Annotated in this window: 33 protein-coding genes and 2 pseudogenes; 17 read left to right on the forward strand and 18 right to left on the reverse strand. The window is 67.0% G+C overall.

What is annotated here, in order from left to right; translation table 11 throughout:
• Positions 1–347 (forward strand): hypothetical protein (locus ACYVF6_RS19145; protein WP_460523127.1); only part of this gene is annotated, 347 nt, incomplete at its 5' end.
• Here the strand turns inward: ACYVF6_RS19145 and ACYVF6_RS19150 are convergent.
• Positions 298–1,019: pseudogene (locus tag ACYVF6_RS19150) on the reverse strand (lysoplasmalogenase family protein). The gene ACYVF6_RS19145 and the pseudogene ACYVF6_RS19150 sit on opposite strands and share 50 nt — an antisense overlap.
• Before the next feature lie 310 nt (positions 1,020–1,329).
• Here ACYVF6_RS19150 and ACYVF6_RS19155 point away from each other — a divergent pair.
• Genes ACYVF6_RS19155 through ACYVF6_RS19165 form a run of 3 tightly spaced genes read left to right on the forward strand, consistent with a single transcriptional unit; the run spans position 1,330 to position 4,209 of the window.
• Positions 1,330–3,009: an RICIN domain-containing protein gene (locus ACYVF6_RS19155; RefSeq protein WP_460523129.1), complete on the forward strand. Its 1,680-nt coding sequence runs from the start codon at positions 1,330–1,332 to the stop codon at positions 3,007–3,009.
• A 3-nt stretch (positions 3,010–3,012) separates the two neighbouring features.
• On the forward strand, positions 3,013–3,150 hold the full coding sequence (locus tag ACYVF6_RS19160) for an RICIN domain-containing protein (protein ID WP_460523131.1): 138 nt from the start codon (positions 3,013–3,015) through the stop codon (positions 3,148–3,150).
• Positions 3,151–3,195: 45 nt separating this feature from the next.
• Positions 3,196–4,209, forward strand: coding sequence for a LacI family DNA-binding transcriptional regulator (locus tag ACYVF6_RS19165; RefSeq protein ID WP_460523133.1), 1,014 nt, complete (start codon positions 3,196–3,198; stop codon positions 4,207–4,209).
• Positions 4,210–4,318: 109 nt separating this feature from the next.
• On the opposite strand, the gene ACYVF6_RS19170 is transcribed toward ACYVF6_RS19165, so the two are convergent.
• Entirely contained in the window at positions 4,319–5,899 is a 1,581-nt protein-coding gene (locus tag ACYVF6_RS19170) for an ankyrin repeat domain-containing protein (protein ID WP_460523135.1), read from the reverse strand.
• Between the two features lie 678 nt (positions 5,900–6,577).
• Between ACYVF6_RS19170 and ACYVF6_RS19175 the strand changes: the two genes are divergently transcribed.
• Entirely contained in the window at positions 6,578–7,891 is a 1,314-nt protein-coding gene (locus ACYVF6_RS19175) for a glycoside hydrolase family 43 protein (RefSeq protein WP_460523137.1), read from the forward strand.
• 18 nt (positions 7,892–7,909) lie between these two features.
• Entirely contained in the window at positions 7,910–9,277 is a 1,368-nt protein-coding gene (locus ACYVF6_RS19180) for an RICIN domain-containing protein (protein ID WP_460523139.1), read from the forward strand.
• A 68-nt stretch (positions 9,278–9,345) separates the two neighbouring features.
• Here ACYVF6_RS19180 and ACYVF6_RS19185 read toward each other — a convergent pair whose 3' ends face one another.
• From ACYVF6_RS19185 to ACYVF6_RS19205, 5 genes are all read right to left on the reverse strand, one after another.
• Positions 9,346–10,812 (reverse strand): arabinofuranosidase catalytic domain-containing protein, encoded by a 1,467-nt coding sequence (locus tag ACYVF6_RS19185; RefSeq protein WP_460523141.1) that lies wholly within the window; start codon positions 10,810–10,812, stop codon positions 9,346–9,348.
• A gap of 40 nt (positions 10,813–10,852) precedes the next feature.
• A complete protein-coding gene (locus ACYVF6_RS19190) occupies positions 10,853–13,258 on the reverse strand; it encodes a ricin-type beta-trefoil lectin domain protein (RefSeq protein ID WP_460523143.1) in 2,406 nt (801 codons plus the stop codon).
• A gap of 119 nt (positions 13,259–13,377) precedes the next feature.
• Positions 13,378–14,649, reverse strand: a complete 1,272-nt coding sequence (locus ACYVF6_RS19195; RefSeq protein ID WP_460523145.1) for a CE1 family esterase — start codon at positions 14,647–14,649, stop codon at positions 13,378–13,380.
• Between the two features lie 53 nt (positions 14,650–14,702).
• The gene (locus tag ACYVF6_RS19200) at positions 14,703–17,555 is read right to left on the reverse strand and encodes a glycosyl hydrolase family 95 catalytic domain-containing protein (protein ID WP_460523147.1); all 2,853 of its coding nucleotides are present in this window, start codon (positions 17,553–17,555) and stop codon (positions 14,703–14,705) included.
• Between the two features lie 28 nt (positions 17,556–17,583).
• Positions 17,584–17,790 carry an RICIN domain-containing protein gene (locus ACYVF6_RS19205; protein ID WP_460523149.1) on the reverse strand — a complete coding sequence of 69 codons (207 nt, stop codon included), beginning with the start codon at positions 17,788–17,790 and terminating at the stop codon, positions 17,584–17,586.
• Positions 17,791–18,769: 979 nt separating this feature from the next.
• On the opposite strand from ACYVF6_RS19205, the gene ACYVF6_RS19210 reads away from it, so the two are divergent.
• Complete coding sequence (locus ACYVF6_RS19210) at positions 18,770–19,309, forward strand: peroxiredoxin-like family protein (RefSeq protein WP_460523151.1); 540 nt, start codon at positions 18,770–18,772, stop codon at positions 19,307–19,309.
• A 132-nt stretch (positions 19,310–19,441) separates the two neighbouring features.
• On the opposite strand, the gene ACYVF6_RS19215 is transcribed toward ACYVF6_RS19210, so the two are convergent.
• The 5 genes from ACYVF6_RS19215 to ACYVF6_RS19235 form a co-directional block, all read right to left on the reverse strand.
• Positions 19,442–20,104 carry a Crp/Fnr family transcriptional regulator gene (locus tag ACYVF6_RS19215; RefSeq protein WP_460523153.1) on the reverse strand — a complete coding sequence of 221 codons (663 nt, stop codon included), beginning with the start codon at positions 20,102–20,104 and terminating at the stop codon, positions 19,442–19,444.
• Positions 20,105–20,632: 528 nt separating this feature from the next.
• Positions 20,633–21,637, reverse strand: a complete 1,005-nt coding sequence (locus tag ACYVF6_RS19220; RefSeq protein WP_460523155.1) for a radical SAM protein — start codon at positions 21,635–21,637, stop codon at positions 20,633–20,635.
• Positions 21,631–22,437, reverse strand: coding sequence for a phosphate/phosphite/phosphonate ABC transporter substrate-binding protein (locus ACYVF6_RS19225; RefSeq protein WP_460523157.1), 807 nt, complete (start codon positions 22,435–22,437; stop codon positions 21,631–21,633). The genes ACYVF6_RS19220 and ACYVF6_RS19225 overlap by 7 nt, the downstream gene beginning before the upstream one ends.
• Positions 22,438–22,455: 18 nt before the next feature.
• A complete protein-coding gene (gene fadE16, locus ACYVF6_RS19230) occupies positions 22,456–23,604 on the reverse strand; it encodes an acyl-CoA dehydrogenase family protein (protein ID WP_460523159.1) in 1,149 nt (382 codons plus the stop codon).
• 31 nt (positions 23,605–23,635) lie between these two features.
• A complete protein-coding gene (locus ACYVF6_RS19235; protein WP_460523161.1) occupies positions 23,636–24,424 on the reverse strand; it encodes an Rv1678 family membrane protein in 789 nt (262 codons plus the stop codon).
• A gap of 273 nt (positions 24,425–24,697) precedes the next feature.
• Between ACYVF6_RS19235 and ACYVF6_RS19240 the strand changes: the two genes are divergently transcribed.
• The 5 genes from ACYVF6_RS19240 to ACYVF6_RS19260 all read left to right on the forward strand — a co-directional run bounded on the left by ACYVF6_RS19240 (position 24,698) and on the right by ACYVF6_RS19260 (position 30,323).
• Positions 24,698–26,209 carry an FAD-dependent monooxygenase gene (locus ACYVF6_RS19240; RefSeq protein ID WP_460523163.1) on the forward strand — a complete coding sequence of 504 codons (1,512 nt, stop codon included), beginning with the start codon at positions 24,698–24,700 and terminating at the stop codon, positions 26,207–26,209.
• Complete coding sequence (locus tag ACYVF6_RS19245) at positions 26,206–26,811, forward strand: TetR/AcrR family transcriptional regulator (RefSeq protein ID WP_460523165.1); 606 nt, start codon at positions 26,206–26,208, stop codon at positions 26,809–26,811. The genes ACYVF6_RS19240 and ACYVF6_RS19245 overlap by 4 nt, the downstream gene beginning before the upstream one ends.
• Positions 26,812–27,068: 257 nt before the next feature.
• A complete protein-coding gene (locus tag ACYVF6_RS19250) occupies positions 27,069–28,313 on the forward strand; it encodes a cation:proton antiporter (RefSeq protein ID WP_460523167.1) in 1,245 nt (414 codons plus the stop codon).
• The gene (locus ACYVF6_RS19255) at positions 28,313–29,668 is read left to right on the forward strand and encodes a TrkH family potassium uptake protein (RefSeq protein WP_460523169.1); all 1,356 of its coding nucleotides are present in this window, start codon (positions 28,313–28,315) and stop codon (positions 29,666–29,668) included. The genes ACYVF6_RS19250 and ACYVF6_RS19255 overlap by 1 nt, the downstream gene beginning before the upstream one ends.
• Positions 29,661–30,323: a potassium channel family protein gene (locus ACYVF6_RS19260; protein ID WP_460523171.1), complete on the forward strand. Its 663-nt coding sequence runs from the start codon at positions 29,661–29,663 to the stop codon at positions 30,321–30,323. The genes ACYVF6_RS19255 and ACYVF6_RS19260 overlap by 8 nt, the downstream gene beginning before the upstream one ends.
• Before the next feature lie 1,066 nt (positions 30,324–31,389).
• Here ACYVF6_RS19260 and ACYVF6_RS19265 read toward each other — a convergent pair.
• Positions 31,390–31,752 (reverse strand): peptidase inhibitor family I36 protein, encoded by a 363-nt coding sequence (locus tag ACYVF6_RS19265; RefSeq protein WP_460523173.1) that lies wholly within the window; start codon positions 31,750–31,752, stop codon positions 31,390–31,392.
• 75 nt (positions 31,753–31,827) lie between these two features.
• On the opposite strand from ACYVF6_RS19265, the gene ACYVF6_RS19270 reads away from it, so the two are divergent.
• Positions 31,828–33,573: a glycoside hydrolase family 3 protein gene (locus ACYVF6_RS19270; protein WP_460523175.1), complete on the forward strand. Its 1,746-nt coding sequence runs from the start codon at positions 31,828–31,830 to the stop codon at positions 33,571–33,573.
• A gap of 44 nt (positions 33,574–33,617) precedes the next feature.
• Here the strand turns inward: ACYVF6_RS19270 and ACYVF6_RS19275 are convergent.
• The 4 genes and pseudogenes from ACYVF6_RS19275 to ACYVF6_RS19290 form a co-directional block, all read right to left on the reverse strand.
• Positions 33,618–33,969 (reverse strand): annotated as a pseudogene (locus tag ACYVF6_RS19275) (integrase core domain-containing protein); the annotation flags it as partial.
• A 170-nt stretch (positions 33,970–34,139) separates the two neighbouring features.
• Positions 34,140–34,817: a Type 1 glutamine amidotransferase-like domain-containing protein gene (locus ACYVF6_RS19280; protein ID WP_460523177.1), complete on the reverse strand. Its 678-nt coding sequence runs from the start codon at positions 34,815–34,817 to the stop codon at positions 34,140–34,142.
• Between the two features lie 41 nt (positions 34,818–34,858).
• Positions 34,859–35,263 (reverse strand): VOC family protein, encoded by a 405-nt coding sequence (locus ACYVF6_RS19285; RefSeq protein ID WP_460523179.1) that lies wholly within the window; start codon positions 35,261–35,263, stop codon positions 34,859–34,861.
• 54 nt (positions 35,264–35,317) lie between these two features.
• The gene (locus tag ACYVF6_RS19290) at positions 35,318–36,490 is read right to left on the reverse strand and encodes a LysR family transcriptional regulator (protein WP_460523181.1); all 1,173 of its coding nucleotides are present in this window, start codon (positions 36,488–36,490) and stop codon (positions 35,318–35,320) included.
• 213 nt (positions 36,491–36,703) lie between these two features.
• Here ACYVF6_RS19290 and ACYVF6_RS19295 point away from each other — a divergent pair, with 213 nt between their 5' ends.
• The 4 genes from ACYVF6_RS19295 (at position 36,704) to ACYVF6_RS19310 (ending at position 40,782) form a co-directional block, all read left to right on the forward strand.
• Positions 36,704–37,714 (forward strand): LacI family DNA-binding transcriptional regulator, encoded by a 1,011-nt coding sequence (locus tag ACYVF6_RS19295; protein ID WP_460523183.1) that lies wholly within the window; start codon positions 36,704–36,706, stop codon positions 37,712–37,714.
• A 502-nt stretch (positions 37,715–38,216) separates the two neighbouring features.
• Positions 38,217–39,212, forward strand: coding sequence for an MBL fold metallo-hydrolase (locus tag ACYVF6_RS19300; RefSeq protein WP_460523185.1), 996 nt, complete (start codon positions 38,217–38,219; stop codon positions 39,210–39,212).
• Complete coding sequence (locus ACYVF6_RS19305; protein WP_460523187.1) at positions 39,203–39,763, forward strand: nuclear transport factor 2 family protein; 561 nt, start codon at positions 39,203–39,205, stop codon at positions 39,761–39,763. The genes ACYVF6_RS19300 and ACYVF6_RS19305 overlap by 10 nt, the downstream gene beginning before the upstream one ends.
• A complete protein-coding gene (locus tag ACYVF6_RS19310) occupies positions 39,760–40,782 on the forward strand; it encodes an alpha/beta hydrolase (RefSeq protein ID WP_460523189.1) in 1,023 nt (340 codons plus the stop codon). Before ACYVF6_RS19305 ends, ACYVF6_RS19310 begins: the two co-directional genes overlap by 4 nt.
• Before the next feature lie 110 nt (positions 40,783–40,892).
• Here ACYVF6_RS19310 and ACYVF6_RS19315 read toward each other — a convergent pair.
• Positions 40,893–41,530 (reverse strand): hypothetical protein (locus ACYVF6_RS19315; RefSeq protein ID WP_460523191.1); only part of this gene is annotated, 638 nt, incomplete at its 5' end.

Consider the following 41,530-nt stretch of genomic DNA (forward strand, 5'->3'; position numbering starts at 1 on the left):
CCGTCGCCAAACCCAACGCCGCCAACCTCTTCGACAACCAGCGCTACACCGGCGGCGTCCTGGTGCTGTACGCCCTACGCGAGCGGATCGGACAAGAAGCCTTCGCCCGCCTCGAACACTCCATGCTGGCCGAATACAAGAACAAAAGCGCCTCCACCCAGGACTACATCGACGGCGCCGTCCAAGCCACCGGCGACGACACCCTACGACCATTCCTGGAGCAATGGCTCTACGACACCACCACCCCACCCATGCCCAACCACCCCGACTGGACCACCGACCCAGTACCACCAACGATCACCAAGACCCAACGCCAGGCCCTCCAGACCGACCGCTACGGGATCTGACAGAGCTCCGGCCAGGCATCGTATTGGAATGCCGGGTGGGCCAGTTCAGGGCTATGATCAACTGGCCCGCGACGTATGCGACCGCGATGACGGCTTCCTGCATGGCTAAGTGCACGTTCGCGATCTGCAGGCCGATGCCCAGATCGGATAGTACGAAGAGTGCGCCACCGACTCCCATCCGAGGGGCATTGATGAAGGTGGTGATCGCCATGCTGAACAGCAGCACCCCGTAGACACAAATGCCCGCAAGCAGCCATATATGTAGCAAAGATGTGTGCCAGAGAACATGCCGATCCCGACAGCCAAGGCCGTTGTCCCCTGAAACAGCAGCGCAGTGTCTCCGGCCGACGAGAAGACAAGGCCGGCAAACAGCGGCCACATCACTCCTCGCCTACCGGCGGCCGTTGTAGTCCACAAGTATGCGCCAATGAGCAACACTATTGGTGGCGTCGCCAACGCCCTCAGCCAAACGATGTGCAGAATTACCGCTACCGCGAAAGCGCAGACACAAGCTGCGGCAGCGGCATACACAACGCGAACGCCCACGGATGTAGACGGCGCGACGCTCCGTCGGCAGTTGGGATGGTGGGCAGACATATGACGCCCTCGTCCATAGAAATTACGGCCATGCCCAGCGACTGGACAAATCAAGCCTGTCATCGGGCAGCACATTTTCTGCGTACGTCGCTGGGCCTTTCAAGCCACTCGCGATTTCCGAATCTTGGTATCTGCTCGAGCCGGACACCGACCGCAACCACCGCAGAAAGTCCACCGCTCGCGGTTTCGTCATGACGTGAGCAGCGCGAGGGCCGCCACGCCACTCGTGGCGACAACGGCGGCGCCATGCCGGTGTCCAAACCCCGAAGGAAGGAGCCGAATCGATTCGATCGAAGCTAGAGCGATGAGCCACAACGGTCAAGCGGCACTGTAGAATCACTGGCGAATCGGTTCGACATCCCTCCATCCACCTATGGAGCTGCAGATGAGAACGCGCATCCTCACCTGGCTGGCAGTCGGTCCGCTCCTGGCAACCGCCGCGGTCACGGCCGCTGTCACGGCCGGAGGCTCCTCCGCGCAGGCCGCCGACGAGTCGATCAGCGTCAACTTCTCCGTAGCCGGCGGCGCGCCCTCCTACCGGGCATCCGGCTGGATCTACGGCATGACCGAGAACGCCTCCGCACCCGCCGACCACTTCTACCGGGACGTGAAGTTCCGTTACATGCGTGCCGGCGGCGCTCAACTCGACAGCCCGGGCGGCTGGGTGTCCGGCAAGTACGACCGACGCTGGAACGCCACCCGCGCCCAACTGCTGCGCACGCGATCGCTGGGCGGCGAGTTCGTCCTGCTGGTCCACGATCTGTGGGGCGCCGACGGCTACCCGATCTCGCGCTTCCCGGGCGACAACGGCAACTGGACCGACTACGACAACTTCCTCACCCGCCTGATCAACGACGTAAGGGCAACCGGCGCGCCTGTGCAGTGGGACCTGTGGAACGAGCCCAACATCACGCTGTTCTGGAACCGCCCTCAGGCGCAGTACTTTGAGCTGTGGCGGCGCACCTATCAACGCATCCGGTCTGCCTTCCCGGGCCAGCCGATCGTCGGCCCGAGCCTGGCCGGCGTACCGACGACCTCGACCAGTTGGTGGACCCAGTACCTCGACTTCATCCGCGCCAACAACGTCGTTCCCGACATCATCAGCTGGCACGCCCTGCCCAGCGACCCGGTGGCCAACGTGGCAGCCGCCAACTCCTCCCTCGACGCGCGCGGCATCCCGCACCCGCGGCCGTACCAGATCAACGAGTACGCCTCCTCCGGCGAACAGAATCCAGGCGACGGCTCGTGGTACATCGCGCGCCTGGAGCGGGCCGGCGCGGACGGCCTGCGCGCCAACTGGGCAGGCGGTGCGAACCTGCACAACGACCTCGCCAACCTCCTCGTCCGCAACTCAGCCGGCCAGCACCAGCCGAAAGGCGAATGGTGGGTGTACCGGTTCTACGGCTCCCAGACCGGCCAGATCGTGTCCACCACTCCGAGCCCCGCCTACGACGCGTTCGCCACCAAAGCTTCCGGTGTGGCGAAGATCCTCGTCGGCGGGGGCGGCACCACCGGCAACATCGCCGTCAACCTGCAACGCCTGGACACCACGAGCGGCATCGTGCAGAACAACCAGGCCCGGGTGATCGTGCAGCGCATCCCCTACAACGGCGGCGCCGCGGTGCAAGGCCCCGTCACCGTCCAGAACTCCGTCGTGACCCTGGCGGGCAACGGCACCACCGTCAACCTGCCGCACAGCAACGCCGACGACACCTTCACCATCACGCTGCAACCACCGTCGAACAGCGGCTTCCAGTCCGTCGCCGTCGCCCAGCACTCCCAGCAGTGCCTGGACAACGCCAACCTCAGTACCGCTGACGGCAACGTCCAGCAGCAGTTCTACTGCGAGGGCGGAGACCAGCAGCTGTGGAACTTCCAGCCGGTCGCCGGTGTCGCCAGCGCGTACACCATCATCAACCAGCAAACGGGAAAGTGCCTCGACGTCAGCGGCGGCTCCACCGCCGACGGTGCGGCCGTCGTCCAGTGGACCTGCAACGGCGGAACCAACCAGCAGTTCGCGCTCCGCAAGGTGACCTACTCCGGCAACGACAGCCACGACTACTAGCTCGTGGCTGGGCACAGCGGCAAGTGCGTCGACGTCAGCGGCATCTCCACCGCCGCCCGGGCCCTCGTTCACCAGTGGACCTGCAACCCCGCGAGCCAGGGCAGTCCGCTCAACCAGACTTGGCGCCTGTGGGGCCGGTGACCCTGGGATAGCCTCGAGAGAACCGGTTCGACGACGGGAGTGGCATTGAACATCGGGGAGATCGCCCGGCGTGCGGGCGTGTCCCGCAGCACTGTGTCATACGTGCTGAGCGGCAAACGGGCCGTGTCGGAGGCGACCCGCCGCAAGATCCAAACCGTCATCGACGAGCTGGACTACCGGCCTTCCTTCAGCGCCAGGGCACTGAAGGAAGGCCGCACCCGCACTCTCGGACTGGTCATCCCACCGGCCAGCCAGCACCTCACCTACATGCAGCTCGGTTTCGTCGCCAGTGTGGTCGAGGCCGCCGCTCGCATCGACCTGGACGTGCTGCTGTCACCCTCCGGCGGCGACCACGACCGCTCGTTCGAACGCATCGTCGCCGGACGCCGGGTCGACGGCGTGATCGTCATGGAGATCCGGCTCGAAGACGACCGTGTCACCCGGCTGCAGCACAGCGGCCTGCCGTTCGTCACCATCGGCCGGACCGCCGAACCGCGTGGCATGAGCTGGGTCGACGTCGACTACGGCGGCCTGATCGCGCGCTGCGTACACCACCTGGCCGACCTCGGACACCAGCACATCGCCCTGATCAACCGTTCCGCCGAACTCGTCGCCGCCGGATACGGCCCCGGACAACGAGCCCTGGCCGGCTTCACCGCCGCCGTCGCCGAACGCGACGTACACGGCATCGACGTCTGCTGCGGCGACGACGCACCAGCAGGCGAAGCCTGCATCCAGCACCTCCTCGCCACGCATCCCGATGTCACCGCGGTCGCCACCATCAACGAAGCCGCCCTGCCCGGTATCCAGCGCGCGCTCGACGCCGCGGGGCTGGTCGTCCCCCGCGACTTCTCCCTCACCGGTGTCGCCGCCCGCCACTGGGCAGAAGACTTCCGCCCACCACTGACCGCCGCGGACGTGCCCACGCTCGACATCGGTGCCGAAGCCGTGACACTGCTGCAGGAGAGCATCGCCGCACCCCAGACGCCACCACGCCAGCATCTGTACAGTCCACCGATCTCGCTACGCTCCAGCACCGGACCGGCACCAAACCGCTGAACCACGCGCCGATCAACCGCCCAGACCATCCAGCGCACACGTAATGGAACAAGCAGCCAGACTCAAGGCGACCTCGTCGATCCACCGCCAAGAAGAGTCCCACTCGCCGTCACTCAGCTGCCTCGGGCGGTGTGACGCCGTACTCGGCCAGCAGTTGCGCGACCTCGGGGCTTGGCGGCTTGTCCTCGATCCATGCCTCCGGTGACGCGCCGGCCTCGACGAGCAGGCGGACAGTCGTCACGTGGTCGGGCGCCGGAGCTCGTCCGAGGCCGGCGCCGCTACCGACGGTGGCCCACGTGATCGGCGTTCCGTTCCAGAAGGGGTCGCGGGCGTCGACCTCCGCGCCGCGCTCGAGCAGCAGCCGCACGACGTCGGCGCTGCCCGCACCGGCCGCGGTATGCAGGGCAGTGGCTCCGTTAACCTCGCCACGAGCATCCATCGGGAAGCCCAGATCCAGCATCAACCGGACCGCTTCGACATTGCCCTGATCCGCGGCCTCCACCAACGCGGCCGTCTCGGCATCGGTCAGCCAGCCCACCCGAACACGACCACCGGCCACGTACCGCTCGGCTGCACCCCGGCCGGCGTTCAGGCACGCCGACAGGAACAGGTCGGCCTCGGTGGCATCGGGCCGCGCGCCGTACCCCACCAGCAGGCGCGCGAGGTCGGCCCTGCCGTGCCGAACGGCCAGCTGATGCGGCGACCGTCCATCGATGCCCGGCGTATCGGGCGTGGCGCCGGCAGCCAGCAACGCGCCGACCAGCTCCGCGCTGCCGTGGTGCTCGATCGCCGCGTGCAACGCCAACACCGGGTCTGGTGCATGGTCTGCATGGTCCTCGCCGAGCAGGTCACCGCCGAAGCCGGCGTTGGGATCGGCACCGGCGGCCAGCAACAAACGCACACCTTCCGCGTCCCCGATACTGATCGACGCGGCCAACGCCTCACTGACGTCGACGCCCTGCGCGTGGTCGAGCAGCAGCCGCAAGCAGCCACGGGACGGCTCGAAGGCGGCCAGGTAGACCGTGTGCGGGTCGACCCGTGCACCGCGCTCCAGCAACAGAGCTGTGATCGCCGGGTTGTGCGCGCAGCCGGCCGCCGCGAACAGCGGCGAGCAATATCCGCGGTCGCCGGGCCGGCCGCCGACGGTGACGTTCGGATCGGCGCCGGTGTCCAGTAACAGCCTCGCCGTCTCCAGCAGCCCTGCCGCCCGCTCCGGATCGACCGCGTGCCACCAAGACATGCACACGCCCAGCAGCGGCGTCCAGCCGGACACCGCATCCGGCCGTCGCGCGGCCTCGGGGTCTGCCTCAACGGTCTGACGTACGCGTTCCACGTCGCCGAGCACGATCGCCGTCCGTAGGTCATGGCCGGCGATCCTCGGCTCGCCGGCCAGCAGGCGTTCGGCGCGCCGGATCGTCGAGCCGCCGAGACTCGCGTGCAGAAACGCCTCGACCTGCTCCGCAAGCGTCATCGCCGCGGTTTCGATGTGCTCCTTGAGCTTCGGCCAACTGGCCAACCCGTGCTCGCGAGCGAGCGTCAACTGCGCTGCCGCGAGCGTGGGTGGCCCAGGAACGTAGGCCTGAATCCGCTCCACCGCCCACGGCTCCCCCGCCTGCGCCGCCTGCTTCAGCTCCTTGGCCTGACGGCGCAACTGGCGAAGACTCAGACGATCGGGAAGGCGACCTGACATGTCATCTCCTCACGACGCCCGCCTGGTCCGCGAACCGGGCGTCAAGAAGACGACACCGAACAACGACCAACCAACGGAGGTGGACTCAGCCCTTCCCGCGGACCCGGATGCGCCCTCCCGCGCACCACAGATCGTACGCCAATACACTTCGAGCCTGACCTGCTCCATTGGTCGAGAAACACGACACTCGTCTGCCCACAGTCGCGACAAAGATCGGACGAATGCCCCGTCGAAGTGGCATTCGTTTCTGTTCCGGCCGGAGTCTTGACGTCATACATCGGATCTTTGTAGGGTGTCGGTATATCGGCCGGGCGCACCTAGCGCCGCCAGGAGATGTGCCAGCATCTCAATCTCGAGTTGCCGTAGTACTGGCACGAACCTGTCGCGCATCGACGATCGTCCATCTTGGAGGACGGAGATGCAGCATCTGAACCGAGTCCCTTCTTCGGGCAAGCGAGTTCTGCCGTCGGATTGCGGCGAGATCCCAGCGTCTGCATAGCCTCGTCATCCTGAACTGCTGATAGCGGCCGAACGTTGTGGTGGTCGCCGGCCTGAAGCCAGGTCTGCGATCGCTGCTGCCGATTGTGTATGGAGGCAATGGTGGCATCCGCGTTTCAATTCCTGGCCGGTAGAAGGTCCAGGCGCATAACCGGTTTCGCTCTGGCTCTACTTCTGGTGATGACATTCTTCTCGGCAGCGGCACGGGCCGACAATCCCATCGTCCAGACCATTTACACCGCTGATCCGGCACCGCTGGAGTACGGCGGGCGCGTCTATCTCTACACGGGCCATGACGAAGACGGCTCGACATGGTTCACGATGAGAGAGTGGAGGGTGTGGTCGTCCGCCGACATGGTGAACTGGACCGATCACGGCTCCCCACTGAGTGTTGCCAGTTTCGGTTGGGCGAGCTCGGATGCCTGGGCCGGCCAAGTGATCGCCCGGAACGGCAAGTTCTACTGGTATGTCCCCGTGAAGAACCGGGCGAGTGGGGCAATGGCGATCGGGGTGGCGGTTTCGAACAGCCCGACTGGACCATTCACTGACGCACTCGGGCATCCCCTTGTCGAGAACGGTGAGATCGATCCGACCGTCTTCATCGACGATGACGGGCAGGCCTATCTGTACTGGGGTAACCCGCGGCTGTCGTATGTGAAGCTGAACGCGGACATGGTGTCCTATTCCGGCGGCGTGTCTCAGATACCGCTCACGACGGCGGGGTTCGGCACACGCACCGGAAATCCCAGCCGCCCGACACTGTTCGAAGAAGGGCCCTGGGTCTACAAGCGAAATGGCTTGTACTACCTGGTGTTCGCGGCGAACTGCTGCCCGGAGTTCATCGGGTATTCGACCGCGCCCGGTCCGCTCGGGCCGTGGACCTATCGCGGGACGATCATGCCCACCCAGGGCGGCAGCTTCACCAATCATCCGGGCGTGATCGACTACAACGGAAGCTCGTACTTCTTCTACCATAATGGCGCATTGCCGGGTGGTGGCGGTTTCACGCGTTCGGTCGCGGTGGAGAGGTTCACATACAACGCCGACGGCGGATTCCCGACAATCACCATGACGACGGCCGGTGCGCCCCCGGCGGGCACGCTGAATCCCTATCTACGCCAGGAAGCCGAGACGATCGCCTGGGAGTCGGGTGTGGAGACGGAACGTTCCAGCGAAGGCGGAATGAACGTCGGGTGGATCGAGGACGGGGACTGGGTCAAGGTCAAGGGCGTCGGCTTCGGCAACGGTGCGAGGTCATTCGCCGCACGGGTGGCCTCGGCCACCGGGGGTGGCCGGATCGAGCTTCGCCTCGACGGTACGAGCGGTCCGTTGGTGGGCACCTGCGATGTCCGGGGCACTGGCGGCTGGCAAACCTGGACGACCGTCAGTTGTCCGGTGAACGGCGCGACCGGGACCCGCGATCTGTATCTCAGGTACACCGGCGGAAGCGGCTATCTGTTCAACGTGAACTGGTGGCAGTTCACCGCCACCTGACTCAAAGGAGCACAGCCTATGTTGAGGTACAGATCCTTCGTCGGGGCGGTCGCCGCAGCAGCAGTGCTGGGGCTGGCCGCGGGTGGCACGGCGTCCGCCGGCCCCGGCAGCGCCGGCGCCACCGCGGCGCCCAAGGCCGGCGTCAGCGCTGCGGCCAGCGCCGGTTGCGGCAAGGCCCCGACACTGACCAGCGGTACGCGCACGATTCAGAGCGGTGGCAAGAGCCGGAGCTTCATCCTGAAGCTCCCCGACAGCTACGACAACAACCAACCCCACCGGCTGGCGTTCGGGTTCCATTGGTGGGGCGGTACCGCGAACGACGTCGCCTCCGGCGGAAGCGACGGGTACGCCTGGGCGTACTACGGCATGCTCTCGCAGGCGAACAACACCACGATCTTCGTTGCCCCACAGGGCATCAGTAACGGCTGGGCCAACTCCGGCGGCGAGGACGTGACGTTCACCGACGACATGATCCGGCTGATCGAGAACGACCTGTGCGTCGACACAACCCAGCTGTTCTCGGTGGGCTTCAGCTATGGCGGCGCCATGAGTTACGCACTCGCGTGTGCGCGGCCGACCGTCTTCCGCGCGGTCGCGGCCATCGCCGCTCCCGGGGCGATCAGCGGATGCAGCGGCGGCACGCAACCCATCGCGTACCTGGGAATCCACGGCGTCTCGGACAACATCCCGAACGGCCGGGCGCTGCGCGACCGGTTCGTCGCCAACAACGGCTGCACGCCGCAGAACGCACCCGAGCCGGCGTCGGGCAGCCTCACCCACATCATCACGGCCTACTCGGGCTGCCGCGCCGGCTACCCGGTCGAGTGGGCCGCGTTCGACGGTGGTCACCAGCAGGGCCCCGTCGATGGCTGCGCCGGATGCGAGAGCGGTGCCCGGAGCTGGGTCAAGCCAGAGGTGTGGAGGTTCTTCACCCAGTTCGACACCAACCCCACGCCGCCCGTGCAGGTCGGAGTGAACTACCGGCTGGTGGCCCAGCACAGCGGCAAGGCGGCCGACATCTCAGCTGTGTCGACGTCGGCCGGCGCGTTGTTGCAGCAGTGGTCGTTGACGGGCGGGCTCAACCAGCAGTTCGACTTCCTCGACTCCGGCAACGGCTACTACCGCATCCGCGCCCGCCACAGCGGCCTGGTGCTCCAGGTCGCCGGCAACAGCACCGGTGCCGACATCACCCAGCAAGCCGACACCAACGCCACCAGCGAGCAGTGGCGGGTGGTCGACCAGGGCGGCGGGACTGTCAGCCTGGTCAACCGGCAGAGCGGACTGGCCATGGACGTATGGGAAGCCTCCACCGCCGACGGCGGCCGCATCTCCCAATGGACCCTTACCGGCAACACCAACCAGCGTTTCCAACTCCAGCGGGTCTGAACGAAGGTGAAGGCGTCGCGCCCGGCCGGCATCGGCACCGGCCGGGCGCGACCACGTCAGTACTCCTTCTATCCAAGGGTCCATCGTTGGTTGGAGCCGCCGGTGCAGGTCCACAACTGGACCAGGGCGCCGTTGGCGGTGGACGCGCCGGACACGTCCAGGCACAGGCCTGACTGCGCTCCAGTGATCGTGCCGTCGGCGTTGAACCGCCACTGCTGGTTCGCCTGGCCGTTGCACGACCAGATGATCGACTTGGTGCCCGGGCTGGTCCCCTGCCCGTTCGCGTCCAGGCATCTGGTGTCGCCGCCGCTGTAGACCGTCAACTGGCCCGACGGGGTACGGCTCCAGGTCTGGTTGGTACCGCCGTGGCAGTCCCAGATCTGTACCTGCGTCCCAGCTGCCGTTGTGGAGTTGGGAACATCGAGGCACTTGCCCGCGCCGACCGCACGTACCGCACCGGCCGAGCCGGTGCCTCCGCTGCCGTAGCCAGCCGCAACGATGTTGGCCTGTACGGCGTCCTCGGTCGCGTCGGACGGGTATCCCGAGACCATGGCACCCTCGTAGAACGTGCCCGCGCTGAGGTTCGCGCCGCCGCCGGGCTTGCAGCAGTCACCGCCGGCGCCCAGGTCGATTGCCCCTTGCTTACGCATCGGGCTGTATCCGTTGGGAAGTGGGCCGTCCCACACGGTGACGAGACCACCGGACTGCGCGTTGCTGCCTTTCATCGCGAACCGCGTCGTCCCGTTGTTCTTCAGCATCGCGGTGACGAACTGGTTGGTGAACGCCCGCTGGTTCGGGTTCCAGGACTGGCTTCCGCCGGAGTAGAGCCCGAACTCGAGATCCGCCTGGACCCATGGGCCCGAGCCGGAGCACCCGCCGAACCAGCACTCGGTGCCGAAGTTGATCGCGTCCATCGCTCCGGGCCCGTCGGCGGTCCTGGTCGTCTCGCTGTTGCCGTAGTCGAAACAGCAGAGATTGTTGACGTGAGTTCCACTGGTCACCATGTACATGCCCTCGGGCGCGGCACCGGTGGGAACACCGGTCAGATGGCCGTCCCGCCAGTAACTGTTCCCCGGATTGATGTACAGCGAGTAGGCCTTGCTGCCCCCAACAGTCAGCGACTCCGACGTCGCGCTGGCCGGGCGGCTCTGGCTCGAGCCGGGAACCACGCTCGATCCCTGGTACCACAGGTCGTTTCCGCGACCGGACTGGTCGTAGAGCACCGTGACAACGCAGGCCGTACCGGCGCAGAACGAGTCCTGGGCCGCGGCGTTGGCGACGCCGCCCGCCGCCAGCACCCCGATGTCCCTGGTCGCGTTGTCGGAGGAACGCCTTACCTGGTAGAGGTTTCCGGCGTACGAGGCATACAGCGCGCGCACCGTGCTGTGCGCGGCCACGCAAGGGGTGCCGCCCGAAGCGTAGATGTCACACGGTCCCGGGCCGGCCGCCGACGCCGTTGACGCCGCCTGGGTAAGCGTGGCAAGCAACAGGACGACCGCGCCGAGGCAGCCCAAGACCGCTCTCTCGACCTTCATGAGTTCTCCATGGTTTCCGAAGGGACTGTCCGATGGGCGGCTACGGGTTCCGTGTCCACCGCTGGTTGCTTCCGCCGGTGCAGGTCCACAGCTGGATCAGGGTGCCGTTCTGTGTTCCGGAACCACTTGCGTCCAGGCACAGACCGGACTGCACACCGGCGATCGTGCCGTCGGCGTTGAACCTCCACTTCTGGTTGTTCCCGCCGTTGCAGGTCCAGATGACGACTCTGGTGCCCGCGCTGGTGCCCTGGCCGTAGGCGTCCAGACAGGACGAGTCGTAGACCCGGACCTCCCCTTCCGGGGTGGCTGTCCACAGCTGGTTCGTGCCACCGTTGCAGTCCCACAACGCGACCTGCGTGCCGTTGGTTTGCGTCGCGCCCGGGACATCGAGACACCGGCCCGAGCCGGCGCCGACGATCGGGCTGACCGTGACGTTGCCGCCGCTGCCCGGGGTGATGGACAGGTTGTCGAACTGGGCGGTCTCCCCCTGACTGGTGCCATAGCCGACCTGCCCGTTGCCCCACATGCTGTCTACCGCGGTGCCTACTGCCACGCCATCGATGCCGGCGCTGATGGTGCTGCCGTTGAACCCGAGAGCGAGGCCGTGCCACCGTCCGGCGCCCAACGCGGCAACCCGTCCGCTGGCCAGCGTGGTGGTGTTGGTGCTGTTCTGGCGCAGGATCGACCACGACCCGGTCTCGGCCACTCGTAGCCGGTAGGCGTTCAGTCCGGAAGGACCGCCGGACTGGCCCTGCGTCGCGGCACGGCCGATGAGGTCGGCCGAACCACTCTGCTCCAGCATCACGTCGGAGGAGATGGTGTAGTTCCGCCAGCCCAGATCTCCCAACAGCGCGTAAGGATCGGAGAGCCCGTTCCACCAGATCGCGGCCTGGGGACTCATCTGGCGTACGCACTGGCCGGAGCGGCCGCCGCCGCAGCCGGTGACCTCGAAGGCGCCCTGCATGTCCATCAGGTACTTGGCTTCGGTGCCGGTGGCGTTGCTGTTGAACGAGTCACTGTAGGGCAGGCTCATGACACCTGAGGCAGGACTGGTCGCTGTACCCTTGCCCTGTCCCGAAGTCGTCGTGATCGAGTACACGTACCCGGGTTGCACCGTCAGCGAGTAGGTGCCGCCGGACGGGGTGAGGTCCGTGGTGTGCAGGAAGTGGTCGGCGGAGTTGTTGGACCGTACGTTGGTGGCCCAGACGTGCACCTGCCCGGTCGACAGCCCGCCGGTGACGTTGAACGTCAGCGTCTGCGATGCGCTCGCGTCCATCGTCTCGACGATCGTGGAGTAGTCGCGGTTGTTGGTCGACTTGAGCGCGACATAGCTGCCGTTGTCGCGGTTTCCGTTGGGGTAGCCGCTGGAGCTGTCGAGGTACTGCCAGCCGGGCGCGGTGAACTGCGTGGTGTGCGCCATCACCCAGGCGTTCTTGCCGATGGAGTAGTGGCCGGACCAGGGCTGCGGCGCGTGCGCGACACCCATGGTGGGGTACGGGGTGTTCGGCGTGATGGCGGCCACGATCGGCCAGTTGATGTAGGCGGTCATCCTGCCGTCGATGTAGTCGCGGTTGATCCCGCGGGCCAGCGCGGTCGCGCCGGCGTTGAAGTCGTCGGAGCCGTTCTCGCTTGCCCACAAGGTCTTCCCGGTGGCCAGCGCGTTGCTCGAGCTCGGGCAGTTGGTCTGCGCGCTCCGGTATCCGCAGACGTAGTGAACGCCGAGGATGTCTACTGCGGAGCCGAACGCCGGGTCGCGAAGCGCGTCGTCGGCGACACTCCAGTTGTCGACGTCGTCGGACGCGACGACCTTCACCGAGCTGTAGCCCCGCGAGTTCAACGCCGGCCGCAGGTTCTTGTACCACGTGAGGTCGCGCCCTCGCTCGTTGCGGCCGCCAAGATAGTCGATGGTCAGGTTGTGCGACTTGGCGCAGTCCAGCCACGAGATGAGGTAGTTGATCGAGTCGGTCGACCACCAGTTGCCGTTGCCGATCCAGCCGGGCGCGCCCCACGCGAGGGCGGCCAGCTTGATGTTGGGGTTACGGGCCTTGGCCTGCTCGGCGAGCCACCATTCGTAACCCCGACTGCAGTTGAGGTCGGACCGAGTGTGCTGATGGCTGGGCTCGGCACCGCTGGTGGAGTTGGTGTCGCCACCGACCTCCAGTTTGAGGATCTGGACGGCCGCGCCGTAGCCAGGCTTGAAGAGATAGTCCAGGACCTGCGTCCGTTGCGGCTCGGGATAGTCGATCAGCAGCCGGCTGTTGCCACCGCCACCGCTGATCGCTCCCACACCGTCGAACGTCCGGCCGCCGCTGGCGCCGTTGATCGTGATCGACGCGTCGGCCTGCGCGGGCTGGGTCACGGCGACCGCACCGGCCACGGTCAAAGCGAAACCCGCCAGCACGACCACGCCGCGGTGCGTCCGGCTGCCGGAATGGCCTGTGTTCATCGCAAGAACCTTCCTTCTCCGAACGGGGGCAGGCCCAGGCGAACGTCAACGCCATACGGCGTTCACGCGCGCCTCGGGCCGCCCGAACCGATTCGCACCCGCGGGTGGCTGGTCGCCCGTCAGGTGGTTGTGCAGGTCGCGCCGTTGAGCGTGTACGAGCTCGGCGCCGCCGTGTTTCCGGTATGGCCGGCCTGGAAGCCGATGCCGATCGACGCGCCCGCCGCGATATCTCCGTTGTACGAGACGTTTCTGGCCGTTACCTGCCCGGACGTCGGCGAGTAGGTGGCGTTCCATCCCGACGTGATGGTCTGCCCGCTGGGCAGGGTGAACACCAGCGACCAGCCGTTGATCGCAGTGGTGCTGGTGTTGGTGAGGGTGATGCTGGAGGTCAGCCCCGTGTTCCAGGCGTTGATGGTGTTGGTGACCCGGCAGGCTCCAGGCGGCGGGGGCGGAGGAGGAGGTTCGGTCGAGGCGAACTGGCTGAAGAAGCGCCACACCTCTGCCGACGTCCAGGTGTTGGCGCCGCTGCTACAACCGCATCCGTCCACCGGTGATGGAGTGTGGTCACCGTCGAACGCGGCCCAGACGACCGGATACCCGGATCGGCAGCCTGAGTACGCGGTGATGATGTGTGTCCGGCTGCCCGGCGCCGGCTCCGGTGGGTTCTGCGCGGCACATCCGTTGTTTCTCACGAACGTGTCCCGCAGCGACCGCCCCAGCGAGATGTTGAGCACACTGTCGCTGATGCCGTGGATCCCCAGGTAGGCGACCGGTTGGGTGCCGCCCGCGCATCCACTCAGCTGCGCACCCGAATAGACAGCCACCGCCCGGAAGACGTTGGGCCGGGAGCAGGCGACCGAGTAACTCATCGCGCCGCCGTAGCTCCAGCCCAGCGCGAAACGCTGAGTCGTGTCGACGCAGAGACCCGCTTCGAGCTGCCTGAGGATGTCGTCGACGAGCGTCACGTCCTGGCCGCCGGAGTTGGCCCAGCCGTTGTTGATGCCTTGCGGCGCGACGAAGATGGCGCTGTTGTTCGCCAGCCGCTGCTGTCCGTAGTACGCCCAGACCGCTCCATCGGAGCCGCCGGTCGCGACGTCGTTGGCTGTGCCGTTCAGCCAGTGGAATGCGAAGAACAGCCGGTACGGATGGTTGTTGTCGTAGCCGTCGGGGATCCGCAGGATGTACGTGCGATTCTGGCCACTGCTCTGGATGGTGTGCGTACCGTTGGACAGCGTGGGAGCCCGCCCGCATCCGGCGGTCGCCGCGGTCGTGCCGACGTCCGTGGTCGTCGTCGTTCCGCGAGCGTCGGAGCTCAGTGCGGTGCCACTGGTGGCGAGGGCGAGAACCGCCGCGGCCGTGACGGATCCGAAGAGCGATCTGAGCTTCACCATCGTGCAACTCCTTCTGTTGTTCGATTCTGTGCGCCCTCCTGACTTCGGTGCTGCTAGCTGCGTTGGAGCTGGAAACGCTGGTTGGTGTTGCCGGTCACCGTCCATTGGGAGATCCGTGCGCCGTCGGCGGTCGACGCGCTCCACACGTCCATGGCGAGGCCGCTTTGCCGGTTGACCAGGCTCACGACTCCGCCTCCCTGGTCGACGACCTGCCACTGCTGGGCTGTGGCGTTGGTGTCGCGCTGTTGCGTGATGTCGGCGCCGCTGCTGCTACTGGCGACCTGGAGCACCAGGCCGCTGTGCCGTGCCCGTACCCGGTAGTAACCGTCGCCGGAGTCGAGGAAGTCGAACTGCTGGTTCGACCCGCCCGTCGACGGCCACTGCTGCAACAGCGCTCCGACCGCTGTGGACACGCCCGCGATGTCGGCGACCTTGCCGCTGTGCTGGGCCACCAGCCGGTAGTAGACGCCGGTCTCCACGACCGGTCCCGATCCCGACGCGGTCGCGCGGTAGGTGTGGCCCGCCACGCCGGCGAACTCGACGACGTCGGCCTCCGGTTTCGCCACCTGTACGGAGGAACCGCTCGTCACGTCGCGCAGATCGTAGGTGCCGGTGAACAGATGGCTGCGGACGCGAACCGGGCCTGCCCGGTCAGGGACAACGGACAGCTCCGTTGCCCGGCCGCCGTTCCACACCGCGCCGACGGTGAATCCGCCACGCCCGCGCAGCCCGGCCACGCTCCCGGTCGCCCAGGCCGGCGGCAGCGCCGGCAGGACGTGCAACTCGCCGTTGTGGCTGTGCAGCAGCATCTCGGCGATGCCGGACGTCGCGCCGAAGTTGCCGTCGATCTGGAACGGTGGGTGCAGGTCGAACAGGTTGGGTGCGAGCCGGTCCGGCGTCACGAGGTCCCGGATCAGCTTGTGGGCCCTGGCGCCGTCCTCCATCCGCGCCCAGTAGTTGATCTTCCAGGCCAGGGACCAGCCGGTTCCGGCGTCGCCACGGAGCTCGAGGGTTCGCCGGGCGGCCTCGAACAGCTGAGGCGTTCCACGTTTGGTGATCTGGTTGCTGGGATGCAGGCCGTACAGATGCGAGATGTGCCGGTGGTTCGGCTCGGTCTCCACCCAGTCCTGCAGCCACTCCTGGATGTTTCCGCGCGATCCGATCCGCATCGGCGCCAGCCGTTGCCTGGCCGCGGAGACCTGACCACGGAAGTCTGCGTCCACGCCGAGCACCTCACTGGCGCGGGCGCAGCCGTCGAACAGGTCGCGCAGGATCTGCAGGTCCATCGTGGGTCCCGCGCACACGCTCGCGTCGGGGTGGTGGGCGAGCTCCGGCGAGTTCGACGGGTTGGTGACCAGCGTCCCCAGGTTCGGTTCCGTCACCAGCGTGTCGAGGAAGAACTGGGCGGCGCCCTTCAGCGCGGGATAGTTGGTGCGCAGGAAGTTGAGGTCGCCGGTGTAGCGGTAGTGGTCCCAGACCAGGCTGGCAAGCCACGCGCCGCCGGTCTGCCACATGCCCCAGAACGCACCGTCGACGACCGACGACCCGCGCCACCCGTCGGTGTTGTGGTGCGTGACCCAGCCGCGGGCGCCGTACTGCACCTGGGCCGTACGGGCGCCGGTCGTCATGAGGTCGCTCACGAGGTCGAACACCGGCTCGTAGCACTCGGAGAGGTTCGTCGAGCCGGCCGGCCAGTAGTTCATCGGCAGGTTGGCGTTGATGGTGTACTTCGAGTCCCACGGCGGACTCAGCTGGTCGTTCCAGATGCCCTGCAGGGTGGCCGGTTGGGTGCCGGGCCGCGAGGACGAGATCAGCAGGTACCTGCCGTACTGGAAGAGCAGCGCGGACAGCTGCGGGTCGTCGACGCTGTTGTGCTGGGCGATCCGGACGTCGGTCGGCTGGTCAGCCGCCGGGGTGCGGCCGAGGTCGATCGTCGTACGGGCGAACAGCTCCCGGTAGTCGGCCACCTGCCGGCTGCGGAGCACGTCGTAAGCAGTGTTCTGGGCGGCGTCGAGATGTCTTCGGGCGATGCCCTGGTAGTCGCCGTTCACGGTGCGGAAGTCGACGTAGCTCGTGCCGATCGAGAGCAGCAGCGTCACGCTGGTGGCGTTCGAGACGCGCAGCGTCCCGCCGGAACTGGTCGTGGTCCCGCCTTCGGCGACGGCCCTCGCGAGTGCGAAAAACCGGACCGAGCCGGGGATGTCGCGGAAGTCGCCGGAGATGCCGTCCAGCGCGATCGTCCGGCTGTCCGGGCTCGTAGCGGTCGCGCGTTGCGGAGTGCTGAACGAGGCCGAGAACGTAACCGAGCCAGGCGTTTCGGCGGTCAGGCGGATCGCGATCACCTGGTCCGGTGCGCTGGCGATCACCTCGCGCCGGAAGCGCACGTTGTTCGCGACGTACGTCACGACCGTCGTCGCGGTGGAGAGGTCGAGCCACCGCTGGTAGCCCGACACGCCGCTCGTACCCGGCAGGGTTAGCCTGAGATCGCCGACAGGCTGGTACGCCAGCTGCCCGCCGGGGTTGCCGAGCATCGTCTGGTTGATGAGGTCCTGCGCCTGCGTCCACTGGTTCGCGAACACCAGCCGCCGGATCTCCGCGAGGGCCGCCGCGCCCCTGGTGTTGCTGTAGTCGTGCGGCCCGCCGGCCCAAAGCGTGTCCTCGTTGAGCTGCAGCCGTTCGGTGTCGGTGTTTCCGAACACCATCGCGCCGAGCCGGCCGTTGCCGACCGGCAAGGCGCGTAGCCACTCCGAGCCGGCGGGCTCGTCGTACCACAGCGTGAGGTCGCCGGCCGCCTGCACGTCCACGGGCGCTGCCGAGTCGCCGGGCGTGCCGGCGGCCTGCCGTCCAGGCAGCAGCAGGCCGCCGGCGCTCACCGCGCCGAGTGTGATCGCATCTCTTCGCGTCATACCCGACATCTTCGTGCTCCGCTCGATCTCATCCGAGCGTCCATCGCTGGTTGGATGCGCCGGAGCAGCTCCACAGCCGCACCGGTGTGCCGTTGGCGGTGGATGCGCGGGACACGTCCAGGCAGAGACCGGCCATGGGCGTGGCCGACTGCGGAGAGCGGTGTGCCGGTCGACCGCGGCCACAGCGGTCGCGGCGGTCAGTGCCGGAAGCCGGCCGCCGAACGCGGATACGCATGGAGCATCCCCTCCTCAGCCGGAGTCGAGCTGATGAGTTGCGGAAAGCTGCACAGTGCCAGGTGGGTCTGGGAGCGCTCCCATGCGCGTTGAGACCAAGCTATAACGTCAAACCTTCGATGTGAAGCACTTCTCGAAACTCGGTTGAAACAGATCCGGATACGGGTGGCCGCTCGGATCCGGATGGCGCACTCCGTCCCGATCCGAGCTTGATCGTCTGCCGGTAGCCAGCCGGCGCGCGACGCAGGAAGTGTTCGAACGGGAGCTGGCGCCGTCGGTGACGGTGAAGGTGGTCGATGGCACCTTCGTCCCGCTAGGCCCGGGCGGCACCCTTACACTCGCCGATTTCGCGAACGCGGTGGTCGGGCCTGGGGTTCGAACCGCTGATCGCGGTAATCGACTCGTTGCTGCCGGACCTGCGGCTGCGCCGCCGTACGTCGCCCGCTCGACCGTGCCCACGGAAAGGCCTGGTCGAGCGGGACACGGGAGAGACCGTGGCACGGATAGCCCCGACCGACGACGAGCCGGTGTGGGGCATCCACGTCGCGAGCACGGGCTCAGTCGAGGTGAACGTGTCGTGGCAGGAGTGGGGCGACGCGGCAGAGCCAACACCGGCCACCGCCATGGTCGCGCAGCTCAACGTCCCCCGCGGCACCGAGAAGCTGCCTCAGCTGAGCCATGACTTCGGCGACACCAAGCAGCGACGCGTCGGCACTCGGCGTCGACGCACCCGACGAACTGGCCGACCGGACCGTGTTCGTCGACGTGGTCGACCTGTCAAACCTCTGACCTCGGGCCAGTGACTGGCAGGCTGGTTCCGGCCAAGCCCGTCGCCAGCGTCGGGGATCAACTCGCCACAAGCCCTCTTCGGTCCCTGCGGCACGCTCGTGTCCGACCCGGCATCATCGCCTCCGGCTGTGGGCGCCCTTACATACACGGCGCATACGCCGTGCTGAAGTGATGAGATGACGAAGATGAGAGTGACCGCGGCGATCGAACCACGTGAACTGCGAAGCATCCACGGCGCGCAGGTGCCCGTTCCCGACCCCGGCCGTTTGGTGCACCTGCAGTTTCGTCGTTATGCCGGATGCCCGATCTGCAACCTCCACCTACGCTCGTTCACAGCCCGGCATGAGGAGATCCAGGCTGCCGGGATCGTCGAGGTCGTGGTGTTTCACTCCTCCACTGAGGTGATGCTGCAATACCAGGCCGAACTCCCGTTCGCCGCGATCGCCGATCCGGGCAGGGAGCTGTACACCGAGTTCGGGGTGGAGGCCTCACCCGGTGCTGTACTGCACCCTCGCGCGTGGCCGGCCGCCCTCCGCGGCGCGCTCAGCCAGCGCAGCCTGCGCGGGATGATCGGCAAGGGCGAAGCACACCTCGGCCTGCCTGCCGACTTCCTGATCGCGACAAACGGCACGGTTTTGGCCCGCAAATACGGCAGGCATGCCAACGACCAGTGGTCGGTGGACGAGCTGCTGGGGCTCACCAGACCTGACCACGGCGATAGTGCAGGTTGAAGGGTCGGCCGGTGCTGTGGTTCCGGGTGCCATAGTGCCCGACGGCTACCTGGACCGGACCGACCTCGAACAGCAGGTCGCCGGGCTGGCCGGATGACCGGCACCCGGCGGCGAACCGCAGGGAGGTTCGTATCAGTCGCCGGCCTCGGCGGCGATCGCATCGGGGTTCAGCAGGGTGATCCGACCGCGGCTGACCTTGACCAGGCCGCGTTCGGCGAACTCACCGAGCACCTTCGTGGTCGTCTCCCGCGACGTACCCACGAGTGCGGCGAGCTGCTCGTGCGTCAACGCGATGTGGGTTCCGCTGCGCGGGGTCCGGCGCGGCTGGTCGGTGGCAAGCAGGCACAGCGTTCCGGCGACGCGCTGAGGCACGTTCTTGAACACCGTGTCAGTCAGGCGGCGTTCCAGCGCAGCCACCCGGCGGCCGAGGATTTCGGTCAGCCGGGCCACGACGCGCGGATCGGCGAACATGAACCGATGGATCTCGGCCCGGCTCATCAGGCATACGGCCACCTCGTCGAGGGCCTCGGCGAAGTTGTCGTGCATGGACTGCCCGACCAGAGCCATCTCCCCGAAGATCGTTCCCGGCGTAAGCAGCGCGGTGGTCAGCGCACGTCCTTCTGGCGAGACCCGGAAGATGCGGACCCGCCCGCGCTTGAGCAGGAAGAGCGCCTCGACCGGATGATGCGGCGAGTACAGCAGCTCGCCGGCACCGTAGGTCCTGGCCGGGAGCGCGCTGGCTATCGCCCCGAGCTCAGCCGGCGACAGGTCGGCGAACAGATCCACCTCTGACATACACCACCGAGGATCGGAGGCGCCGGCAGCGCGTTCCACGTCGATCAGCTCCTCCCGCTGCCCAGGCGCCCACGGGCGCGGAGTTCCGGAGGCCGCAACAGCTTCGAGTGCTTCCAGGCTCTGGTTCAGACAGTACGCGCCAGATGGGCACGGACCGGGGACGGAGCTGAGGATGCCGTAGGAAGGTCGACCGGCGATCGATGCCGCGGAAAACGGGTATGCGCTCACGGTTGCCATTGGCGACGCCTTCCTACGTTCGCCCCTGCCGGACCGCCCGACGCGACCGGATGAGGGCGACGCTAGGGGTCAGGAAGCGGAGGTTCGGTGAGCCAGCACACATATCCTTCAGGATCACAGGGCTGTCTCACGTTGCTCGTAACGGTCGAGGTCGTCGAACAGAACACAGCCGGCCTGGAAACCCGCCTTCAATGCCAACGCCGGCTGGCTGAACGCTGACATACGAGGCGGTTACGCGCTTTCCGGCGCGCACCCGCGCGCAACGTCACCGGCGAGACTTTGGCCGTCGGCTCACGCGCACGGGAAACGTTGTGCGACGGTGTGGGTGGTACGGCGGTATTCGACGTAGAGGCGCCGAGCCTTGTCGATGGCGTTGGCGAGTGGGAACGGCTGGTGGGTGAGGAGCTGGTCCGCATGGTCGGCGCCGACGGGATGCCAGTAGACCCCGTTCGCGGTCACCGTGATCTCCGGGATCAGCGTTTCCCTGGTGAGGGTGATGCCGGTTTCCGCGAACCCACGTTTGGCGACAGGCCGCACGATCTGGTCCTCGCGGCCCACCCCGAGAGTGTCGAGCAGGTCGTGGAACACCGCCAGGTCGGCCGGTGGCGTGCCGGCGTCGACGGTGGCGGCGACGCGTACCCGGAAACCTTCGGTACGCGCGGTTTCGACGCCGTCCAACGCTCGTTGCCAGCTGCCCGTTCCGCGATGCCGGTTGTGCGTGTCCGGTGTGGCAGAGTCCAGGCTGATCTGCAGGGTGAACTCGTCGCGGGGCATCCGGCGCAGCATGGCCAGCCTGCTGCCGCGGAACAGCATGCCGTTGGTGAGCAGCGTCGTCGGCAACCGGGTCACGCAGGCCGCGACGATCTGGTCCAGGTCCGGCAGCATGAACGGCTCGCCGCCGGTGAGGAAGATCTCGCCCACGCCGGCTTCGGCGGCCTGCTCAGCCAGCCGGGTGATCTGGTCCACCCCTAGCGCCCGCCGCTCGGCCTGTGGAGAGGAACGGGCACAGCAGTAGTCGCAGGCGAGGTTGCAGTCGAAGTTGGTGTAGATCCACAGCCGGTGCCCTGGCCGCTGCGACGGCGGCAGTAGCGCGAGCACAGCCTCGTCATCGAGGACGGGCCCACGCCGTAGAGTCGCGATTCCGTCGTCCACTCCGACGAGCTGGTGTCCCATCCGGGTGCACCAGCGAGCAACCAGGTCCGCGTCGCCTGGTGTGATGGGGACCTCCACCTGGCTGCCGGCACTGACTGAGTTGACGCGCTCGAGCAGGTCCAGCAGGACTGTGCTGTTTACCATCGGGGCGAGACGCCTTGCTCTTCCACGGCCTGGAACAGCGAGGCATAACCGTCGAGCTCCGGCCGCACCCAACGACGCAGCCCTTCCATCTCGAGGATCCGCCGGTGCCCGGGTTCGTCCCAGGACATCGCCAGCAGGTGCTCCACCCACGGCCCGGCCACCTCGTCGGGCAGCCGGTCGGTGGCGGTGAAGTTGCAGTGGCAGTACGGCTCCGACCGCCAGAACTCCGTCAGCGCGTCCGGCATCAACTCGTCCTTGCCGATGGCCTCCCAGGTGTTGATGCCGATCGCCGCGGCATCGGCCTGATCGTCGAGAACGGCACGGATGGCGTCCAGCTCGCTGCGCCCGGTGTCACCGTGCTTGCCGAGATCGGAGTCGATCCGCATCAGGTCCACGTCTCCGCCCAGACCTGCGCGCTTGAGGAAGTGCACCGGCAGGACAGCGGCCTGGGCCGAGTCGCGGGAGCCGAGCGCGAGCCGCCGGCCGCGCAGGTCGTCGATGCCGGTCAGCCCGCTACCGGAACGGGTGACCAGGACTGTGGCGAACGTCAGGTCGGTGTCGCGCATCGCCAGCGCCCGTACCCGATCGCCCGCGCGCATGACACTGCGTACCCAAGCCAGGTTGGTGTTCCACGCGATGTCGATCGTCCCGTCGAGCAGGGCGTCGACCTGGCGGCCGTAGTTGGAGAACAGGATGAAGTCCATCCACGGCCCGTCGGCGAAATAGTCTCGGATGCCTTCCCAGATCGGGACGACATTGGGCGTGTAGGCCACGGCACCAACCACGATCGGCTCGGTCATCGATCCACCTCTCATGCTTCAGAAGAGCGGCAGGCCGGTGATGGCCTTGCCGTAGAAGTCGTAGAGAACGTCCGCCGTCGGCGCCATCACGTGCCCGGCCCGCGCGTCCCGGAAGAACCGTTCCAGCTGCAGGTGTTCGGCGAACGCGGCGCCACCGCACACCCGCATCGCGCTGTCGGTGATCCGCAACGCGGCGTCGTTGGCCAGTGCCTTGACGCCCAGCACATGCAGCATCGTCGACTCGTCCGGTGCGGTCAGGCTGCGCGCCGTCGTCTGAACGTACGCACGCGTGGCGGCCAGCTCCAGCGACATCCTGGCCAGCTGGGCCCGGATCGTCGGCAACTGCGCCAGCGACTCCCCCAGATGCTGCAGCCGCGCACCGGAGGCGTGGGCAGTGGCCGCGTCGACGGCGGCCTGCGACAGGCCCAGCGACACCGCGGCGTTGCCGAGGTTGAACCAGGGCATCACGGTCTCCAGCATCAGCTGGAACCCGCTTCCGGCCGCGCCCAGCCGGTCCGCTCCGGACCTGGTGAGCTCGAACGTCATCGGCGCCGAGGCGTTACCGCGCAGGCCCAGTCCCCGCCACGTGCCGGCGACCGAGATCCCTTCCAGGCTTGCCGGTACGACGTAGATGTCGCTCGTTGTGGGCGACGGCTCGGCCAGTTGCGGCGGTGTCAACGTCGACACGACGTAGACATCGGCGTTCCCCGCGGAGGTGACGAAGCTCTTGCGCACGTTCAGCCGTGCGGCTGCGGAATCATCGGTGTCACCGGCAAGCTCGGCTTGCGAGACCGGTGCCCAGAAGTGTGAACGCGAACCGGTCTCGGAGAACGCCAGCGTGCCCAGCGTCGTGCCGTCCGCCAACTGGCGTAGGAGATCCGGGTGTCCCGGAGGTGGAGCCGAGGCGATCGCCATGGCGGCGCTGACGTGCATGAGGTAGACCATCGCCGTCGAGCCGCACACCGCAGCGAGCTTGCTCAACACCTCCACGAGCTCTTCCGGGCCGGCACCCAGGCCGCCGGCGTCGACCGGAAGTGTCAAACCCAGCAGGCCCGACCCACGAAACGCGGACACAGCTTCCTGCGGGAACCTGGCAGCCGAGTCGACCTCCGCCGCGGTCTTGCGGGCGGCCTCGAGCACTGGTACGAGTCGTTCGGAAACGTCCATCGTCGTCCTTTCTGATGTGGTGCGGACCGGTTCAGCTGGAGCGGCGGCCTAGAAACGCCAACGCGAGCAGCCCGACGCCCAGGCCGAGCCAGAGCGAGAACGTAGAGCCGTCGCCGGACAACGGGTTGGTGCCCGCCGTCTCGAACGCGACCTGCAAAATCGCGACCGCCAGGAACGCACCGCCCGCGATCGCCACGAGGACCCTCCGGCCGAGCCAGCCGGCCAGCACCGTCAGTGCGCCGAGCCCGAGCGCGACCAGCGCCGCCCCGCCGCCCATCTGGACGAAGCCGAACTTCCCACCGACGAAGAAGAAGCCCGCACTGACGATCGACACCACACCGATCACTTGCACCGGCCGGCCTGTACCGGCCTGCCGCCGCAACGCGCCGTCGACACCGGCGTACTGCCCTGCCGCGGTGGCGAACAACGCCACATGCACAAGCAGCATGAGTAAATAGGACCAGTGCCACTCGTGGGGAGCGTTCAGCACCGACAACGTGATCGCCAAGGTCTGGGCCACGCCCACCAAGGCCCACAGCCTGGTGGCCAAACCGACCAGAAGGAACCCGCCGAGACCCGCCTCGACGATCAGCACGGCCCAGCCGAAGAACGTGAAGTTCGGCAGCACCATATGCTCGACGACCCAGGCGTACGGCGCCAGCACCGGACGCTCGACCGCCTGCCGTGTCCAATCGTCCAGCCCGCCCGGGGTACCCGCCCCGAACGCCGGAGGGTTCTTCCAGTCGACGTTCTGCATCCACATCAGCGCCACACCCACGCGGACCGCGGCGAGCAAATACCTGTCGACAGCAGACCTCATGCGCACGATTCAAACGCCGATCGCGCCATCGCACTACAGGAAAAGTCTTACGAACCAAGGACATTGTCGGCGACGCGGCCGTTGTAGGCCGGCCGAGCCAGGTCAACCAGCACCGCGGCACCACCACGGGTCACAGCTCGAGCCGAGCCTGGCGGACGCCGTCGCCGTCGGGTGGGTCGTCTCAGGAGATGGAACGAGCGCCGGCGCCCTCGCCCAACGCCGCCGAGCTGGGCTATCTTTAGTTATCGATACCGGATCGTAAATGAAAGGGCGATGATGGACACACCGCAGGTCCTCGTGGTGGGCGCCGGACCGACCGGCCTCACGCTCGTGTGCGGGCTGCTGCTCCACGGCGTTCGGGTTCGAGTCGTCGATCGATCGCCAGGTCCAGCCGCGACGTCGCGGGCGAACTTCCTGCACGCCCGCGGCTCGGAGGTGCTGGGCCGGCTGGGCGCCTTGGGCACGTTGCCCGAGGAGTCGCTGCGCGCGATGCAGGTCACCACATACCTGGGCGACCGGCCGGTCATGCGGCTGAAGTTCGGCGATCCCGGTCACCGGACCGCCGCACCGCCCATGGTGGTCTCCCAGGCCAAGGTCGAGGCCGCCCTGCGGGATCGCTTCACCCAGCTCGGTGGAACCGTCGACTGGAACGCCGCGCTGGTCGACGTCCAGCAGGACGGCGAGGGTGTCACCGCCACCCTGAGCGACGGGCAGGTCGTCCACGCCGGATGGGTGATCGGCTGCGACGGTACGGGCAGCACGACCCGCAAGCTGGCCGGCATCGGCTTCCCCGGCGTCAAGCTCAGCGAGCGGTTCCTGCTGGCCGACGTACGTCTCGACTGGGATCTCGACCGATCCGGGACCAGCGGCTGGATTCACCCGGACGGCCTGTTCGGCGCGATGCCGATGCCCGATCCCACCAGCGGCCGCGACGACCTGTGGCGGCTGATCGCGTACGACCCGGGACAGGAAAGCGGCGACAAGCCCAGCGAGCAGGAGATCCTCGACCGGTTCCGGGAGATCGTGCCCGTACGCAGCGGCCGGCAGGTCACGATCGGCGAGGCGGAGTGGCTGTCGCTGTTCACCATCCATCGCCGGCTGGCCGACCGCTACCGGCAGGGCCGGATCTTCCTCGCGGGTGACGCCGCGCACGCGCACGCGCCGTTCGGTGGGCAGGGCATGCTCACTGGCGTCAGCGACGCCGAGAACCTGGCGTGGAAGCTCGCGCTCGTCGTCCATGGCAAGGCAGGCGAGGCGCTGCTCGACACCTACGCGGCGGAACGGCGTCCGCTCGCCACCGAGGTGCTGCGTGGCACCGCGAACGTCACCAAGATGAACATCGCGAGCAGCCCGATCGGCCGGTTCCTGCGCGACCGCGTGATCGTACGACTGTTCAACCTGCCGCTGATCCAGCGCTGGGCGACCTACACCACCTCCCAGCTGTGGGTCAGCTACCGCAAGGGACCACTCGGCGGCCGGGGCGGCAAGCCACGGCCGGGCGACCGCCTGCCCGACCTCGAGGTCGAACGCGACGACGGCTCCGCCTCCAGGCTGCACGCCGAGCTCGGCGGGCGCTGGGCACTGCTGGTCCCACGTACCGGCGCGAACGAGCTCGAAGCGGCAGCACGTCAGCGGCTCGGCGATCAGGTCGGAATGCTTCGGCACGACGGCGACCAGACGCTGCTGGTCCGCCCCGACGCACACCTGGCGTGGCGTGGCAACGACCTGGCCGGACTGGGCAGGTGGCTGGACAACGCTCTGCAGTACGGGCGCGCAAGCCGATGACCCGGGAACGTCCCCGCGGCCGCCCACGAAACCCGGAGACCGACCGTGCGATCCTCCAGGCCGCGCTCAGCTTGTTCATCGAGCGCGGTATCGAGGGCATGAGCATCGAACAGGTCGCCAAACGCGCCGGTGTCGGCAAGCTGACTGTCTACAGGCGGTGGGCGTCCAAGGAAGAACTCGCGGCACACGCGATCGAGTGGATGGTGGAGGAGAGTCGCGACTGGCCCTCCAACGGGGAGATGGCGCAGGCCGACGCAGCGCAATTGCTGGAGAGCACGTTGGACACCTCGGCCGAGCTGGCCGCGAGCCAGGAGTTCCGCGCGCTCGTCGCACGCATCCTCGGGTGCAGCGTGAGCCACCCGTCCCTGCTGGCGACGTACTGGAAGCACTACATCCTCCCCCGGCGAGCGGCCGCGGGCGCGATGCTCCAACAGGCGAAACAGGCCGGGACGGTATCGCCCGACGCTGACGTGGACGTGCTCATCGACATGATGGCCGGCGCAGTCGTCTACCGCGTCCTCCAACCGAACCCACCCGACGCGAAAGAGATGCGGCGCTACCTTCGGGAGGTCTACCGACAGGTCGGTCTACTCCCCTCATAGCTGACAACGTGGGAGACCAACCCGAGCCACCTCCCGCGTAGCGAGTTCGTCGAGGTGCTGGGCGGCGGCGGGTAGGCCGTGCGGGAGTCGTTCGGTTCCCCGTAAGCTACTGCCGTCGGCTGCGGACCTGGCGGTTCGCGGTCGTGGTGGAGCCGGGAAGCCTGGTCGGCGCATTGGTTACGCGTACCCGGAAGGCACTCGGTGAAGGTTCTCCTCTTGAGGTTCGGCAGTCGCAGCCACGCGCGTACGGACGCGCGATGAGCGCGTTGTTGTTGGCGTTCGCGGTTGTGCTGCTGGTGGCGGTGCTGGTGTCGAGTCTGGCGCACCGGACGGTCTTGTCGACGGCGGTGTTGTTCCTGGTCGCGGGGTTCGTGCTGGGCGAGGGCGGGTTGGGTGTGATTGCGCTCAGCCCCGGAGACGACGTCGTCTCGACGCTGGCCGAGCTGGCGCTGTTCGCGGTGCTGTTCACCGACGGTATGCGGGTGGGCTGGGCCGACCTGCGCGGCGCCTGGCGGCTGCCCGGCCGCGCGCTGGGTTGGGGCCTGCCACTCACCCTGGCCATCACCGCGGTGCTGGCGCATTACGTGGCCGGGCTCGGCTGGATCGAGTCGCTGCTGATCGGGGCGGTCCTGGCACCGACCGACCCGGTGTTCGCCGCCGCCCTGGTCGGCAACCAGCGCGTCCCACCACGCCTGCGGCAGCTGCTCAACGTCGAATCCGGCGTCAACGACGGCCTGGCGTTGCCGTTTGTGATCCTGTTCCTTGCCATCGCCACCCATGCCGGGCAGTTGCACCTGACCGAACTGGGCCTCGAACTCGTCCTGGGCGTGGCGATCGGTGTGGTCGTCCCGTGGGTGGCGTTGTGGCTGGAACGCACCCGCTGGTTCTCCGCCTCCACCCAGTACGAACCCCTCAACGCGGTCGCCATCGGGCTGCTCGTCCTCGCTTTGGGGAAGGTCACGCACGGGAACCTGTTCCTGGCCGCGTTCGCCGCCGGCATCACCGTGGCCACCTTCGGCAAGAAACAACGCGAGTCCTTCGAACACTTCGGTGAACTGATCGCCGAGATCCTCAAACTGGCGGCCCTGCTGGTCTTCGGCGCGCTCATCTCCCCCGCGTTGCTGGCAGCGGTCGGCTGGACCGGCTGGGCATTCGCCGTCTTGGCGCTTGTGCTGGCCCGCCCGGCGGCGGTCTGGTTGTCGTTCATCGGATCGGGCCTGTCCGTCCGCGAACAGGCCGCCGTGGCCTGGTTCGGGCCCAAAGGCTTCGCCTCAGTTGTCTACGGCCTGCTCGTCCTCAACGCCGCCATCCCCGCATCCGGCCAGGTCTTCAACCTCGTCGCCGTCACCATCGTCCTGTCCATCGTGCTTCACTCCTCCAGCGACATCCTCGTGGCCCGCTGGTTCGACGACGAACGCGAAACACCCGCCTGGCACCACACCGCCCGCCGCATCCGGGGCCGGCTGTCCCGGCCCAGGGCACGACAGGAACCAGAGAGTTGATGGCAGGGCGCGGCAGGGCGCAACGCCAGGCCAGGCCACTCCATCCGGCCCGAGTCGTGGCCGGCGGCTTCGGTTCCGCGGTCGTTGTCGGCGCCGGACTGCTGTCGCTGCCGATCGCCACCGAGTCGGGCGAGCGGGCATCACTGATCGACGCTCTGTTCACCGCCACCTCGGCGGTCTGCGTGACCGGTCTGATCACGGTCGACACCGGCGGCCACTGGTTGACGTTCGGCGAGGTGGTGATTCTCGCGCTGATTCAGGCCGGCGGGCTGGGCATCATGACGCTGGGCACCATGCTGGCCTTGCTGGTGTCCCGGCGGTTGGGGTTGCGAGCCCGGTTGACCGCCCAGTTGGAGACCAAGCAGCTCAGCGCGGGCAACCTCCGGCAGGTCGTGCGTAACATCGTGCTGTTCAGCCTGATCTGCGAGGCGGTCGTCATGGTGATGTTGACGGTGCGTCTGGCGACGGCCTACGACAGACCGTTCGGGACCGCAGTGTACGAAGGGCTGTTCCACTCGGTCTCGGCGTTCAACAACGCCGGGTTCGCGCTGTACGCAGACAGCCTGATGGGTTTCGTCAGCGACCCGTGGATCATCCTGCCCATCGCGCTGGCTGTGATCGTTGGAGGGCTGGGCTTTCCGGTCGTGTTCGAGTTGACCCGGGCCTGGCGCCGCCCGCGTACCTGGTCGGTGCTGACGAGGCTGACGCTCGGGATCAGCCTGGCACTGTTGGTGTTCGGCACGATCGCGTTCACGGCCGCCGAGTGGAACAACCCTCACACGCTGGGGCCACTCGACGGCGGCGCCAAGTGGATGTCGGGGTTCTTCGCCTCCGTGATGCCACGTACGGCCGGCTTCAACAGCCTCGACGTCTCGGCCATGCTGCCGGAAAGCTGGGTGCTCACCGACGTCCTGATGTTCATCGGCGGCGGCAGCGCGGGCACTGCCGGCGGCATCAAGGTCACGACGTTCGGGCTGCTGGCGTTCGTGATCTGGTCCGAACTCCGCGGGCACACCAAGGTCAACATCGGCCATCGCAGCATCCCTGAAAGTACCCAGCGCCAGGCGCTGACCATCGCCCTGCTCAGCGTCGGGCTCGTGGTCGTCTCCACCGTCACGCTGTACGTCATCAGCGCGCACGAGCTCGACAAGGTTGTGTTCGAAGCGATCTCCGCCTTCGCAACCGTCGGCCTGTCCACGGGTATCACCGCCGACCTGCCCACAGCCGCGCACGCGCTGCTGGCGGTGCTGATGTTCATCGGCCGGGTAGGCCCGCTGACCCTGGGATCGGCGCTGGCGTTACGAGAACACGCCAGGCGCTACGAGCTACCGGAAGAAAGGCCGATCGTTGGCTGACAAACACACCAGGCCCGTCGTGGTCATCGGACTCGGACGCTTCGGCGGCTCCCTCGCCCTCGAGCTCGACCGCCGCGGCGTCGAGGTGCTGGCCATCGACAGCGACCGCAAGATCGTGCAGGGTCTCGCCGACCGGCTTCCGCAGGTCGCTGCCGCCGACACCACCGACGACACGGCCCTGCAGCAGCTCGGCGTCGGTGACTTCGAGATCGCCGTGGTCGGCATCGGCACCGACGTCGAGGCCAGCATCCTCACCACGTCACTGCTGGGAGACCTCGGCGTGGATCAGATCTGGGCGAAAGCGATCAGCCGCCAGCACGGCCGCATCCTCGAACGGATCGGCGCCCATCATGTGGTGTATCCGGAACACGACATGGGCGAGCGAGTCGCCCATCTCGTGGACGCCTCCGTACTGGACTACATGGAGGTTGAGGACGACTTCGCCGTCGTCAAGGTCAGGCCGACCCAGGAGGTCGTGGGCAGGCCGCTGGCCGAGCTCGACCTGTGGTCGCGGCACGCGGTCGCGGTCACCTTCGTCAAACATCCCGACGGCGCCTTCGTCCCAGCAACCGATGACACCGTTCTCACCTACGACGACGTGATCCTGATCGGCGGCAAACCCGAGGCCGTCGAGCGATTCAGCGAGCTGTCCTGACCGCCCGAGGCATCCGAACCACCCGAACCGGGCCCAGTCGTCGGGGCTGCTCATCGCGTCAGGTGCGGCTCGGGGCGTGTCCGGTCGGCCGCAGGGTGCGGTCGAGGAAGTCGCGGACCGCGGTGTTCCGTGTCGTGGTCATTTCGGTCGGTGGGATCCGTCCGAGGTGGCCCGGCTCGATCGGGGTAGCTCGCCGACCAGCTGCTGGTTGAACTCCCGGACCCGGGCGGCGGGCAGACCGCCGGGCTCGGCGCTCACCTTGGCCAACTCGGCCCGCTGGCCCAGGTGGCGGACCCCGACCACCACGTACCCCGTGGCTGGCCAGGCGTTCCATGAGCAGCGTGTTCTCCTCAGCGAACGAGATCAGTGCGTGGTGGTAGACCACGACCGGCGCGGCGGCGGTCTCCGCTGCGGCCTCGGCGTCCGTACCGAGTGTGTCCGTACCTTGTCGAGGTAGGCGGTGAGCGGGCGCAGCGCCCCAGCGACCCGGTGGGCTCCCGCAGCTCCGACCACAGCGCCTCGTCCACGATCGTCCTCCTCGCGGTATCCCCGGTGACCTGCGCCGGGTACCAGATCCGGACCGAGAGCCGGCGGGATCCCTCCGGCCCGGGGGCGGTCATCGTGGTGGCCACGATGACCGCCCCGAACGGCCCGTCCGGCGGGGCAGGGCGGCGACCAGTGCGGCAGAGAGCACCAGCAGCGCCAGCGCGGCCACCGCCACGCCGATCCGAACCAGCGCCGGCGGGCCGGCCGCGATCAGCAGCGGTGGGACGGCTACCGCCAGGTAGGCCGGGTACAGCTGCCAACGGGCGTGGTCGGTGACCGCTCCCTAGGCGATCATGCCGGCGGCCCGGTCGAGGTCGGGGTGATCGATCTCCCCACACGCTGTGCGCGCATCGTTCCTTCATGAACCAGGCGTCATCTCGCGACCAAGGCCGCAGCGTGGCCACGCCGTCGGAGAGCGTCGCGACCTGACTTTCGTCAGGCAGGTGACGATCCTGCCGCTTCTCCTCGTTCGGGCCTCAGGACGTGCATACCCCTTTGCCCGAACGAGGAGCGCGGGGCGTCAACCGGCGTACGATCCGACCGACCAGGCGGCGCCGAACCAGAACGACGGCGCCTCCTCGCCGGGGAACACGATGTCGTTGACCGAGCCGCTGTCGATGCACGACTCGCCGATCCAGAACGACGCGAGCCGGTCGGTGTAGTTCTTGGCCGAACGCACCGGCGCGGCGAAGCTGTCGCAGTCACCCTGGAGCGGGTCGACGTGCTTGGTGCCGGTGTAGTTGGCGCCTTCCCAGACACACAGGGAGCCCTGTGGACAGCTGTTATCCGCCGGCGCTGCCGCCTGCGCGGCCGCTCCCGCGCCACCGAGCGCGAGCGCCAGGCCGGTGGCGATCGTGACAACCAAACCGCGACGTACGTTCATATACATCCTCCCCGGGTGATTGCAACGTTGTAACCGGCAGGATAGCTTCAGTTTGGGGACTTTGGGGAGGTACGGATGAACCGCCGAATTCGCTTCACGGCTTGGATATTCGCGACCATGGCCGTCCTCGCGTTCGCCGCGCCGGCGAGCGGCAGCCCGCCGAACTCGCGGCACGGCTGGGTCGAAACGGCCCTCGGCCGGATGAGTCTCGAGCAGAAGGTCGGCCAGTTGTTCGTCGCGTTCGTCTTCGGCGCCGACGCGAACACTCCCACCGAGGCCGACCGCGCTCAGAACCAGTTCTACTTCGGGCTGGACACGGCAGCGGAGGTCGTACGTCGTTACCACCTTGGTGGCGTCGCATACTTCACCTGGGCGAACAACCTGCGCACGCCCAGCCAGACCGCGACGCTCTCCAACGACCTGCAGGCCGCCTCGCTCGACGCGTCGGGCGTACCCCTGACGATCGCGACCGACGAGGAGCAGGGCGTCGTCCACCGCCTGCCGCCCGCGGCGACGCACTTTCCTGGAGCGATGGCCCTCGGCGCGACGCGCAGGCCGGCCGATGCCGCCCAGGCCGCGGCGGTGACCGGTGCTGAGATGCGCGCCATGGGCATCCAACTCGCCTACGCACCGGTCGGCGACGTGTTCCTCAACCGGATCAATCCCGTGACCGGCGTTCGCGCGTACTCCAGCGATCCAGGCCTGGCGGCACGGATGACGGCAGCCCAGGTGGCCGGCTTCCAGGACGGCGCTGACACCGGCGCGACCGTGAAGACCTTCCCCGGCCATGGAGCGACCAACGAAGACAGTCACGCCGTCCTACCGGTCGTGAACCACAGCCGGGCAGAGTGGGAGCGCCTCGACGCGCCACCGTTCCGGGCGGCGATCGCGGCGGGCGCCGACGCGGTGATGTCCGCACATGTGGTGTTTCCGGCGCTCGACGAGTCCCGCCTGCCTGCCACGCTGTCTCGACCGATCCTGACCGGTTTGCTGCGGAATCGGCTCGGGTTCGACGGCCTGATCGTGACCGACGCGCTCAACATGCCAGGACTACGCGACCAGTACCCCGACGATCTCGCACCGGTGCTGGCCCTGCAGGCGGGAGCGGACGTGCTGCTGATGCCACAGGATCTCGACACGGCATACAACGCCGTACTCACGGCTGTTCGCAACGGCGACCTGACCGAGCAGCGGATCGACCAGTCCGTCCGTAGAATCCTTGCCTGGAAGGCGAAACGCAGTCTGGACACCTCGCCGCTGGTCGATCCGGACCGGGCAGGGCAGGTGGTCGGATCCGCTTCGCACCAAGCCGTCGCAGCTCGAGTGGCTGACGACTCCGTAACGCTGGTGCGTGACCACCAACGGGCTTTGCCGCTGGTTCCGGGCAGAACACTCGTCGCGGGCTACACGACGAGCACGACGAACCCGCTTCCCACGTTGGCGACCCGGCTCCAAACCCGAGGCGCCACCACAACCACGATGCCGACGGGCTCCCAGCCCTCCGACGCCCAGATCGCCGCAGCCGTCGCCGCAGCAGCCGATCAAGACGCAGTGGTCGTGCTCACCAACAAGGCATGGGACCAGCGCCTGACAGACCCGGGCAGACGGCAGGGCCAGCTCGTCGAGGCCCTACTCGCCACCGGCAAACCCGTCATCGTCGTCGCGATCCGCGAACCGTACGACCTGGAAGCGTTCCCCACCGCCCCGACCTACCTCGCGACATATGCGTCCGTACCCGCCACCATGGAGTCCGTGGCCCGAGTGCTGTACGGCGAACTCGCCGCACGCGGCACGCTGCCGGTAGAGCTGAACCTCAACTAGCGGTTGGCGTTCGGGTGTCGCTGCAACCGCCAGTTCGAGTACGCCTAGGTGTTGCTGGTCATGACGTTGGTGATGTGGGTGGGTAGTCGTGTGGCTGGGGGGTTGGTTTCCGGCGGCGGTGCGGGGTCGATGGTAGTTGGAGTGGATGTTCCAGACGTGGATGGCGTGTTCGCGGTGGGTTTCTGATGGCCGGACTCTGGCGTAGAGGAGTTCTTCGGCCAGGGTGCGCTGGTAGCGCTCGACTTTGCTGTTGTGGCGTGGGGTGAACGGTTTGATCCGTTGGTGCCTGGCCGCTTCGCTGATGGCGCGGGCGAAGACGGCGGAGCGGTAGCAGCCGCCATTGTCGGTGATCACACGAGTGATCCGGGCGATGCCGTGAGCGGCGGAGAACGCCTGCGGCGTCTGGCCCGCTGTCCGGCGGTCAGCTCACGGATGACATTGCGTCACACACACGGGAACAGCCGTGTTCGTATGAACCCGAGGTGGAGGCAGCTGGAGACGAGGTGGGAGCGGAACCGTTGGCGTCCGCTCCCACCCTCGCCCTTGCGTCGGCGGCTAGGACGGGACTAGGAGGGAAAGAGCCTCCAGTTCCCCTCGGAGACGACCTCGACGGTCCCGTCGGTCACCGTGATGGCGGTGTCGTCGTCGATCGCGTACGCCGGTCCTGGGATGTCGGCCGCCCATCGCTCGGCGTCGGCCATGGTGTTCTTCGGCATGTTCTCGCCGTCGAGGTGCGGGAAGATCGAGAAGTCGACGACCCCCAGGGCGCGGTCGTCCCCGCCGGTGGGCGGCTTCCAACCGACGAAGCGATCCCCGATGCGAGGGGTCATCACCATGCTCCCGGCGCTCAGTCCCACCCAGACCGTCTCGCGCAGCGACGGCAGGAGGTCCGCCAACCCGGACTCCCGCATCCAGTGGCAGAGGTACAGGGCATCGCCGCCTCCCACCAGCAGGACATCTGTCTCCCGGACCAGCGGGACCCAGCGTTCCTCCTCGATGCTGGGCAGCGCGGTGAGCTCCAGCACTCCCACGGACTTCCAACCCAACTCGCACATCGGCGTGAGGGGCTGCCGCCCGCTGATGAAACGCCATGCCTCCGCCCCCGGACCGGCGTGGGGATGCCCGTACATCGCGGTAGGGATGCACAGGGCACTGGAGTCGGCGATCGGCTTGCCCAGCAGGTCGACCAGCGCGTCGTGGACGCTCGCGTTCTTGACGCCCGCCGACGTGAGAAGAAGCCGCAAGATGCCTCCCGGTTCGAGTGCGATGGAACATGTCCGTTAGCTCAGGTGTCAAGGTCTGCGGACAGGTCCACCATGTTGCCATCCGGGTCGAGGACGGTTGCGTACCGCTGTCCCCACGGGGCGTCGTACGGCTTCAGTGCGCCTGGGTGACCTGCTTGTGTCAGCCGTTCGAACAGCGCGTCGACGTCGGCAGGTGACTTCAGGCCGAATGCGAGCGAGACTCGTCCTGCCGAAGCGGGCGGATCCCACTCGGGATGCATGTCGATGATTGTCTGCTCAGCGTCGAACGAAAGCCGGCTCCCGCCGGGGAGTTGCACGTCGACGTGCGGGTCGGGCCCTGCCGGCGGCTCGGGTACTGCGAGTCCGAGCCGGCGGTAGAACTCGATCGAGCGTGGAACATCCTTCGCGAATATCTGGACGACGGTCGACGTCAGCTGTGTGGTCATCCCTCCACGATCCGCCAGATCGATCCAGCGATCAAGCCTGAGCATCTCAATGCATCACGTAGGCACGCTTACGCGCGGCGAACTGCACCTCTTGGACGATGAGTCGAGCGTGAGATTTCGCGTGACGCGGATGAAGTCGGAGACGGTTGGGTCGAGGTTCCCTCCGCGGCGCCACAAGAGCGCGTTGCGTAGCGGAGGGAGGCCCATGATCGGTACGTACGCGATGTCGGGATGGGCGAACGCGTTCCGAATCGTCGGGTGAACTATCGTGCCGGTGGCGATGAGGTAGGCGAGTTCGGTGAGGATGCCGCGGAGATCGTCCTTCGGGTATGCGTTGAATTCGTCCTGCTCGGCCGCGGTGTTGGTGCCGGTTCTCGAAGGGTGCCACCTGGGGCGGAACTCACTTGGCAGCCATCGACACATGAACGCGCATTGGTCGGGCAGGTCATCAGCGGACACCTCGGGTCGCTGGGCGAGGGGATGATCCCGCGCGACCGCCAGCACGTGGGACTCCGCCGCAAGAATCGGTCCGGTCACGAGGTCGGTTCTCCCGTGCGGGAGCCAGCTGGCCACGAGGTCTACCTCACCGCGGTGAAGTGGCCCGAACGTGTCGTTGATCGGGTTCTCGGTCACCTGCACCGCGCATTCCGGGTACTGCGCCGTGAACGCCTTGACCGCAGCGACAAGGCCTCGTCCGGCCGGCTCGGAGTAGACGCCGATCCGTACAGTGCTCTTCCGATTCCTGTTGACCTGTTGGGCCCGCTCGATGACGTCGGTGAGTTGCGCGAGCGCGGTGCCCGCCTCTGCCCTGAACCGTTCGCCGAAACTGGTCAGTTCCACCCGACGGCTTGTGCGATATACCAACTGACCGCCGAGCCTCCGTTCGAGATCCCGCAGGACCTGGCTGACTCGAGAGGGGGTCAGACCGAGGCGGTCGGCAGCCCGCGCGAAGTGGAGCTCGTCTGCAAGGGTGAGGAAGATGTGCAGGTCACGCAACTCGACGGTCGTCATCGGTCGAGTCCAGGTGAACGAATTGATCGCAGTTTCCGTCGCTGGCACCGCGGTGTCCCAGATACGGTGACGCGCGACTCCGCGGCGCGGCGCGGGTTCCGTTTCCGGCGCATCCAGCCTCCAGGGGACCTGGCCCAGCCTCGACCGCGACCTTGGCGATGGCCGCTCTGACAACGTTGTCAAACCGAGTCTCGGCGACTGGATGCCGGATGTCAAGAGCTGCCTGGTTCTCGGGTAGTCCCCCATCGGCTGGCCTGCGTCACTCAGCTTGACAAGGTTGTCACCACGAGCGATAGTTGGGTATTGTTCGGAGTGCGGCGTTCGCCTTGGGTGACCGGTGGCCCGCTGCTGGCTCGCATCCGTGTTCGGACGGAAGGCCCAGGAGAAACCGTCATGACCGTGCCGTCTCGGCGCCCGACGATGAGAGACGTGGCTTCCCTCGCGGGCGTCGGGATCAAGACCGTGTCCCGGGTGGTCAACGGTGAGGGGAGCGTCTCACCTGAGATGGTCGCCAAGGTCCAGCGGGCAGTCGAACAACTCGACTACCAGCCGAACCTCGGTGCCAGCAGCCTGCGCCGTGCCGACGGCAAGACCGCGGCCATCGCACTCGTGGTCGAGGACATCGCCAACCCGTTCTCCTCGACCTTGCATCGAACGATCGAGGACGAGGCTCGAGCTCGAGGCGTGTTGGTGTTCGCGGGCAGCCTGGACGAAGATCCCCAGCGTGAACGTGAGTTGGTGCGCGCCTTCACCATGCGCCGAGCAGACGGTCTGATCATCGCGCCGGCAAGCGACGACCACGGCTATCTCTATCCCGACATGATGCGGACGCACACCCCCATAGTCTTCGTCGACCGTCCGCCGCAGGGGCTGCTCGCCGACGCCGTGGTCGCCACGAATGCCAAGGGCGCCGCCGACGCCGTGGTCCACCTGACGCGGGTCGGCCATCGGCGGATCGCTTACCTCGGTCACCATCAACGAACGGCGACCGCACGAGAGCGGTATCGCGGCTACCACGAGGCGATGCGGGACAACGGACTGACCGTCCGACCGGGCAATGTCGTCCACGACCTGCGCAACGTCGATGCCGCAACGGATGCCGTCATCGCCATGCTCGGTCGTACGGATCCACCCACCGCGCTCTTCACCAGTCAGAACCTCGTGACCGTCGGCGCCATCCGCGCACTGCAGCACCTGGGCCTGCAGCATCAGGTGGCGCTTGTCGGCTTCGACGATTTCCCGCTCGCCGATCTCCTCATGCCACGCATCACCGTGATCGCCCAAGACCCCGCGGCGATGGGCCGAACAGCAGCGCAGCTGTTGTTCCGGCGACTCGACGGCGAGCAGTGGAAGCCGCGGGAGTACCTGATCCAGACGCGGCTGGTTCCTCGTGGCTCGGGCGAGATCCCGGTTGGCGACACGACCCGCGAGCGAGGTTGATCACCGCCGCTTCGCTAAACGGTGCGTGAAGCAAGGAATCATTGACGACTGCTCGGCGACGCTGGATCCTGATGAACATCCTCTGTGTGCATCAGCGCAAACTCCAGACCTGAGGAGCTGCGATGTCCTCGAATGAGCAGCATTCGCTGTACGAACTCGCCACGGCAAAACATGCGGAACTGCTCTGTGACGCATGCCGTGCCAGGCTGGCCCGTAAGGTGAGAGCCTACCGCCGACCACTGCATCTGCTATGGCGTCGACTGGCCAGGTTCGCGTCCAGTCGACATCCACCCGAGTCCACGGTCTGCCCGGGCTGCGGTGCGGCGCGCAGGCCCCAGAGAACTGGCTCAACCGCGTAGCAGCGTTACGCGATGTGCGAAATCAGCCGTTCTTGATGCAGGAGCCGTGCTCGTTCCATCCTTTTCATACGACATAGCTCATGGCAGAAAGGGGAATTCGCATGTGTGTCAACCCGAGTTCACAGACGTCTGTCGGCCAACCGTTGCACGCCGCCCGCCCGCGGCGGTCATTTCTGGGACTGGGCGCAATGCTGTTGCTCTCCGGCTGTGCAGCCGGTGGACCCAGTGGCCCTGAAGGGCAGGGTTCCGAGTCCATCGCCCCGGCCGGCCCGCTTCGGAAAGCTCGGGTCGGGCGCCACGCATCGCCGAATCCAGGATCGGTCAACATCCTGTGGCTGTACGCCCCGGGTGGTGTCATCGTGATCGACGCGGGACGCAATCTCACCGGTGGGCGACGCGCCGCCGCCGCGTTGAGGAAGACCGGGCGTCCCGTTGCCGGCATCCTGATCACGCATCCTCACCCCGACCACGTCGGTGGACTTGGGGTGCTGCACGATGCGTTCCCAGCTGCGCCCATCTACGCCTCCAAGGCAACGACCGACTGGATGCGTACCAACCCGCTCGGCTTCTACCAGCTGGCCAAGCAGGCAGATCCAGACTTCCCGGCCGAGCTGACCTTTCCGAACCGGACCCTGGAACCTGACGAGCCGATCGACCTTGCCGGCGTGCGCCTGGAGACCGCGGAGTTCGGTCCAGGCGAGTCCGAGACGGCGACAGCGTTCTACGAGCCAAAGACGCGCACGCTGTTCGCAGGCGACATTGTCAGCAATCACTTCACGCCGGCCCTGCTCGAAGGGCACACGTGCGGATGGCAGGAAAACCTGCAGCGCTTGGAGAAACGGTTCCCCCAAGCCCGGACCCTCTATCCGGGGCACGGTTCAGCAGCTGACGCCAAGGCGCTTGTCGCACGTCAGCGGACGTACCTCGAACGATTCCGCGACCTCATCGAACCCGCGACAGGAAAGCGCTCGGCGAAGGCGGAAGAGGTCAGTCCGGCCGAACAGTCGGAGATCATCACCGAACTCGACAGCAGGTATCCCGGATACCCGCTGGTCGCCTCGTTGCCGACCCTCAAACAAGTGAACGTACAGGCCGTAGGGCGGGAGATCCGCGCCAACGGATCAGCACGTTGTGGATAGTCGAGCAGAGCCGGCGCCCAGGCTACGAAAGCGACCGAAGGGATTCATCCATGAACGACTCTGACATCGTCAGGGAGATCGAGACCACCAGGTTGATCCATCGTCAGGAAATAGTAGAACTGACATCGCGGCTGTTGGTGCTCGTCGACTCCCGGGACTGGGACGCGGCGTGGCGCTTGTTCACCGATGTCGTTCAGGTCGACTACACCTCGCTAAATGGCGGAGCACCGCAAACGATACCCGCCAAAGACCTGATCGCCGGGTGGCAGACCGTGCTCGAAGGGCTGGACGCGACTCAACACCTCGTCGGCAACCATCTCGTGTCCGTCGACGGCGATCAGGCAACCTGCGTTGCCAACGTGCAAGCGACCCACGTACTCCACAACGCGACCGGCGGGCCGATCTGGACAGTTGGTGGTCGCTACGACTTCGGCCTGATCAACACGTCCGCGGGCTGGCGGATCGGCGCGCTGACCCTCACCGTTCGGTGGGCCACGGGAAACCAGCACATCACGGAAATCTCCGCACGAGAAAGGCCCAAAGGCCCATGACCTCGATTCGTCTGCGGCCGGCGACCTCGGCAATCGCCGAAGACGCCGATGCCGCCCGCTATTATGCCGGCAACCTCCTCAAGGCCGATCCGTATCGACGGACGAACGTATCCTTCGCCAGCACAGATGCGACGCTGGCCGGTCACATCTACAGACCTCTTTCAGCTGGCGAGACGCCCACGCCGGGCGTGGTCATGTGCGGCCCGATCAGCAGCGTGAAGGAGCAGACCCTCCCGCACTACGCCGAGCGCCTGGCCGACGCCGGCTACACCGTGCTGACCTTCGATCCATCCAACTTCGGGGAGAGCGGCGGCGAGCCACGCTATCGATACGATCCGAACGCGGTGATCCAGAACTACGCCGACGCCGTCAACTACCTGCTGACGCGCGCCGACATCGATCCGGATCGAATTGCCGCGGTGGGCGTCTGCATGGGTGGCGGCTACGCGGTCTCGCTCGGCGCCCGCGACAAGCGCCTGAAAGCTGTCGTCAGCGTCGCGGGCGGCTACAACATCGGCGGCACATTCCAACAACTCCTCGGCCTGGACGCCTTCACACGCTACTACCGAACGATCAACGAACTCGTACAGCGCCAATATGAATCCGGCCAGATCGCCTACATTCCCACGATCGCAAAAGAGCTCACCGAGGAAGTCCCGATCGCAGCGATGCCGAACGAGGAGGCCTACAGCTACTATGACCGGACTCGTCGGGCCGACGCCCCAACCTGGTCCGAAACCATCACAGCCGACTCGCTGCAGTCCTACTTCACCTACAACGCGATCGGGCACGCCCCACTCGTCACCCCGACACCACTCCTGATCATCCACGGAACCACCGACGCCGCGCTGCTGCCCGAGCACGCCCAACATGCCTACGACGCTGCGCAGAGTCCGAAGGAACTGGTCTGGGTCGAAACCCACAACCACATCGAACTCTATGACCAAGACCCCTACGTCACCGAAGCCGCCAACCACGCAATCCGATGGCTCGACCGGTACCTCCAACGGCCGGCGTGAGGAGGCGAAGCACCCTCGGCGAGTATGTCGCCGTTCAGGGGCGTGACGGCGAACTCGTCTGGGCCGGCGTCGAGGAGTTCCTGTACCCGGGCAAGGCGGTTGCCCTGTGCTCACGGGCGCCGGCAGCGCACTCCGTTGGGTTCGACGATGGTGTTGTTGTTGCCATCCTTCAGAGTGTGTGAACCAGTCGTTACGCAGCTGGTGTCCGGCGCAGGAGGTCCGGAAAGAAGGGAGATCAGCCCGACCGCTCCCACCACGGGAAGCAGAATGAGGGTGACAACCTCCCATCCGCCAAGGGTCGCGTCGACGGTGGTGCTCATCGAGTCGGCGTTCATCAGGGCCTTCCAGTTGGCCCGGATCTCGTTGTTGGGGCCACTTTCGTTCCAGTCTTCGTTGCGGGAGTCGAAGACTGAGGTGGTTCCGCCCACGTTTGCCTCGTACATCTTGCCGATGGCCTGGTCGGTTCCCGGGATCCTTATCGCCGACCCGACGGTGCAGGCAAGGCCGACGAGTCCGCTGTTGTGCAAGTGGCCCCGGTAGTGGAAGGTGCCGGCGCTGGTCAGTGTCAGTTCCGCCCAGCCGCCGATTGACGAGACACCGATGTGGCCTGAGTTGAAGACTCGCCGTGCGGGGAACTCCACCATCTGGTCGTCATCGGAGGTCCAGGCGATGGCGCCTTGCTCGAAGTGGCTGATACGTCCGGGCTGTTGGGTGTCTGGATCGGTCCAGTCTGTTTCGTCTGTGGCTG

The organism is Flindersiella endophytica (assembly GCF_054779015.1).

Bases quoted from the DNA above. Each gene is read 5' to 3' on its own strand.
- ACYVF6_RS19155 (WP_460523129.1), top strand. From the start codon at position 1,330: ATGAGAACGCGCATCCTCACCTGGCTGGCAGTCGGTCCGCTCCTGGCA.
- ACYVF6_RS19170 (WP_460523135.1), bottom strand. From the start codon at position 5,899: ATGTCAGGTCGCCTTCCCGATCGTCTGAGTCTTCGCCAGTTGCGCCGT.
- ACYVF6_RS19175 (WP_460523137.1), top strand. From the start codon at position 6,578: ATGACATTCTTCTCGGCAGCGGCACGGGCCGACAATCCCATCGTCCAG.
- ACYVF6_RS19180 (WP_460523139.1), top strand. From the start codon at position 7,910: ATGTTGAGGTACAGATCCTTCGTCGGGGCGGTCGCCGCAGCAGCAGTG.
- ACYVF6_RS19185 (WP_460523141.1), bottom strand. From the start codon at position 10,812: ATGAAGGTCGAGAGAGCGGTCTTGGGCTGCCTCGGCGCGGTCGTCCTG.
- ACYVF6_RS19190 (WP_460523143.1), bottom strand. From the start codon at position 13,258: ATGAACACAGGCCATTCCGGCAGCCGGACGCACCGCGGCGTGGTCGTG.
- ACYVF6_RS19195 (WP_460523145.1), bottom strand. From the start codon at position 14,649: ATGGTGAAGCTCAGATCGCTCTTCGGATCCGTCACGGCCGCGGCGGTT.
- ACYVF6_RS19200 (WP_460523147.1), bottom strand. From the start codon at position 17,555: ATGACGCGAAGAGATGCGATCACACTCGGCGCGGTGAGCGCCGGCGGC.
- ACYVF6_RS19205 (WP_460523149.1), bottom strand. From the start codon at position 17,790: ATGCGTATCCGCGTTCGGCGGCCGGCTTCCGGCACTGACCGCCGCGAC.
- ACYVF6_RS19215 (WP_460523153.1), bottom strand. From the start codon at position 20,104: ATGTCAGAGGTGGATCTGTTCGCCGACCTGTCGCCGGCTGAGCTCGGG.
- ACYVF6_RS19220 (WP_460523155.1), bottom strand. From the start codon at position 21,637: ATGGTAAACAGCACAGTCCTGCTGGACCTGCTCGAGCGCGTCAACTCA.
- ACYVF6_RS19225 (WP_460523157.1), bottom strand. From the start codon at position 22,437: ATGACCGAGCCGATCGTGGTTGGTGCCGTGGCCTACACGCCCAATGTC.
- fadE16 (WP_460523159.1), bottom strand. From the start codon at position 23,604: ATGGACGTTTCCGAACGACTCGTACCAGTGCTCGAGGCCGCCCGCAAG.
- ACYVF6_RS19235 (WP_460523161.1), bottom strand. From the start codon at position 24,424: ATGAGGTCTGCTGTCGACAGGTATTTGCTCGCCGCGGTCCGCGTGGGT.
- ACYVF6_RS19240 (WP_460523163.1), top strand. From the start codon at position 24,698: ATGATGGACACACCGCAGGTCCTCGTGGTGGGCGCCGGACCGACCGGC.
- ACYVF6_RS19245 (WP_460523165.1), top strand. From the start codon at position 26,206: ATGACCCGGGAACGTCCCCGCGGCCGCCCACGAAACCCGGAGACCGAC.
- ACYVF6_RS19250 (WP_460523167.1), top strand. From the start codon at position 27,069: ATGAGCGCGTTGTTGTTGGCGTTCGCGGTTGTGCTGCTGGTGGCGGTG.
- ACYVF6_RS19255 (WP_460523169.1), top strand. From the start codon at position 28,313: ATGGCAGGGCGCGGCAGGGCGCAACGCCAGGCCAGGCCACTCCATCCG.
- ACYVF6_RS19265 (WP_460523173.1), bottom strand. From the start codon at position 31,752: ATGAACGTACGTCGCGGTTTGGTTGTCACGATCGCCACCGGCCTGGCG.
- ACYVF6_RS19270 (WP_460523175.1), top strand. From the start codon at position 31,828: ATGAACCGCCGAATTCGCTTCACGGCTTGGATATTCGCGACCATGGCC.
- ACYVF6_RS19285 (WP_460523179.1), bottom strand. From the start codon at position 35,263: ATGACCACACAGCTGACGTCGACCGTCGTCCAGATATTCGCGAAGGAT.
- ACYVF6_RS19310 (WP_460523189.1), top strand. From the start codon at position 39,760: ATGACCTCGATTCGTCTGCGGCCGGCGACCTCGGCAATCGCCGAAGAC.